The organism is Saccharopolyspora sp. NPDC049357, from assembly GCF_040677225.1.
Lineage (GTDB): Bacteria > Actinomycetota > Actinomycetes > Mycobacteriales > Pseudonocardiaceae > Saccharopolyspora.
Map to the genome: position 1 here is coordinate 1 of NZ_JBFAQJ010000012.1, position 55,981 is coordinate 55,981.

56 protein-coding genes (1 of these 56 cut by a window edge) are annotated in these 55,981 nt (G+C 70.8%); 29 read left to right on the top strand and 27 right to left on the bottom strand.

Annotation, left to right across the window (positions count from 1 at the left end):
• Positions 1-107 precede the first annotated feature (107 nt).
• Positions 108-1,586: an NAD-dependent succinate-semialdehyde dehydrogenase gene (locus AB0J91_RS12515; RefSeq protein ID WP_363867346.1), complete on the bottom strand. Its 1,479-nt coding sequence runs from the start codon at positions 1,584-1,586 to the stop codon at positions 108-110.
• Between the two features lie 144 nt (positions 1,587-1,730).
• On the opposite strand from AB0J91_RS12515, the gene AB0J91_RS12520 reads away from it, so the two are divergent.
• Positions 1,731-2,987 carry an aspartate aminotransferase family protein gene (locus tag AB0J91_RS12520; protein ID WP_363788505.1) on the top strand — a complete coding sequence of 419 codons (1,257 nt, stop codon included), beginning with the start codon at positions 1,731-1,733 and terminating at the stop codon, positions 2,985-2,987.
• A gap of 175 nt (positions 2,988-3,162) precedes the next feature.
• Positions 3,163-4,290 (top strand): LCP family protein, encoded by a 1,128-nt coding sequence (locus AB0J91_RS12525; RefSeq protein WP_363867349.1) that lies wholly within the window; start codon positions 3,163-3,165, stop codon positions 4,288-4,290.
• A gap of 86 nt (positions 4,291-4,376) precedes the next feature.
• Here the strand turns inward: AB0J91_RS12525 and AB0J91_RS12530 are convergent, their stop codons facing one another.
• Positions 4,377-5,156: a GH25 family lysozyme gene (locus AB0J91_RS12530; protein WP_363867352.1), complete on the bottom strand. Its 780-nt coding sequence runs from the start codon at positions 5,154-5,156 to the stop codon at positions 4,377-4,379.
• Between the two features lie 354 nt (positions 5,157-5,510).
• Between AB0J91_RS12530 and AB0J91_RS12535 the strand changes: the two genes are divergently transcribed.
• The 8 genes from AB0J91_RS12535 (at position 5,511) to AB0J91_RS12570 (ending at position 15,434) form a co-directional block, all read left to right on the top strand.
• Complete coding sequence (locus AB0J91_RS12535) at positions 5,511-7,271, top strand: ABC-ATPase domain-containing protein (RefSeq protein ID WP_363867355.1); 1,761 nt, start codon at positions 5,511-5,513, stop codon at positions 7,269-7,271.
• A 72-nt stretch (positions 7,272-7,343) separates the two neighbouring features.
• On the top strand, positions 7,344-8,012 hold the full coding sequence (locus tag AB0J91_RS12540; protein ID WP_363867358.1) for a phosphoribosyltransferase family protein: 669 nt from the start codon (positions 7,344-7,346) through the stop codon (positions 8,010-8,012).
• 269 nt (positions 8,013-8,281) lie between these two features.
• The gene (locus AB0J91_RS12545) at positions 8,282-8,689 is read left to right on the top strand and encodes a hypothetical protein (protein WP_132679497.1); all 408 of its coding nucleotides are present in this window, start codon (positions 8,282-8,284) and stop codon (positions 8,687-8,689) included.
• A gap of 260 nt (positions 8,690-8,949) precedes the next feature.
• Positions 8,950-11,331, top strand: coding sequence for an ATP-dependent Clp protease ATP-binding subunit (locus tag AB0J91_RS12550; RefSeq protein WP_363867361.1), 2,382 nt, complete (start codon positions 8,950-8,952; stop codon positions 11,329-11,331).
• A gap of 71 nt (positions 11,332-11,402) precedes the next feature.
• The gene (locus AB0J91_RS12555; protein WP_363867364.1) at positions 11,403-12,332 is read left to right on the top strand and encodes an alpha/beta hydrolase; all 930 of its coding nucleotides are present in this window, start codon (positions 11,403-11,405) and stop codon (positions 12,330-12,332) included.
• A gap of 188 nt (positions 12,333-12,520) precedes the next feature.
• Positions 12,521-12,982, top strand: a complete 462-nt coding sequence (locus AB0J91_RS12560; RefSeq protein ID WP_363867366.1) for an STAS domain-containing protein — start codon at positions 12,521-12,523, stop codon at positions 12,980-12,982.
• A gap of 33 nt (positions 12,983-13,015) precedes the next feature.
• On the top strand, positions 13,016-13,540 hold the full coding sequence (locus AB0J91_RS12565) for a DUF1697 domain-containing protein (RefSeq protein ID WP_363867369.1): 525 nt from the start codon (positions 13,016-13,018) through the stop codon (positions 13,538-13,540).
• A 268-nt stretch (positions 13,541-13,808) separates the two neighbouring features.
• Positions 13,809-15,434, top strand: coding sequence for an ATP-binding cassette domain-containing protein (locus tag AB0J91_RS12570; RefSeq protein WP_363867372.1), 1,626 nt, complete (start codon positions 13,809-13,811; stop codon positions 15,432-15,434).
• Here the strand turns inward: AB0J91_RS12570 and AB0J91_RS12575 are convergent.
• Genes AB0J91_RS12575 through AB0J91_RS12595 form a run of 5 tightly spaced genes read right to left on the bottom strand, consistent with a single transcriptional unit; the run spans position 15,431 to position 20,385 of the window.
• Positions 15,431-16,204, bottom strand: a complete 774-nt coding sequence (locus AB0J91_RS12575) for an enoyl-CoA hydratase/isomerase family protein (protein ID WP_363867375.1) — start codon at positions 16,202-16,204, stop codon at positions 15,431-15,433. The genes AB0J91_RS12570 and AB0J91_RS12575 overlap by 4 nt on opposite strands.
• Positions 16,194-17,687: a tripartite tricarboxylate transporter permease gene (locus AB0J91_RS12580; RefSeq protein ID WP_363867378.1), complete on the bottom strand. Its 1,494-nt coding sequence runs from the start codon at positions 17,685-17,687 to the stop codon at positions 16,194-16,196. Before AB0J91_RS12580 ends, AB0J91_RS12575 begins: the two co-directional genes overlap by 11 nt.
• Positions 17,688-17,708: 21 nt before the next feature.
• On the bottom strand, positions 17,709-18,212 hold the full coding sequence (locus tag AB0J91_RS12585) for a tripartite tricarboxylate transporter TctB family protein (RefSeq protein WP_363867380.1): 504 nt from the start codon (positions 18,210-18,212) through the stop codon (positions 17,709-17,711).
• Complete coding sequence (locus AB0J91_RS12590) at positions 18,209-19,177, bottom strand: tripartite tricarboxylate transporter substrate binding protein (RefSeq protein WP_363867383.1); 969 nt, start codon at positions 19,175-19,177, stop codon at positions 18,209-18,211. Before AB0J91_RS12590 ends, AB0J91_RS12585 begins: the two co-directional genes overlap by 4 nt.
• Before the next feature lie 35 nt (positions 19,178-19,212).
• Positions 19,213-20,385 carry a CoA transferase gene (locus AB0J91_RS12595; protein ID WP_363867386.1) on the bottom strand — a complete coding sequence of 391 codons (1,173 nt, stop codon included), beginning with the start codon at positions 20,383-20,385 and terminating at the stop codon, positions 19,213-19,215.
• Between the two features lie 190 nt (positions 20,386-20,575).
• Between AB0J91_RS12595 and AB0J91_RS12600 the strand changes: the two genes are divergently transcribed.
• Together AB0J91_RS12600 and AB0J91_RS12605 are read left to right on the top strand one after the other, a co-directional pair.
• Positions 20,576-21,316, top strand: coding sequence for a GntR family transcriptional regulator (locus tag AB0J91_RS12600; RefSeq protein WP_363867389.1), 741 nt, complete (start codon positions 20,576-20,578; stop codon positions 21,314-21,316).
• A gap of 8 nt (positions 21,317-21,324) precedes the next feature.
• Positions 21,325-21,852 (top strand): gamma carbonic anhydrase family protein, encoded by a 528-nt coding sequence (locus AB0J91_RS12605; protein ID WP_363788479.1) that lies wholly within the window; start codon positions 21,325-21,327, stop codon positions 21,850-21,852.
• 237 nt (positions 21,853-22,089) lie between these two features.
• Here the strand turns inward: AB0J91_RS12605 and AB0J91_RS12610 are convergent, their stop codons facing one another.
• On the bottom strand, positions 22,090-22,854 hold the full coding sequence (locus tag AB0J91_RS12610) for a putative protein N(5)-glutamine methyltransferase (RefSeq protein ID WP_363867391.1): 765 nt from the start codon (positions 22,852-22,854) through the stop codon (positions 22,090-22,092).
• Between the two features lie 471 nt (positions 22,855-23,325).
• A complete protein-coding gene (locus tag AB0J91_RS12615) occupies positions 23,326-23,586 on the bottom strand; it encodes a Prokaryotic metallothionein (protein ID WP_281454328.1) in 261 nt (86 codons plus the stop codon).
• Positions 23,587-23,754: 168 nt separating this feature from the next.
• Here AB0J91_RS12615 and AB0J91_RS12620 point away from each other — a divergent pair, with 168 nt between their 5' ends.
• Positions 23,755-26,730, top strand: a complete 2,976-nt coding sequence (locus tag AB0J91_RS12620) for a glycoside hydrolase family 38 C-terminal domain-containing protein (RefSeq protein ID WP_363867394.1) — start codon at positions 23,755-23,757, stop codon at positions 26,728-26,730.
• Between the two features lie 60 nt (positions 26,731-26,790).
• On the opposite strand, the gene AB0J91_RS12625 is transcribed toward AB0J91_RS12620, so the two are convergent.
• Positions 26,791-27,873: an N-acetylmuramoyl-L-alanine amidase gene (locus tag AB0J91_RS12625; RefSeq protein WP_363867397.1), complete on the bottom strand. Its 1,083-nt coding sequence runs from the start codon at positions 27,871-27,873 to the stop codon at positions 26,791-26,793.
• Between the two features lie 271 nt (positions 27,874-28,144).
• Here AB0J91_RS12625 and AB0J91_RS12630 point away from each other — a divergent pair, with 271 nt between their 5' ends.
• The gene (locus AB0J91_RS12630; RefSeq protein WP_363867400.1) at positions 28,145-28,456 is read left to right on the top strand and encodes a DUF6221 family protein; all 312 of its coding nucleotides are present in this window, start codon (positions 28,145-28,147) and stop codon (positions 28,454-28,456) included.
• 1,085 nt (positions 28,457-29,541) lie between these two features.
• Here AB0J91_RS12630 and AB0J91_RS12635 read toward each other — a convergent pair.
• On the bottom strand, positions 29,542-31,095 hold the full coding sequence (locus tag AB0J91_RS12635) for an FAD-binding protein (protein ID WP_363867403.1): 1,554 nt from the start codon (positions 31,093-31,095) through the stop codon (positions 29,542-29,544).
• Positions 31,096-31,251: 156 nt separating this feature from the next.
• On the opposite strand from AB0J91_RS12635, the gene AB0J91_RS12640 reads away from it, so the two are divergent.
• A complete protein-coding gene (locus tag AB0J91_RS12640) occupies positions 31,252-31,662 on the top strand; it encodes a hypothetical protein (RefSeq protein ID WP_363867406.1) in 411 nt (136 codons plus the stop codon).
• Between the two features lie 96 nt (positions 31,663-31,758).
• Complete coding sequence (locus AB0J91_RS12645; RefSeq protein WP_363867409.1) at positions 31,759-32,214, top strand: hypothetical protein; 456 nt, start codon at positions 31,759-31,761, stop codon at positions 32,212-32,214.
• An 18-nt stretch (positions 32,215-32,232) separates the two neighbouring features.
• Here AB0J91_RS12645 and AB0J91_RS12650 read toward each other — a convergent pair whose 3' ends face one another.
• Complete coding sequence (locus AB0J91_RS12650) at positions 32,233-33,225, bottom strand: DUF2278 family protein (protein WP_363867412.1); 993 nt, start codon at positions 33,223-33,225, stop codon at positions 32,233-32,235.
• A gap of 234 nt (positions 33,226-33,459) precedes the next feature.
• Here AB0J91_RS12650 and AB0J91_RS12655 point away from each other — a divergent pair, with 234 nt between their 5' ends.
• Together AB0J91_RS12655 and AB0J91_RS12660 are read left to right on the top strand one after the other, a co-directional pair.
• On the top strand, positions 33,460-34,284 hold the full coding sequence (locus tag AB0J91_RS12655; RefSeq protein ID WP_363867415.1) for a TIGR03620 family F420-dependent LLM class oxidoreductase: 825 nt from the start codon (positions 33,460-33,462) through the stop codon (positions 34,282-34,284).
• Positions 34,285-34,353: 69 nt separating this feature from the next.
• Complete coding sequence (locus tag AB0J91_RS12660; RefSeq protein ID WP_363867418.1) at positions 34,354-34,704, top strand: DoxX family protein; 351 nt, start codon at positions 34,354-34,356, stop codon at positions 34,702-34,704.
• 5 nt (positions 34,705-34,709) lie between these two features.
• Here the strand turns inward: AB0J91_RS12660 and AB0J91_RS12665 are convergent, their stop codons facing one another.
• From AB0J91_RS12665 to AB0J91_RS12685, 5 genes are all read right to left on the bottom strand, one after another.
• Positions 34,710-35,498, bottom strand: coding sequence for a metalloregulator ArsR/SmtB family transcription factor (locus AB0J91_RS12665; protein ID WP_363867421.1), 789 nt, complete (start codon positions 35,496-35,498; stop codon positions 34,710-34,712).
• A 120-nt stretch (positions 35,499-35,618) separates the two neighbouring features.
• On the bottom strand, positions 35,619-35,942 hold the full coding sequence (locus AB0J91_RS12670) for a putative quinol monooxygenase (RefSeq protein WP_363867425.1): 324 nt from the start codon (positions 35,940-35,942) through the stop codon (positions 35,619-35,621).
• Between the two features lie 89 nt (positions 35,943-36,031).
• Positions 36,032-36,952 carry an SRPBCC family protein gene (locus AB0J91_RS12675; RefSeq protein ID WP_363867427.1) on the bottom strand — a complete coding sequence of 307 codons (921 nt, stop codon included), beginning with the start codon at positions 36,950-36,952 and terminating at the stop codon, positions 36,032-36,034.
• Positions 36,949-37,266, bottom strand: coding sequence for a metalloregulator ArsR/SmtB family transcription factor (locus AB0J91_RS12680; protein ID WP_363867430.1), 318 nt, complete (start codon positions 37,264-37,266; stop codon positions 36,949-36,951). The genes AB0J91_RS12675 and AB0J91_RS12680 overlap by 4 nt, the downstream gene beginning before the upstream one ends.
• 37 nt (positions 37,267-37,303) lie before the next feature.
• The gene (locus tag AB0J91_RS12685) at positions 37,304-38,026 is read right to left on the bottom strand and encodes a 3-keto-5-aminohexanoate cleavage protein (protein WP_363867433.1); all 723 of its coding nucleotides are present in this window, start codon (positions 38,024-38,026) and stop codon (positions 37,304-37,306) included.
• 108 nt (positions 38,027-38,134) lie between these two features.
• Between AB0J91_RS12685 and AB0J91_RS12690 the strand changes: the two genes are divergently transcribed.
• Positions 38,135-38,701 carry a hypothetical protein gene (locus AB0J91_RS12690; RefSeq protein ID WP_363867436.1) on the top strand — a complete coding sequence of 189 codons (567 nt, stop codon included), beginning with the start codon at positions 38,135-38,137 and terminating at the stop codon, positions 38,699-38,701.
• Here the strand turns inward: AB0J91_RS12690 and trpS are convergent.
• Both trpS and AB0J91_RS12700 read right to left on the bottom strand, forming a co-directional pair.
• The gene (gene trpS, locus AB0J91_RS12695) at positions 38,683-39,747 is read right to left on the bottom strand and encodes a tryptophan--tRNA ligase (RefSeq protein ID WP_363867439.1); all 1,065 of its coding nucleotides are present in this window, start codon (positions 39,745-39,747) and stop codon (positions 38,683-38,685) included. The genes AB0J91_RS12690 and trpS overlap by 19 nt on opposite strands.
• Positions 39,748-39,946: 199 nt before the next feature.
• Positions 39,947-40,687, bottom strand: a complete 741-nt coding sequence (locus tag AB0J91_RS12700; RefSeq protein ID WP_363867442.1) for a GNAT family N-acetyltransferase — start codon at positions 40,685-40,687, stop codon at positions 39,947-39,949.
• A 129-nt stretch (positions 40,688-40,816) separates the two neighbouring features.
• On the opposite strand from AB0J91_RS12700, the gene AB0J91_RS12705 reads away from it, so the two are divergent.
• Positions 40,817-41,557, top strand: coding sequence for an SDR family oxidoreductase (locus tag AB0J91_RS12705; RefSeq protein ID WP_363867445.1), 741 nt, complete (start codon positions 40,817-40,819; stop codon positions 41,555-41,557).
• Here the strand turns inward: AB0J91_RS12705 and AB0J91_RS12710 are convergent.
• Complete coding sequence (locus AB0J91_RS12710; RefSeq protein ID WP_363788448.1) at positions 41,554-42,075, bottom strand: MarR family winged helix-turn-helix transcriptional regulator; 522 nt, start codon at positions 42,073-42,075, stop codon at positions 41,554-41,556. The two genes, AB0J91_RS12705 and AB0J91_RS12710, sit on opposite strands and share 4 nt — an antisense overlap.
• Before the next feature lie 63 nt (positions 42,076-42,138).
• On the opposite strand from AB0J91_RS12710, the gene AB0J91_RS12715 reads away from it, so the two are divergent.
• A complete protein-coding gene (locus AB0J91_RS12715; protein WP_363867447.1) occupies positions 42,139-42,906 on the top strand; it encodes an SDR family oxidoreductase in 768 nt (255 codons plus the stop codon).
• A gap of 9 nt (positions 42,907-42,915) precedes the next feature.
• Here AB0J91_RS12715 and AB0J91_RS12720 read toward each other — a convergent pair whose 3' ends face one another.
• Positions 42,916-43,539, bottom strand: coding sequence for a LysE family translocator (locus AB0J91_RS12720; protein WP_363867449.1), 624 nt, complete (start codon positions 43,537-43,539; stop codon positions 42,916-42,918).
• A gap of 252 nt (positions 43,540-43,791) precedes the next feature.
• On the opposite strand from AB0J91_RS12720, the gene AB0J91_RS12725 reads away from it, so the two are divergent.
• Positions 43,792-44,778: a malate dehydrogenase gene (locus tag AB0J91_RS12725; protein ID WP_363788442.1), complete on the top strand. Its 987-nt coding sequence runs from the start codon at positions 43,792-43,794 to the stop codon at positions 44,776-44,778.
• 124 nt (positions 44,779-44,902) lie between these two features.
• Positions 44,903-45,451, top strand: coding sequence for a GNAT family N-acetyltransferase (locus tag AB0J91_RS12730; protein ID WP_363867452.1), 549 nt, complete (start codon positions 44,903-44,905; stop codon positions 45,449-45,451).
• Positions 45,452-45,455: 4 nt separating this feature from the next.
• On the opposite strand, the gene AB0J91_RS12735 is transcribed toward AB0J91_RS12730, so the two are convergent.
• On the bottom strand, positions 45,456-46,601 hold the full coding sequence (locus tag AB0J91_RS12735; protein WP_363867455.1) for a hypothetical protein: 1,146 nt from the start codon (positions 46,599-46,601) through the stop codon (positions 45,456-45,458).
• A 66-nt stretch (positions 46,602-46,667) separates the two neighbouring features.
• Between AB0J91_RS12735 and AB0J91_RS12740 the strand changes: the two genes are divergently transcribed.
• A complete protein-coding gene (locus tag AB0J91_RS12740; RefSeq protein WP_363867458.1) occupies positions 46,668-47,468 on the top strand; it encodes a pentapeptide repeat-containing protein in 801 nt (266 codons plus the stop codon).
• A gap of 141 nt (positions 47,469-47,609) precedes the next feature.
• A complete protein-coding gene (locus AB0J91_RS12745; RefSeq protein ID WP_363867461.1) occupies positions 47,610-48,266 on the top strand; it encodes a DUF6518 family protein in 657 nt (218 codons plus the stop codon).
• A 174-nt stretch (positions 48,267-48,440) separates the two neighbouring features.
• On the opposite strand, the gene AB0J91_RS12750 is transcribed toward AB0J91_RS12745, so the two are convergent.
• Positions 48,441-49,292: a LysR family transcriptional regulator gene (locus AB0J91_RS12750; RefSeq protein ID WP_363867464.1), complete on the bottom strand. Its 852-nt coding sequence runs from the start codon at positions 49,290-49,292 to the stop codon at positions 48,441-48,443.
• 69 nt (positions 49,293-49,361) lie between these two features.
• On the opposite strand from AB0J91_RS12750, the gene AB0J91_RS12755 reads away from it, so the two are divergent.
• The gene (locus AB0J91_RS12755; RefSeq protein ID WP_363867466.1) at positions 49,362-50,231 is read left to right on the top strand and encodes an EamA family transporter; all 870 of its coding nucleotides are present in this window, start codon (positions 49,362-49,364) and stop codon (positions 50,229-50,231) included.
• Between the two features lie 168 nt (positions 50,232-50,399).
• On the opposite strand, the gene AB0J91_RS12760 is transcribed toward AB0J91_RS12755, so the two are convergent.
• Positions 50,400-50,798, bottom strand: a complete 399-nt coding sequence (locus AB0J91_RS12760) for a VOC family protein (protein WP_363867469.1) — start codon at positions 50,796-50,798, stop codon at positions 50,400-50,402.
• A gap of 67 nt (positions 50,799-50,865) precedes the next feature.
• Positions 50,866-51,909: a tyrosine-type recombinase/integrase gene (locus tag AB0J91_RS12765; protein WP_363867472.1), complete on the bottom strand. Its 1,044-nt coding sequence runs from the start codon at positions 51,907-51,909 to the stop codon at positions 50,866-50,868.
• A 183-nt stretch (positions 51,910-52,092) separates the two neighbouring features.
• On the opposite strand from AB0J91_RS12765, the gene AB0J91_RS12770 reads away from it, so the two are divergent.
• On the top strand, positions 52,093-52,869 hold the full coding sequence (locus AB0J91_RS12770) for an AAA family ATPase (protein WP_363867475.1): 777 nt from the start codon (positions 52,093-52,095) through the stop codon (positions 52,867-52,869).
• Positions 52,870-52,961: 92 nt separating this feature from the next.
• Here the strand turns inward: AB0J91_RS12770 and AB0J91_RS12775 are convergent, their stop codons facing one another.
• Positions 52,962-53,924 (bottom strand): helix-turn-helix domain-containing protein, encoded by a 963-nt coding sequence (locus tag AB0J91_RS12775; protein ID WP_363867478.1) that lies wholly within the window; start codon positions 53,922-53,924, stop codon positions 52,962-52,964.
• A gap of 70 nt (positions 53,925-53,994) precedes the next feature.
• On the opposite strand from AB0J91_RS12775, the gene AB0J91_RS12780 reads away from it, so the two are divergent.
• Together AB0J91_RS12780 and AB0J91_RS12785 are read left to right on the top strand one after the other, a co-directional pair.
• Positions 53,995-54,858: an alpha/beta hydrolase gene (locus AB0J91_RS12780; RefSeq protein WP_363867481.1), complete on the top strand. Its 864-nt coding sequence runs from the start codon at positions 53,995-53,997 to the stop codon at positions 54,856-54,858.
• A 206-nt stretch (positions 54,859-55,064) separates the two neighbouring features.
• On the top strand, positions 55,065-55,715 hold the full coding sequence (locus tag AB0J91_RS12785) for a maleylpyruvate isomerase N-terminal domain-containing protein (protein ID WP_363867484.1): 651 nt from the start codon (positions 55,065-55,067) through the stop codon (positions 55,713-55,715).
• On the opposite strand, the gene AB0J91_RS12790 is transcribed toward AB0J91_RS12785, so the two are convergent.
• Positions 55,699-55,981, bottom strand: the 3' portion of a protein-coding gene (locus tag AB0J91_RS12790) for a multidrug efflux SMR transporter (RefSeq protein WP_363788421.1). It continues 32 nt past the right edge of the window; 283 of the gene's 315 nt are visible here — the last part of the coding sequence; its start codon lies beyond the right edge, outside the window; it ends in the stop codon at positions 55,699-55,701. The genes AB0J91_RS12785 and AB0J91_RS12790 overlap by 17 nt on opposite strands.

The window sequence follows — 55,981 nt, forward strand, 5'->3', positions numbered from 1 at the left end:
CCCAGCACCGCGTCGCAGCGGTGTTCCCCTCGACCCGCGCCGTTGACGCAGGGAGGTCACGAGGATGGTTCGGGAAACCAGCCCCACACCCGTTTGTGCGCGGTGGGTCAGAGGCCGCCGATGGAGACGTACTTGGTCTCCAGGAACTCGTCGATGCCGACCTTGCCGCCTTCGCGGCCCAGCCCGGATGCCTTGACCCCGCCGAAGGGGGCGGCCGGGTTGGACACGATGCCCTGGTTGAGGCCCACCATGCCGGTGTCGAGCGCTTCGGTGACGCGCAGGCCGCGTTGCAGGTTCTGGGTGTAGAGGTAGCTGACGAGCCCGTACTCGGTGTTGTTGGCCTTGGCGATGGCGTCGCGCTCGTCGGTGAAGGTGGTGATCGGGGCGACCGGCCCGAAGATCTCCTCGCTGGCCATGCGCGCGCCTTCGGGCACGCCGGTGAGCACGGTGGGGGTGTAGAAGTAGCCGTCGCCGCCGTGCCGGTCGCCGCCGGTGACGACCTGGGCTCCTCGGGCCACGGCGTCGGAGACCAGGTCGGTGACCTTGCCCAGCTGCTTTTCGTCGATGAGCGGGCCGACCTGGATGTCGTCGGAGACGCCGCGGCCGATGGTCAGCGCGGACATGCGTTCGGCGAGCTTGTCGGAGAAGGCCTGGGCGATGTCGGCGTGGACGTAGAAGCGGTTGGCCGCGGTGCAGGCTTCGCCGATGTTGCGCATCTTGGCCTGCATGGCGCCTTCGACGGCGGCGTCGAGGTCGGCGTCGTCGAAGACCAGGAACGGTGCGTTGCCGCCGAGTTCGAGGGAGACCTTGAGGACCTGCTGGGCGGACTGCTCGATGAGCTTGCGGCCGATGGCGGTGGAGCCGGTGAACGACAGCTTGCGGGCGCGCGGGTCGCGGATCATCGGTTCCATGATCGCGCCGGCGTCGGTGGCGGTGACGACGTTGAGCACGCCGTCGGGCAGTCCGGCTTCGCGCAGGATCTCGGCGAGCGCGAGCATCGACAGGGGCGTCTGGTGGGCGGGTTTGATCACCGAGGTGCAGCCGGCGGCGATGGCGGGGCCGATCTTGCGGGTGCCCATGGCCATGGGGAAGTTCCACGGGGTGATCAGCAGTGCGGGCCCGACGGGCTGGCGGGTGACCAGGAAGCGGCCGGAGCCGTTGGGGGCCACGGCGTAGTCGCCGCCGATGCGCACGGCCTCTTCGGCGAACCAGCGGAAGAACTCGGCGGCGTAGGTGATCTCGCCGCGAGCCTCGGGCAGGGGTTTGCCCATTTCGAGGGTCATGAGCAGGGCGAGGTCCTCGCGGCGCTCGATGATGATCTCGTAGGCGCGGCGCAGGATCTCGCCGCGCTCGCGGGGCGGGTGGGTGGCCCAGTCGGCCTGGGCGTCGTGAGCGGCGCCGAGTGCGGCGAGCGCGTCGTCGGGGGAGGCGTCGGCGACGTGGCAGAGGGTGGCGCCGGTGGCGGGGTCTTCGACGGCGAAGGTGCGTTCACCGGTGGCGTCGCGCCACTTGCCGGCGATGAGCAGCTGCTTGGGGGCGGCCTCGACGACGGTCGCCTCGCGGGGATGCGTTGGGGTGGTGGTCATCGCTGCGCGAACCCTCCTGGGTGTCGACGGATGTGCTTGTTTGCCAACCTAGTGCGCTTCGGTGGTGGACACCGGGTGTTGCTGATGGTTGCATGACTGCCTAGATTGTCAACAATCCTACATTCTGCACGCTTGGAGTCGATCATGACGGAGCTCTCCCCGGCGCTCAAGCAGGCGACCCCGGTGCTGGCCGCACGCGGCGAAGGGGTCTACCTCTACGACGAGTCCGACCGCCGCTACCTGGACTTCACCGCCGGCATCGGCGTCACCAGCACCGGACACTGCCACCCGCGCGTGGTCGAGGCCGCCCAGCGCCAAGTGGGCACCCTCATCCACGGCCAGTACACGACGGTGATGCACAGGCCGCTGCTGGACCTCACCGAACGGCTCGGCCAGGTCCTGCCCGAGGGCCTGGACCGCCTGTTCTACGTCAACTCCGGAAGTGAAGCGGTTGAAGCGTCCGTCCGGTTGGCGCGACACGCCACCGGGAGGGCCAACATCATCGCCTTCCAGGGTGGTTTCCACGGCCGCACCATGGGCGCGGCCGCCCTGACCTCTTCCGGGGTGAAGGTGCGCGCCGGGATCGGGCCGATGATGCCGGGAGTGGTGTTCACCCCCTTCCCCGAGCCCTACCGCCAGCAGTGCGGCACCGAGGAGGCCGTGCGCCGCGCCCTGGCGGAGTTCGACCAGCTGCTGGTCACCCAGAGCTCCCCGCGCGACACCGCCGCGATCATCGTCGAGCCCGTGCTCGGCGAAGGCGGCTACATCCCCGCGCCCCCGGAGTTCCTGGCGGGGCTGCGCCAGCGCGCCGACGCCCACGGCATCCTGCTCATCGTCGACGAGGTGCAGACCGGTGTCGGGCGCACCGGCCGCTTCTGGGGTCACGACCACGCCGGCGTGCGCCCCGACATCCTCATCACCGCCAAGGGCCTGGCCAGCGGATTCCCGATCTCGGCGATCGCCGCGGGCGAGGAGCTGATGAGCAAGGCCTGGCCCGGATCGCAGGGCGGCACCTACGGCGGCAACGCCGTGGCCGCCGCCGCGGCACTGGCCACCCTGGACGTGGTGGAGCAGGAAGGGCTGGTGGCCAACGCCGCCGAGCAGGGCGCGCGGCTGGTCGAAGGCCTGCGCAAGGTCGCCGCCGACCACCCGGTCATCGGCGACGTGCGCGGGCTCGGGCTGATGCTGGGCAACGAGTTCACCACCCCGGAGGGCACCCCGGACACCGCCACCGCGTCGCGCGCTCACGCCGCCGCGGCCGAAGCCGGGCTGCTGCTGCTGACCTGCGGCCCGCACGGCAACGTGGTGCGCATGATCCCGCCGCTGATCGTCACCGCCGAGCAGGTCGACACCGCGATCGAACTGTGGGCCACCGCGGTGCGCTCGGCCGTGGCAGGCTAGAGGACGCGCTGGTGGTGGGTGTGAGATCTTCCTCGGGCCCACCACCAGCGCAAACTCCGATCCACGGGTCACTGTTCGATAGCGGCGGCCACCTGCGCGACGTGCTTCTGCAATGCTGCACGCCACACAGCGGCGCGTGCGGGACGCGTCGCCAACAACCGACGCAGGTGTGAGCATGAGCGACTGGTCGGCGGGCGGACCGCCGAGGCGAAGGCCGCAGGGCGGCGGCGACAGGTACGACTACTATCGCGGCGCGCAGGCCCCTCAGGGACGGCGCCCCGCGCCGCCACCCCCACCCGGGCGCCCGCGCGGCGACCGGCCACCACCCCCGCCGCCCCAGCGGCGCAGCAGGCCCCGCTGGGGCAAGCGCATCGGCATCGGGCTGCTGGTCGTCGCGGTGCTGCTGGGCGCGCTGGTGTTCTACTTCGACAGCATGCTGCAGCGCACCGCGGCCCTGGACTTCGAAGGCCAGGCGGGCAACTCGGCGGGCAGCAACTGGCTGCTGGTGGGCTCGGACTCCCGCGAAGGGCTCGACGACGCCCGGCGCGAGGAGCTCTCCGCCGGTGATGCCGGTGGGCGCCGCACCGACTCGATGATGCTGGTGCACATCCCCAGCGGCGGTGGGCAGCCGGCGCTGATCAGCCTCCCGCGCGACTCCTACGTGGCCATCCCCGGGCACGGCAAGACCAAGCTCAACTCGGCGTTCTCCTTCGGCGGGCCGCAGCTGCTGGCCCAGACCGTCGAGCAGAACACCGGCGTGCACATCGACCACTACGCGGAGATCGGATTCGGCGGGTTCGCCGACCTGGTCGACGCCGTCGGCGGGGTCGACATCTGCCTGGACAAGCCCATGGACGACCCCATGGCCAACGTCCACCTGCCCCAGGGCTGCCAGGAGCTCGACGGCGCCCAGGCCCTCGGGTTCGTCCGGGCCCGCTACTCGCTGGACGGTGGCGACCTCGAACGCGCCGAGAACCAGCGCAAGCTGCTGGGCGCCCTGGTCGACAAGGGCACCAGCCCCGCGACCCTGATCAACCCGTTCCGGTTGTTCCCGCTGGCCTCCGGGGCGAGCAAGACCTTCCTGGTCAACGACACCGACCACATCTGGCACCTGATGTCGCTGGCCTTGGCCATGGGCGACGTCAGCGGCGGCCAGGGGGTGACCACCCAGGTGCCCTTCGGGCGCTTCGGGGAGGACTCCGACGGCGGGTCGGTGATCGTCTGGGACAAGGAGAAGGCCGGCCAGATGTTCGAGGCCATCAACAACGACCAGCCCATCCCGCCGGAGCTGCTCGGGAAGTAGAACGCACCGCTGAACCGCACAAGAGGTGGGCCGCCCCCTGGGAAAGGGGACGGCCCACCTCTTGTGCGGTCTGTGCGCGCCGGTGGTCAGCCGGCGAAAGCGGCCAGCTGGCCGAAGTCACCGTTGAAGGCGTCCTGGCCGCCCGGCAGCGGCCCGGCGTCGGAGTGCTGCCAGAACGAGTGGAACTGCCAGCCCGCGGGCAGCGGTCCGATCTGCGGGGCGTACCGGGCGATCCACAGCGGGTTGTGCGCCGCGAAGTCAGGATTGGCGCCCGTGCACTGGTTCCACCACGACGTGGTCGTGTAGATGACCGGGGCCCGGCCCGTGCGCGCGTGGTAGGTGCCCGAGAACTCCGCGATCCAGCGCGACATGCTCACCGGGTCCATCCCGTAGCAGGTCTGGCCGTAGGGGTTGTGCTCGATGTCGAGGACCCCGGGAAGCGTGCCCGACCCCGGCCTCCACGCACCGCCGTTGTCGACGAAGAAGTTCGCCTGCACCGCGCCGGGGGCGCGGTCGGGCAGCGCGAAGTGGTAGGCGCCGCGCATCATTCCCGCCGCCGCCGCGCCGTGGAACTGCTGGGCGTAGGACGAGCTGCGGAACCCGCTGCCCTCGGTGGCCTTGACGTAGGCGAACCGCGCCCCGCCGGCGTAGGCCCGGTGCCAGTCGACCTGGCCCTGGTGGCCGCTGACGTCCATGCCCGCCAGCGCCCCGGCCGGAACCTTGCCGGTGCTGCGCTCACCGGAGGCCTCGCGGCCCGCGCTGTAGCCGATCCACGCGCCGTGGGTGTCATGGGGATCCAGCCGGGGTGCGGCGGCCTGCACCGGGGAGGCGACCCCGATCAGAGCCGCCAGGACGGCCAGTAACACCAGCGACCCCCTGCGGCGGGGCGATGCCGCGCGACACCGGTGACGACCGGACGGTGGGAACATCTCTGGCCTCCTCACGGGACACCGGCACACCCGCCAGGCGGAGTGCCGGTGTGAGAGCGGGCCGGTCGCGGCGAGAACCCACCGCGGCCTGCCCGGAAGGTCGTTGACAGCTGATCTTGCGGGCGCCCGCAGAGGATAACCCGGCGTCAACACCCGCGCCCGATTACGACGCGCGAATGTTTCGCATTTTTCGGGGAAAACCCGCAGACCACACCGGTCCACTGTGTGTCCACTGTGGCCTGGATCATGGCCGGTTGGAGATTCCGGCGCCGCTGCGGTAGCCCTGTGTGCATGGCACAGCGACACGGCGGCCGGGGCGGGCCCCGGCACAGCGGCCCCCGCACCTCCCCGGCCCAGCAGCAGCGCGACCCCACCGCCGCCCGCGGCGACGCGCAGCGACTCCGCCAGGAACTGGGCGGCATGCACGGCGCCAGCTACGGCCGCTACAAATCGCTGACCGGTTCCTGGCGCTTCGACGGCTTCACCCTGCAGGTCCAGCGCGTCCAACCCGACCCCTACGCCCCGGCCAGCCGCGTGCAGATCACCGTCGATGCCGACCACGCCGGCCTGCCTCCGGAACTCCACGACAACCCGGTGCGCGCCCGCGCCCTGGCCGGCCACCTGGTGCGGCGGCTGCACCGCGCGCTCGGCGACAGCCGACTGCGCGTCGACGCGGGCGGCCAGCAGGTCCTCGACCGCAGCTCGTGCCAGATCCACCAGGGCGCGGTGCGGGTGCGCATGGGCATCGACCTGCCCGGGAGGGGCCGCACCATCGACGGTCGCGCCGCCGAGGAAACCCTCTGCGACGAACTGCCCCGGGCGGTCGAGGCCGCGCTGCGCTGGTCCACCGCCGACGAGCAGCAGGCCCGCACCTTCGTCGACAGCGTCGAGGACACCCACGCCCTGCGCGAGGCGCTCACCGAACGCAGCTGGGTGGCCTTCGTGGCCGACGGAGCGATCCTGCCGCGCCGCAGCGGCATCGACGAACGTCCCTTGACCAGCGGGGTCGCGTTCTCCTCCCCGGAATCGATGCGGGCCACCGTGCGCCTGCCCCACCGCGGCGAGATCACCGGCATGGCCGTGCCCGAGGGCATCACGCTCATCGTCGGCGGCGGCTTCCACGGCAAGTCCACGCTGCTGCGCGCCCTCGAGCAGGGCGTCTACGACCACGTGCCCGGTGACGGCCGCGAGCTGGTGGTCGCGCGCGCCGACACCGCCAAGGTCCGCGCCGAGGACGGCAGGCGCGTGCACCGGGTCGACGTCAGCCCGTTCGTCTCGCACCTGCCCACCGGCGCCGACACCCGGGACTTCTCCACCGACAACGCCTCCGGATCGACCTCGCAGGCCGCCGCGATCACCGAGGCCGTCGAGGCCGGCGCCGGGGTGCTGCTGGTCGACGAGGACACCGCGGCGACCAACCTGATGATCCGCGACGCCCGCATGCAGGCCCTGGTGGCCAAGGACGCCGAGCCGCTGACGCCCTTCGTCGACCTCATCCGCCCGCTGCACGCCACCCACGGGGTCTCGACGGTGCTGGTCATGGGCGGCTCGGGTGACTACATGGACGTCGCCGACCGGGTGCTGATGATGGACGCCTACCGGGCGCGCGATGTCACCGACCGGGCCCGGGAGCTCTCGCAGGCCCGCCCCACCGGGCGGCACAGCGAAGCCGACGGCTACCCGCCGCTGGGCCACCGGGTGGTCGATCCGCGCTCGATCCCCACCGAACGCCCCAAGATCCGCGCCCGCGGCACCGACGCGCTGAGCATCGGCGAGTCCACGGTGGAGCTGCGCGGGGTGGAGCAGATCGTCGACGCCTCCCAGGTCACCGGAATCGGGCTGGCGCTGGTGAGCTGCGCGCGGCGAGGTGTGCTCGACGGGCGCGCCACCATCGCCGAGGTGCTGGAGGTGTTGGCCGCCGACATCGCCGAGCGCGGGGTGGCCGCCGTCGACGAGCGGTTCGTGGGTGATTTCGCGGTGCCCCGGCCGCTGGAGGTGGCCGCGGCGCTCAACCGGCTGCGGGTGTTGCGGGTGAGCGCGTTGCGGCGGTGACGGCGGTTTGCCCGCACCGCCGTGGTGGGCATCCCCAGGGTTGGCCCCGATGTGGTGGGAAAGGGGCGCACGATGCCTCGAACGCGATCCCGGCACTCCGGCGCGACCGGCTACGACGATCGCGCCCACGCAGGTCAGGTGCTGGCCGGGCACCTGCACGGCCTGGACCTGGTCGATCCGGTGGTGTTCGGTCTGGCGCGCGGGGGTGTTCCGGTGGCCGCCGAGGTGGCGCGGGCGCTGGGTGCCCCGCTGCGGGTGTGCGTGGCCCGCAAGATCGGCGCGCCCGGTCAGCCCGAGCTGGCGCTGGGCGCGGTCACCGCGCACGGCCCGCCCGGCTACGACCACCGGCTGGTGCGGTCGTTCGGGCTCGACCTCGACGATCTGGCGGTGGCCTGCGAGCGCGAGCGCGCGGAGGCCGCGCGGCGCGAGCACCTCTACCGCGGTGAGCCGGTGGAGCTGGCCGGTCGTGACGCGGTGCTGGTCGACGACGGGCTGGCCACCGGTGCCACCGCGCGGGCGGCGCTGCGGATGCTGGCCGAGGCCGGGCCCCGGCACCTGGTGCTGGCGGTGCCGGTGGGGTCGCCGGAGTCGGTGCGGGCGCTGCGGGGTGAAGCCGATGCGGTGGTGTGCGTGCTGCAACCGGTGGGCTTCGCCGCGGTCGGGCAGTTCTACCGGGATTTCGCCGCGACCACCGATGAGGAGATCAACGCGCTGCTGGGCGAGCTCGGCGAGCGGCGCTGAGGCCGATCACCGTGCGCGCCTCGGCGGGTCCGGTGGGTGATCTCGGCTGGTGGCGCCGCGGGCGGGTGGGGGTGATCTCGGTGGGTTCAGCGGGGTCTGAAGATAATGCTTGCGCATCGCCTTCACCACGCTCGGCCGCGACGCGCTAACCTCTCCGCACCTACTCCTGTGCTGCGACAAGCCCGGGATCCGGCCGACAGGTGCCGGAGGGCTCGGGCGCGTGGTGGTCGGGGTGGAGTTGGTACTGGATTCGGGTTGATTGGTTCGCTATGACTGCCGCTGGACATTCCGACCACTCGTCGTCACAGGCGGGTAAGCACGGCCCGCCGTCGCGTCGCTCGGGCAGACGCGGTGAGGAGGCGGGAGCCGAGTCGGGTTATTCCTCGGAGGTCGCTCGTCAGGTCGGCGAGGCGACCGTGGCGCTGGGCGAGCGGCTGCGCGATCCGGGTGTGGCGCACAGCGTCGAGGAGATCGAGAAGGTCATGCGGGGTTTCTCGCTGACCGTGGAGGGCATGTCCGGTGGCCTGTCGGGGGTCACCGAGTGGCTGCGCGCGGCCGGTCACGTGGGGCCGCTGTCGGGGCACGCCAGCGTGATGTCCGAGCGCCTGTCGCACATCGGCAAGGAGCTGTCGCGGTTGGCCGACGCCATAGAGCAGGCACAACAGCGCGCCAGCTGAGCCGCCGAGCACCCGGGCCCGGGTCGCCGGATTCCTCGTGCCACAATGATCATGCGCGGTGGCGCCGGGTTTCCAGGCGCGAGTGGGGGCCGTGCGCAGGGGTTTTGCGAGCGGCACCGAGGGTGGCGGCGGCATCCCGGTGAGGTGTTCACCGGTCGAGCCTCCGGTATCGCGGGGGTCGGTGCTCGTCCGCTGAGGTTCGACATCGCCTGCCGCATCCGGGTTTTCGGGTGGGCGGGCGATGCTCGTCGTGTGTGGAGGTGGCCCGGTTGGATCGCGGCAGTGCCGGAGACTCCTCTGCCGCCTTCGATTCGCTGTTTCGCGACGTGCTCGCCGGTTCGGGTGAGGCGGCCGCGCAGTCGGCGGCGCTGAGCGCGCTGCTCGACGAGCAGGCGCACGAGGTGGTGTCCAAGGCGGTGCGGGCCACCGTGGACTGGGGTTCTCCCGAGTTGGACAGCTCGCACCTGTTGTGGGCGGTCACCCAGGTTCCGGCGACCGCCGAGCTGCTGCGGTCCTCGGGCGTGCGGGTGGGTGAGCTCGCCGAGGCGGTGCGCTCGGCGGTGATCGCCGTGCAGGAACCGCTGTTGCAGGGCTCGCCGGTGCTGTCCTCGACGGCGCGTCGCGCGCTGCTGGGTGCCTACCGGCAGGCGTTGGCCGAAGGCGCGGACGTGGTCGGGGCGCGGCACGTGGTGCTGGGGTTGGCCGCCGACGCCGATTCGGTGGCCGGGCGTGCGCTGGCGCGGGCCATCGAGCTCGGTGAGGGCGGTGGCGGTCGCAGCGTGCTGAGCTTGACGCCGCGGCTGGACGAGTTCGGGATGGACCTCACCGAGCTGGCGCGGGCGGGCAATCTGGATCCGGTGGTGGGCCGGGACGCGGTGATCGAGCAGGCCATCGAGGTGCTGGGCAGGCGTTCGAAGAACAACCCGGTGTTCGTGGGTGATCCGGGCGTGGGCAAGACCGCGATCGTGGAGGGTTTGGCGCGGCGCATCGTGGCCGGTGAGGTGCCGTGGTCGTTGGCGGATCTGCGGGTGGTGTCGCTGGATCTGGCGGGCATGGTGGCCGGGGCGAAATACCGGGGGGAGTTCGAGTCGCGGTTTCGCGACGTGCTCACCGAGATCCGCGCCAACCGCGACTCGGTGCTGGTGTTCATCGACGAGCTGCACAGCATCGTCGGTGCCGGCGCCGGTGAGGGGTCGATGGACGCGGGCACGATGCTCAAGCCCGCGCTGGCGCGCGGCGAGGTGCGGCTGCTGGGTGCCACCACGGTCGAGGAGTACCGCAAGCACATCGAGAAGGATCCGGCGCTGGAGCGGCGTTTCGCGCCGATCATGGTCGACGAGCCCAGCGTGGCCGAGACCGTGGTGGTGCTGCGGGGTTTGCGGGAGCGGTATCAGCGCCATCACCGGGTGCGCATCGACGAGGCCGCGCTCACCGCCGCCGCGGAGCTGTCCCAGCGCTACATCGCCGACCGGTTCCTGCCGGACAAGGCGGTGGACCTGCTGGATCAGGCGTGCAGCCGGGTGCGGTTGCGCCGCGGCGGGCAGGTGCGCTCGGCGGCGGTGTTCGAGCCGACGGTGGTCGCCGACGACGTCGCCGATGTGGTGGCCACGCGCACCGGGATCCAGGTGGCCGATGTCAGCGCCGAGGACGTCGCGCGGCTGCTGGGGCTGGAGGAGCAGCTGCAGGCCAAGGTCGTCGGTCAGGACGCGGCGGTGGCGGCGGTGGCCGAGGCGGTGCGGCGGGCCCGGGTGGGTTTGGCCGACCCGGAGCGGCCGATCGGCAACTTCTTGTTCCTGGGTCCCACGGGGGTGGGCAAGACCGAGCTGGCTCGCGCGCTGGCGCAGGCGCTGTTCGGGGATGCGGGCCGGTTGTTGCGGCTGGACATGGGGGAGTTCCAGGAGAAGCACTCGGTGTCGCGGCTGATCGGTGCCCCGCCCGGTTATGTGGGCTACGGGGAGTCGGGGCAGTTGACCGACCGGGTGCGGCGCCAGCCGTACTCGGTGGTGCTGCTCGACGAGGTCGAGAAGGCGCATCCGGATGTGTTCAACACGTTGCTGCAGGTGCTGGATGCGGGGCGGTTGACCGATTCGCAGGGCCGGTTGGTGGATTTCCGCAACGTGGTGGTGATCATGACCTCCAACCTGGGGGCCGATCGGATCCTGGATTCGGGTGGTGACGCGGCGGCCTCGGCGGTGGTGGTGCTGGAGGAGCTGCGGGGTTTCTTCCGCCCGGAGTTCATCAACCGCATCGACGATGTCGTGGTGTTCCGGCCGCTGGGCATCGAGCAGCTGCGCCGCATCGGTGGTCTGCTGCTGGAGCGCACCCGGGCGCAGCTGGCCGACAAGGGGATGCGGTTGTCGGTCACGGATGCGGGTGTGGACTGGCTGGTCGAGCGCGGTCACCAGCCGGAGTTCGGTGCCCGCCCGTTGCGGCGGGTGATCTCCCGGGAGCTGGACAACCGGCTGGCGCGGATGGTGCTGGGCGGTGAGGCCGTGGCCGGCGATGAGATCACCGTGGACGCCGTCGACGGGGAGTTGCGGTTGTCGGTGGGCCAGGTGTGGCGGCCGGTGGCCGGGGGCAGGCATGCCGCGCCCGGCGAGAACTCGCCACTTCCCGCCCAAAGGTCGGGTGCGTTCGGGTGATCGTCTTCCCAGACGGGTTCGATCTTGACATGGTGGGTTCTTGATCGTTTCCGGCGTGGAGGTGGTGGCGGGTGCGGGGCAGCGGGCAGCCGTACGTGGTGATGCGGGATCTCAGCTACGCGCCCCGGGTCGGCAACGCCCACCGCATGGACCTGTACCTGCCGCCGGAGAGCACCGGCCCGTGCCCGGTGGTGGTGTGGTCGGCCGGTTCGGCGTGGCTGGCCGACAACGGCAACACCGGCGGTGAGCGGGTCGCGCGGGCGTTGTGCGGGCGCGGCTACGCGGTGGCGGCGGTGGCGGTGCGTTCCAGCGGGCAGGCCCGCTTCCCGGCGCAGGTGCACGACGGCAAGGCGGCGGTGCGCTGGGTGCGCGCCCATGCCGCCCGCTACGGCCTGGATGCTGATCGCATCGCGGTGATGGGCAATTCCTCGGGCGGGTGGCTGGCCAGCATGCTGGGTGCCACCGCGGGTGTGGTGGCGCTGGAGGGTGATCTCGGGCCGGCGTCGGTCTCCAGCGAGGTGCAGGCGGTGGTGGATCTGTACGGGCCGACGGATTTCCTGCTGATGGACGGGCACATGCCCGAGGGGGCGCTGGAGCGGTTCAACCAGATCACCGGTGGCAGTCGCGGTCATGACGATGCCGTCTCGCCGGAGTCGCGGTTGATCGGCGCGGAGATCCAGACGGTGCCCGGCCGGGTCGCCGAGGCCGATCCGTCGCGGTGGGTGCGCCGGGGTGGCCCGCCGTGGCTGATCCTGCACGGCGCGGCCGATCCGCTGGTGCCCTTCCACCAGAGCGAGCTGCTGTTGGCGGCGTTGGAGCGCGCTGGGGTGCCGGCGACGCTCTACGAGATGAGCGGGCGGGTGCACGAGCACGACTACCTCGACGAGGCGCGTGATTTCACGCCGCGGCGGGTGCGGCACGCCGCCGGGGGTTCGGTGGCGGGTCAGGCTCCGGCGACGTGGGCGCTCATCGCCGGTTTCCTCGACGCCGCCTTGCGCTGACACACCCCGAATTTCACACGAAAGTGGCAGTGCTTGTTGCGGGGTGCTGGCGGCTCCTACGGTGGGTGGAGCGGTTTCGCCCGGTCGTCGCCGCTTCAGCTGGCCGATGATCGTCCCAGCGCACAGGCGGTTTTGACGCGGCGCGCGCGAGTGGGCAGCACCGGCCCGTCCAGCACGAAGGGGGTAGCGTGATCGTCTCCAGATCTTTGCCCGCACAGGCATCCCACGGCTCGGGCGGCATCATCGCGCCCCGCACCGCCGGCGACGCCGAACCCGGCCGAGGCCGAGGTACGTCGCGGTCGGCGTTACGCGTGCGCGTGCAGTGGCCCGAACGGGGCGTGGTGGTGGTCAGCGTCAGCGGCGAGATCGACATGGCCAGCCTGCCGCGCGTCACCGAGATCGTGCGCCAGCGCCTGACCGCCGCCCGCCTGCACACCGCGATCGTGGACCTCGAACAGGTCGGGTTCGCCTCCAGCGCGGTGCTGGAGCTGCTGATGCTGGCCTACAACGCCGCGGGCCGCCGCGAAGCGCGGCTGCTGGTGGTGCCCGGGAGTGGGCGGGTGAGCAGGTTGCTGGAGCTGACCGGCCTGTCGGCGCTGTTCGAACAGGCTCCGACCGTCGACGACGCGCTGGCGCGGGCGCGCCAGTAGGCGGTGTCGGGGCGCGGTGGCAGGATTTCCCGGGTGAGCACCTTCGTGGCGTTGCTGCGCGCGGTCAACCTCGGTTCGCACGCGCGGCTGCCGATGGCCCGGTTGCGGGAGATGATCGGCGAGCTGGGCTGGCAGCAGCCCCGCACCTACCTGCAGAGCGGCAACGCGGTGTTCACCGCACCCGCCGACGCCATGGAGGTGGCTGCGGCGTTGCGGGAGAGGCTGGCCGCCGAGGGCCTGGTCACCGAGGTGATGGTCCGCACCGGCGAGCACCTGCAATCCCTGGCCGCGGCAGGTCATCCTTTCGCCGCGCCGGGAGTGGAGCACACGAAGCTGCAGGTCGCCTTCCCGCTGCACCCGGTCGAAGCCCACCACGTGGCGGCCATGCCGCTGCCCGGTGGTGAAACCGCGCGGGCCGCCGACGGGGAGGTGTTCCTGCACTATCCCGACGGCGTGGGCCGCTCGAAGCTGACCACCGCGCACCTGCAACGCCACCTGGGCACCCCGGTGACGTGCCGGAACTGGAAGACGGTGTGCGCCCTGGCGCAGATGTGCTGAGAAATTCGCGCGCGCCACGCCCCGGGGTGCGGGTAGCATCGCTGTCGTCCTGCCCCCGGCGAGAGAGGTGCCCGTTGCGCATCTGAGGTCCGCGATCACCACGCGAGAACACCCGCACCAACCCCCACGTGGGGTTGTCGTTGCCGGTGGGCGTGGAAGCGACCTCGATGACCGGGACACCCGCTGGTGGCTGCCCTGATGGATCATCGCCGCGTGGTGCTCGCCGCACATGCATCCCACCCGTTGCCCGGCGAAGGCGAGATCCTCCATGTCCACACCCACCCCCGCTTCGGTGACCTGCACCGAGATGTCGTTCACCTGGCCCGATGGGACGCCGGTGTTCTCCGGTGTCACCGCCGGTTTCCCCACCGGCGTCACCGGGCTCATCGGCGGCAACGGCAGCGGCAAGTCCACGCTGCTGCGCCTGCTGACCGGCCGACTGACCCCCACCTCCGGGGTCCTCAGCGTGCCGGGCACGCCCGCCTACCTGCCGCAGACCATCACCAGCCATCTCGACGTGCGCGTCGACGAAGCCCTCGGCATCGACGGCACGCTGCGGGCGCTGGCCGCGGTCGAATCCGGTGAGGTCACCCAGCAGCACCTGGACACCATCGGGCAGGACTGGGACGTCGAACAACGCGCCCACGCCCTGCTGGCCACGCTCGGACTCGGCGGGCTCACCCTGGATCGGCGCGTCGCCGAGCTCTCCGGAGGCCAGACCGTGCTGCTGCACCTGGCCGCGCTGCTGCTGGCCCGCCCCGAGGTGCTGCTGCTGGACGAACCCACCAACAACCTCGACCGGGCCGCCCGCCACCGGCTGCGGGAGGCGGTGCGCGGCTGGCGCCACGGCGTGCTGATCGTGGTCTCCCACGACCGCGAACTGCTCGACGACGTCGACCGCATCGCCGAACTGCGCGCGGGCGAGATCACATTCCACGGCGGCGGGTACTCGGCCTACGAGCAGGCCGTGGCCACCGCGCAGGCCGCCGCCGAACGCGACCTGCGCGCCGCCGAGGCCGACGAACGCCGCCAGCAGCGGGAACTGGCCGAAACCCAGACCAAGCTGGCCCGCCGCAAACGCAACGGCGCCAAATCCGCCGAGAACATGCCCAAGATCCTCGCCGGTGCCCGGCAACGCGCCGCGCAGGAATCCGCGGGCAAGCTCACCGGGATCCAGCAGGAACGCCTGCAGGCCGCCCGCGAGAAACGCCGCCACGCCGAACAGGCGCTGCGCAGCGATGATCAGATCCGCCTGGAACTGCCCGCCACCCGCGTGCCCGCCGGCCGGGACGTGGCGCGGCTGCGGGAGGTGGTGCTGCCGCACACCGGGGCACTGCTGGATCTGGACGTGCACGGGCCGCAGCGCATCGCGCTGCTGGGCGGCAACGGCACCGGCAAGACCACCCTGCTGCGGCTGCTGGCCGGAACCACCGAGCCGCGGTCGGGCCAGGTGCGGGTTCCGGTGACCACTCGGCTCGTGCCGCAGCGACTCGACGTCCTCGACCCGGACCTGAGCGTGGCCGCCAACCTCGCCCAGGCCGCCCCGGCGCTGACCGACAACCAGGTGCGCGCGCAGCTGGCGCGACTGCTGTTCACCGGTGCCCGCGCCGACCAGCCCGCAGGCACCCTCTCCGGTGGGGAAGCGCTGCGGGCCAGCCTGGCGGCGGTGCTGCTGGCCGAACCGGCGCCGCAGCTGCTCATGCTCGACGAACCCACCAACAACCTCGACCTCGACAGCAGCGCGCACCTGGCCGCCGCGCTGCGCGCCTTCCAGGGTGCGCTGATCGTGGCCGGTCACGACATGGCGTTCCTGCGCGAGATCAACCCGACCCGCTGGTTGCAGCTGGGCGACACCCTCACCGAGATCACCGCGCAGGAGGCCGCCGAGCTCTAGTGGCCGCTCCAGGTGTGCGGGGTCTTGTCCAGGAACGCCCGCACACCGCTGCGGAAGTCCTCGCTGCCGAACACGGTGCGCACCAGGTCGTCCCCGTCGGGCATGGTCGCCAGCCGCAACCGGCGCACCGCCTCCTTGCTGGCCCACATGGTCAGCGGCGCGTGCTGCACCAGCCGGGAGGTCATGGTCTCCACGACCGCGTCGAGCTCACCGATGTCGCACAGCTCGGTGACGAACCCGGCCTCGTGAGCTTCCTGGGCGGTGAACATGCGGGCGCGCAGCAGCATGTCCTTGGCGCGGGAGGGGCCGAGGTGGAACACGAGCATGGAGTAGGTGTTCATGGCCAGGCAGTTGCCCAGGGTGCGCGCCACCGGCACCCCGAAGCGGCCGGTGGTGGTCGAGATCCGCAGGTCGCAGGCGGCGGCCAGGGCGATGCCCGCGCCGACGCAGTAGCCGGAGATCGCCGCCACCGTGGGCACGCTGGCGGCCTCCAGGCGTCCGAAGACCTCCTCCATGCGCTGCTCGTAGGCCACGCCGTCCTCGCCGCTGGTGAACTCGGCGAACTGGGCGATGTCGGTGCCGGCCACGAACGCCTCCTGGCCGGCGCCGCGCAGCACCATCACCCGGATGTCGGGGTCGGTTTCGGCGCGTTCGATGGCGGCCACCAGCCCGTCGTACATGCTCCAGCTCATGGCGTTGCGCTGGGCGGGGCGGTTGAAGGTCACCCGCAGCACGGGTCCGTCGGCGGCCACCAGCAGTTCATCGGACATCGGCGTGTTCCTTCCTTCCCGCGCGGTGGCGGGCCAGCAGTGGTGCGGTGAGCATGGCGGCGGCGATCAGCAGGATCACCACGCAGATGGGCTGGGTGGCCAGCAACCACATGTTGCCGTCGAAGATCGCCGAGGACTGCACGAGCGCCTTCTCCAGCAGAGCGCCGATGACCACGCCCACCACCAGCGGCGCCATCGGCAGGTCGAGGCGTTTCATGCCGTAGCCGACGAACCCGAAGATCAGCACGAGCACGACGGAGAAGAAGTTGTTGTCGATGGCGAACGCGCCGACGAAGCTGGTCACCAGGATCAGCGGGTAGAGGAACCCGTAGGGCACCCGCAGCAGCTGGGCGAACACCGGCGCCAGGGGCAGGTTGAGCACCAGCAGGATGACGTTGCCGATGAAGAACGACACCAGCAGGCCCCACACGAGTTCGGGCTGCTCGGTGAACAGCAGCGGCCCGGGCTGGATGCCGTAGACGGTCAGCGCACCCAGCAGCACCGCGGTGGTGGCACCGCCGGGGATGCCCAGGGTCAGGGTGGGGATGAAGTTGGCGTTGGCGGCGGCGTTGTTGGCGCTCTCCGGCGCGGCCACGCCCTGGATGGCGCCGTGGCCGAAGTTCGCCCGGTTGCGCGAGACCCGCTTCTCCAGCCCGTAGGCCAGGAACGACGCCAGGGTCGATCCGGCGCCGGGCAGGGTGCCCAGGGCGAAACCGATGAGGCTGCCGCGCCCGATCGCCCCGGCCGAATCGCGGATGTCGGACCGGCGGATCACCAGATCCCGGAAACCCGCCCTGATCGGCCGCGCCCCACCGGCCCGGATCTGGTGCAGCACCTCACCGACGGCGAACAACCCGATGACGACCTCCACGTAGGGGATGCCCGACAGGAGGTTGACGCTGCCGAAGGTGTAGCGAGCCTGACCGGTGCCGGCATCGATGCCCACGCACGCGATGAGCACCCCCACGCAGGCCATGGCCGCCGCGCGCAGCGTCGACCCGGTGGACAGCACCACCATGGTCACCAGCGCCAGCACCATCACCGCGAGGTTCTCCGGCGGCCCGAACCGCAGCGCGACCTGCGCGATCGGCGGCGCCAGCGCGGCCAGCAGGATCAGCGAGAGGATCGCCGCGGCGAACGAGCCGATCGCCGCGATCGCCAACGCCGCACCGGCCCGGCCCTGCCGCGCCATCTGATAACCGTCCAAAGTGGTCACCACGCTGGCGGCCTCGCCCGGCGTCGACAGCAGCACCGAGGTGATCGTCCCGCCGTACTGGGCGCCGTAGTAGATCCCGGCCAGCAGGATCAGCGCGGTGACCGGCTCCACGGTCAGCGTCAGCGGAATCAGGATCGCCACCCCGGTCGCCGACCCCATCCCGGGCAGCAACCCGATCACGGTGCCCAGAACGACCCCGGCGAAGCACCACAGCAGGTTCGTCGGCGTCAACGCCGTCGACACACCCAGCAGCAGGTTCTCCCACACCCCGGCCCACCCCCTCCCTTTCTAGAACCCGAAGATCCCGGTCGGCAGCGGCACCGCCAGCAGCACCGCGAAGATCACCCACACCCCACCCGCGGCGGCCACCGAGAACGCCACCGCCGGAAGCAGACGCCGGCCTTCCAACCAGGTGGAGATCACCAGCACCAGCCCGCCGAACGCGCACACCATGCCCACCACCGGCACCGCCAGCACGGTCACCGGCAGCAGCACGAACACCCGCCGCAGGATCCACGCCCGCTGCCCGGCCGTGCGCCCGAAATCATCGGTGCCCGACCCGGACTCACCGGACTCACAGGCCTCGTCGGCCGCGACCGGCTGGGACAACTGGCGGCGCAGCAACACCGCGGCCAGCACCGCCAGCAGCCCACCGGCGACCATCGGCACGAAACCCGGGCCGATCCGGCCCTCGTCGCCGAACACCCCGTAGACCGGGGCGGACAACGCGAAACCCGCGCCCAGCACCACCAGCCCGGCCGCCCACCACACCTGCCCACCCACGGTGCTCATCGGCTCACCACCTGCTCCAACTCGCCCTGCGCCCCGGCCAGATACGCCCCGAACTCGGCCCCGAAGGCAGGCCGCGCCTGCAGGAACTCCGAGGCCACGTACTCGCGGTAGGCGAGGGACTCGGCGAAGCGCCGCGCCGCCCCCACCCAGAACTCCCGCGCCTGCGGGTGGAGCTCACCCGGGGCGATCACCCCGCGAAACTGCGCGAAGACCACCCCCACCCCCTGCTCCACCGAAGTGGGGATGCCGGCGAGCTCGGGATAGGTGTAGCGCTGGTCGGCGAACACGCACAGCGCCTTGAGCTCCCCGGCGCGCAGCTGACCGATCACCTCGCTGGGGTTCAGCGACGCCAACTCCACCTGACCGCCCAGCACCGCCGCCATCGACTCCCCACCACCTTCATAGGGCACGGTGTCGAGATCGGCGCCGGTCTTCTCGCGGATCTGGGAGAACACCACCGCGTCCGGCCCCATCGCGCCGGAGATCGCCGCCAGGACCCGGCGGTGCCGGGCCTGCTCGACAGCATCGGCGCAACTGGTGATGGGGGAGTCGGGGCGGGCCACCAGCAGCGTGAAGTCCTCACCGACCTTCATGATCGGGGTGAACGAGCGGTGAGAGAACGCCACCTCCACCGACGCCGGCAGCGACAGCAGCGAGGTCTCGGTGGCCAGCAGGTACTGCGGAGAACCCGTCTTGCCCAGCAGGTAGGAGTAGCCGACCGCACCCTGCCCGCCCTCGCGGTTGTCCACGCTGATGTTCAAGCCCGGGGTGACCGACACCAGCCCGTCGGCCACCGCACGCCCGGCGATGTCGCTGCCACCCCCGGCGGCGAAGGGCACCACCATCGTCACCGGACCCACCGGCCGATCCGCGCCCGCCGCGTCCTCCGAGCCGGACCCGCCACCGCACCCGGCGCAGACACCCGCCACCGCGGCCACCGCCATGATCAGGGATAACGCACGCATCGCTCCTCCTTGAGCTCGCGCCGCGACAACAATCCTCAGGGCTCGGCGATGACTCCCGCCCGCGCCAAGCCGGCGATCTCGTCCTCGCCCACGCCCAGCTCGGCGAGGACCTCACCGGTGTGCTCACCCAGCACCGGGCCCGCCGAGCGCCGCAGCGTCGGCGTCTCGGACAGCCGCATGGGCGAGCCGATCTGGCGCACCGCACCCAGCTGCGGATGCGGCGCGTCCCAGAAGAACCCCCGCCCGGTGAGGTGCTCATCGGTGAACACCTGCGCGGTCTCGGCGATCGGGGCGCACGGAACCCCGGCGCCCACCAGCGCCTCCACGATCCCGGCGGTGGTCCACCGCGTCGTCTCCCGCTCGATCGCGGCGATCAGCTCGTCGCGGTGGTGGTAGCGGTCGTAGGAGGAGCCGTAGCGCTCATCGTCGAGCAGCTCGGCCAGCCCCAGCGCACGGCAGAACGCAGGCCAGGTCTTCGGGGTCGTGGCCCCGACCGTCACCCACCCGTCCTTGCTGCGCACCGCCTGGTACGGGGCGCTGTTCTGATGCGCCGAACCGTGCTTGCGGCCGCTGTCGCCGGTGGCGAAGAACGTCCCGGCCTCCCACACCGCCAGCGACGCACCGGCTTCGAACAACGACACGTCGGCGACCTGACCGCGCCCGGTGTGCTCGCGGGCGCGCAAACCCGCCATCGCGCTCATCGCCGCGTACAGCCCGCACACCAGGTCGCACACCGGCACCCCGACCTTGACGGGGGCACCGCCTTCCTCGCCGGTGATGCTCATCAGCCCGGCGCGGGCCTGGGCCATGATGTCCAGGCCCGGCTGGGACGCCAACGGCCCGTCCTGGCCCCACCCGGACACCGCGACGTAGACCAGCCGCGGGAAGCGCTCCCGCACCACCTCGGGCCCGAACCCCAGCGCCTCCAGCGCGCCGGGACGCAGGTTCTCGATGAGCACATCAGCGTCGGTCAGGAGCCTGTCGAGCACGTTCTTGCCGGCGTCGGTCTTCAAATCCACCGCCAGCGAACGCTTGTTGCGGTTGAGCCGGACGAAGGGGGAGGAGTGCTCCTGCAGGAACGGCCCGGTCTGACGCACCGGATCACCGCCCGCCGGGTTCTCCACCTTCACCACGTCGGCACCGAGATCGGCCAGCTGCATCGCCGCGTAGGGCGCTGCCATGAACGCACCGATCTCCACAACGCGCACACCAGCCAGCGGAGCTGACTCTGATCGGGTACTCAATCCACGCCTCCCACCACGCCGGGCGACACGGCGACTACCGTGATCGGCATCACCTGACTTTTGTCTACAGCAGGCAGATCGTGGCTGACAAGCTCGGCGGACCAGGTTGCTCCACCCGAGGCAATAGGATCACGCCGAGCACCGAAGGAGACTCGTGACCGGATCCGCGGACAACACCACCAGCGCCCCGCACATCGTCGGGCCACCCAGCCTCGTCGAACTCGCCGCAGCCACCCTGCGCCGCATGATCGTCGGCGGCGACCTGCTGTGCGGGCAGCGCATCGTGGAGAACCGGCTCACCGGTCAGCTCGGCATCTCCCGGCCGCCCCTGCGCGAAGCCCTGCGCGTCCTGGAACGCGAAGGCCTCGTCCGCCAAGTGCCCCGCAAGGGCGTGATCGTCACCCCGCTGACGCTGCACGACATCTACGAGATCTGCACCCTGCGCGCCGAATTCGAACGCCTGGCCATCCGCCTGGGCGTGCCGGTCACCGACCCCGCCCGCCGCGCCCGCTGCCAGCAGGCCCTGCAGGCCATGACCGACGCCGCACACGCCGGCGACCGGCCCGCCTACCTGGAGCGCTCCTTCGAGTTCCACGTCTCCGTGGTCGGCCTGTCCGGACACGCCCGCCTCGAAGAGGCCTACCGCTCCCTGCAACTCCAGCTGATGCTGTCCATGGCGCTCAACCGCCGCGCCCGCGAGGAGCACGAAACCCTCGACGGCGACGTCGCCCGCCACACCCACCTGCTGGAGATCATCGACGCCGGCGACCCCCAGGCCGTCCTCGACGAACTGGCCACCCACGGCGACCGCAGCTTCCTCGACGGCATCGAGGACACAGTGGACGGACACACCGACGTCGCGCTGGCCTGGCTGGCCCAGCAGCGCACCAGCTGAAAGGAATCATGTTGAACGACCCGCTGACCGTGACCGTCGACGACATCACCCCCGAGATCGACCCCGGCGCCTTCATCGCCCCCGGCACCAGCCTCATCGGCCGCGTCACCATCGGCCCCCGCGCCAGCATCTGGTACGGCTCGGTGCTGCGCGGCGACCAGGAGACCATCACCATCGGCGAGGCCACCAACATCCAGGACGGCAGCGTCATCCACGCCGACCCGGGATTCCCCGCCGACATCCACCCCGAGGTCACCGTCGGCCACCGCGCCGTCCTGCACGGCTGCACCGTGGAAACCGGCAGCCTCATCGGCATGGGCTCGGTCGTGCTCAACGGCGCCCGCATCGGCGCCGGCTCCCTGGTCGCCGCCGGAGCCGTCGTGCTCGAAGGCACCGACATCCCGCCCGGCTCCCTGGTCGCAGGAACCCCCGGCAAGGTCCGCCGCGAGCTCACCGACGACGAACAAGCCGCCCTGAAGCTCTCCGTCGAGCAGTACCTCAACCTCGCGGCCAAGCACCGCAAAGCCCTGAGCTGAACGACGAGAACCCCCAGCTCGCGATCACCCCGCGGCCGCTGCTCTGGAACCCGGGGCAGCGGCCGCGGTGCTCCCCGGAACCATCACGCCCCACGCCGCAGGTAGTCGGCCAGAACCGGGTGCTCGTCTCCGGGTGCGCACACCGCGCACCCGCCGCGCGCATCGGCCCGCGTGAGCCCTCGTCCCCCGGCAACCGAGGCCCCGACACGAACCGGGGACCTGGCAGACCACATACCGCTAACCCCAGCGGCCGGACACGACCGTGGCGTCGAGCTCGTCGCAGCGCGACACCCGCGCCGCCAAGCCGGCCGCGCCCATGAGACCCGCCGTGCGCTCGGCCTGCTCCCGGGAGGTCTCCACCAGCAGCACACCGCCGGGCGCCAGCCAATCCGGTGCCTGGGCGATCACCCGCGCCTGCACCGACAGGCCGTCGGCCCCACCATCCAGCGCGGTGCGGGGTTCGTGGTCACGAGCCTCCGGAGGCATCAACGCCACCGCATCGCTGGGGACGTAGGGCGCGTTGGCCGTGATCACCCGCACCCGCCCCGCCAACTCGCGGGGGAGAGGGGCGAACAGATCGCCCGTCACCACGCGCCCGCCAGGCAGGTTCAGCTCCGCGCAGACCGTCGCCCGCTCGTCGACATCGCACGCCCACACCACCGCGTCCGGGCGCTCGGCGCGCACCGCCGCGGCCACCGCACCCGAACCGCAGCACACGTCCACCACCACAGCCCCCGCGCCGAGACCCTCCACGGCGAGCTCGACGAGGTGCTCGGTGCGACGCCGGGGCACGAACACCCCTGGCGCCACCGCGATCCGCACACCGCGGAACCACGCCCACCCCAGCACCTGCTCCAACGGGAACCCCGACACCCGAGCGGCGAGCATCCGCTCCAACCGCACCGGATCCTCGCCGGCCTCGCCCAGCAGCAGCGCCGCCTCGTCCTCGGCGAACACGCACCCCGCCGCCCGCAGACGACCGGTCACCTCATCCCGCGACACACCACGCCCCCTGACCACTCCCGCCCATCCTCGCACCGCCCCGGCGAAACGACGTCTGCCGTGCCCCCGGGGAAACGGGAACACGGCAGACGTGAAGTCATTTTCGGTTGTGCGCTACCAGGTCCTCATCCGCGCGGAAACCGCACGTAGGCCTGCGAGCGGGGGTTGCGCATCGTCGCGCGGGCGCGTTCGAGCTCCCGCGAAAACCCGCCCAGCCAGCGAACCATATTTGCCATAGGGCGTCCTCCATGTTCAGAGAAGGGATTTGTGTGTGGAGTTGACGGTGTTCCCGCTCGTTGTCAACACCCGGATGCGCGGGCACCCACTGATCCGGCCGAGTTCGTCCCCCGTCACCCGGAATGTCGTCGCAGGTCGTCCGCGTGTTTCCACCGTGACATAACAGAATGGTCACAACAATGAGCGGGCAGTCACACCCGAACAGGCGACCCCGCACAACACACCCCGTAGCGATCAGCCCGGATGCGCACCCACCGCATCCCGCAACTCACCGGCCACCGCCACGTCCGACTGCCGCGCACAATGCGCACAGCAGAAGAACCGCCCACTGGCCTCCACACCATGACCCAAGATCCGGCACCCGCAGTGCTCGCACTGCGGCGCCAAACGCTGCGCCGCGCACTCGAAAGAATCGAACGTGTGCACCCCACCGCCCACGGTGCGCACCTCAAAACTCATCCAGTACTCGTTCCCGCACACCTCGCAGGTCCCCATGAGACCGCCCTCCACAACACGATGACAAGCCAACATCGCGAGCATGCGGCCTCCCCCCAACACCGGCAACCGCACCCAACACCGAAGAAAGTTTCACCTCTGACCCCACGCCACCCTGTGCCAGCATGATCACCACCACACCCACGCGCCCAGCCAGGGAGCCGCCCCATGCACGACGACCGCCACATCGTCGAACAACGCCTCGACCGCGTCCTGCACCAACGCATCAAACCCGCCCAACACACCCACACCCAGCCCATGGACATCGCCGTCTGGCACACCCCAGGCGAACCCGTCGACGTCACCCAAGCCCTCAACGCCACCTACCAACCCACCCACATCGGCCAACCCTGGGGACCCGCCTGGGGCACCGCCTGGTTCCGCCTCACCGCCACCATCCCCGAAACCTGGGCCGGCCACACCGTCGAAGCACTCATCAACCTCGGCTCCACCGACGAACGCCCCGGCTTCCAATGCGAAGGCCTCTGCTACACCCCCGACGGCACACCCCTCAAAGCCATCAACCCCCTCAACACCCACCTCCCACTCCCATCCACCCCCGGCACCCACACCATCTACGTCGAAGCCGCCGCCAACCCCGACATCCTCGGACCCCGCGGCTTCCAACCCACCCACCTCGGCGACAAACCCACCCCCGACAGCCCACCCCTCTACCAACTCCACCAAGCAGACATCGCCATCCGCCACACCGAAACCGCCGCCCTCTACCACGACGCCGAAGTACTCGACCAGCTCATGCGCCAGCTACCCGAGAACTCACCCCGCCGCCACCACATCCTCCGCGCCCTCGAACGCATGCTCGACACCCTCGACCTCCACGACATCCCCACCACAGCCACCGCCGCCCGCCACCAACTCACCGACGCCCTCACCGCACCCGCACACCCCAGCGCCCACCAGATCTCCGCCATCGGCCACGCCCACATCGACTCCGCCTGGCTGTGGCCCATCCGCGAAACCATCCGCAAAGTCGCCCGCACCATCGCCAACGTCACCACACTGCTCGACCACCACGACTTCCACTTCGCCATGTCCCAGGCCCAACAACTCGCCTGGATCAAAACCCACCACCCCAAGCTCTACGACCGCGTCCGCCACCACATCGACCAAGGCGGATTCGTCCCCGTCGGCGGCATGTGGGTCGAATCCGACACCAACATGCCCGGCGGCGAAGCCCTCGCACGCCAACTCATCCACGGCAAACGCTTCTTCCTCGACGAATTCGGCATCGAAACCCGCGAAGTCTGGCTACCCGACTCCTTCGGCTACAGCGCCGCACTCCCACAACTCATCCACCAAGCAGGCAACACCTGGTTCCTCACCCAAAAACTCTCCTGGAACCAAACCAACCGCTTCCCCCACCACACCTTCCACTGGGAAGGCATCGACGGAACCCGCATCTTCACCCACTTCCCACCCGCCGACACCTACAACGCCGAAATCACCGGCGCCGAACTCGCCCGCGCCCAGAACAACTTCTCCGAACACGGCTACGCCAACCATTCACTCCTGCCCTTCGGCCACGGCGACGGCGGGGGAGGACCCACCCGCGACATGCTCGAACGCGCCCACCGCACCCACAACCTCGAAGGCTCACCCCAAGTCCACCTCCACACCCCAACCGAGTTCTTCACCGCCGCCCAGAACGACCACACCCAACCCGCCGTCTACACCGGAGAGCTCTACCTCGAACTCCACCGCGGCACCTACACCTCCCAAGCCCGCACCAAACAAGGCAACCGACGCAGCGAACACCTCCTGCGCGAAGCCGAACTCTGGTGCACCACAGCCACCCTCAACACCGGCGCCGACTACCCCTACGACCAACTGGACACCCTCTGGAAACAAGTCCTCCTCCACCAATTCCACGACATCCTCCCCGGATCCTCCATCGCCTGGGTCCACCGCGAAGCCGAGAACACCTACACCGACATCGCCGACCAGCTCAACACCCTCATCAACCAAGCCCAACAAACCCTCACCGGCCCCGGCGACACCCCCATCACCTTCAACGCCGCACCCCACACCCACGACGACATCCCCGCCCTCGGCGCCACCACCGCACCCACCCCCACACCCACCACCCCACAACGCCAACCCGACGGCACCATCACCCTCGACAACGGCCTCATCCGCGCCACCATCGACCACCACGGCCTCATCACCACCGTCCACGACCACACCGCCGACCGCGAAGCACTCGCCGCCCCCGCCAACCTCCTGCAAATCCACCCCGACCACCCCAACCACTGGGACGCCTGGGACATCGACGGCTTCTACCGCCACAACACCCACGACCTCACCGCACTCGACTCCCTCGACATCGACGGCCACACCGTCGTCCTCCACCGCAGCCACGGAAACTCCACCATCACCCAAACCCTCACCATCCCGGCAGGGGAGAAGCGCATCGACATCACCACCGACGTCGACTGGCACGAATCCGAAAAACTCCTCAAAGCCACCTTCCCCCTCGACGTCCACGCCGACCGCTCAGCATCCGAAACCCAATTCGGCCACGTCATGCGCCCCACCCACACCAACACCTCCTGGGACGCCGCCCGCTTCGAAATCTGCGCCCACCGCTACATCCACGTCGCCGAACCCGGCTACGGACACACCCTCGTCAACGACTCCACCTACGGACACGACGTCACCCGACACACCCGAGACGACGGCGCCACCACCACAACCGTCCGCCTCTCCCTGCTGCGCGCACCCCGATTCCCCGACCCCGACACCGACCACGGCCACCACACCCTCCGATACGCCCTGTGCATCGGCACCGACATCACCGAATCCGCCCGCCAGGGCTACCGCATCAACCTCCCCACCCGAACCCACCTCGGCACCCACCCCGTCACACCCCTGATCACCCTCGACAACGCAGGCGTCATCGTCGAAGCCATCAAACTCGCCGACGACCGCAGCGGCGACGTCATCGTCCGCCTCTACGAAGCCCGCGGCGCCCAAGCCCGCACCCACCTGACCACCAGCTTCCCCGCAACCACCATCACCCGAACCGACCTGCTCGAACGACCCACCCACGCACCCCAACCACCCGACACACCCCTCAAACTCCGCCCCTTCGAAATCCGCACCCTCCGCATCACCCCAGAATGAAAGAACCCGGGGTGGACCACGCACGTGATCCACCCCGGGCCACCAGGGGACAACAAGACCTCACGCCACCAGCCGCTGCCAGCTCACCCGATCCACCACACCCGAAGCCGCCAGACCACTGGCCACCTGGAAATCACGCACCACCGACACCATCCGATCCCCGAAAGCACCATCAGCAGGCACGTAATGCCCACGCGAGGTCAACAACACCTGCGCCGCGCGCACCGCCTCACCACCAGCACCCGCACCCAGCACCGGCGTCACGCCCTCCCACGCCAGACCACCGAACAACCCCGGCTCGGCCACCCGCGAAGCGAAGCACGACGGACCGCTCGCACCACGCTCCACCGCCACCCGCGACGCCGCCTGCTGCGTGGCCTCACCGAACACACCGTCCACCGGCACCGACATGCCCCGCGCACCCAGCAACATCTGCAACGCGGTGACGTTCGGACCCTGCGCACCCGCACGCAGCAACGGCCAGCTCACCGGCTGCACCACCGCCAAGCCCAGCGCCGCACCCACCGACTTCCGCAACTCCGGCAACCGCGCGTAGAGCTCATCACCCGGGCACGCCGTGGACATGTAGTCCCGATGCCCGTAGATCGCGCCGGCCTCGATCCCGTACTGCGACACCATGTACGAGCACAACGACACCAGCGAGTCCCACAACGACCCCGGAACCGACGCCTCGGTGTAGGTGCCCTCGTTCTCGATGCCCAGCGCCACCGAGTTCTGCTCACCGGCGTGGGCACCCTTGACGTGCTGCGTACCGCCCTCCAGCGCGGCGAGGCTCTTGTGCCGGCCCTCCATCAGGTGCCCGCCGCGCGAGTTGGTGAAGTTCTGGCCGGTGTCCGACCAGCCGTTGCTGTCCATGTGGAAGTCCTGGATTTGCCTCGATAACTCGAAGGCGTGCGACTGCGAGGTGTCGTCGCTGTTGGGCGTCGCCGTGTGGTGCACGATGATCTTGTTCGGCTTGGAGTCCAGCACCTCGATCGAGCCGGAGGCGTCCCGCGCGTTCCAGTCCGACGTCGAGGAGATCGACGGAGCCGCCGAGCTCCGCACCGCCGCGCCGGCGGGCAACCCGGCGAAACCCACCGCGGACACCGCGAGCCCGCCGGCCAGCACCGCACGTCGAGCCACTCGTACCTGTCGTAGTGCCATCTCTCTTCACTCCCGCAATCCGGTCAGCGATCACGAAACAGGGCGCGTGCCCTAGGGGTGGGCCACGCTACGCAGCCGATCACACTCACGGGAATTCCTGGCGACAAGCCGCCACGAGTTCGCAAAGAAGTAACCGATCAACAATCGCGCCGCAACAACGTCATCACTCGGTTCCCCGCACGTCCCCGCTATGGACCGAGATCACCACCAGGCCCGACCCGGCCCGGGGCACCAGGGGAGAGCTCACACGATGGACCGCTTCGTCCGATTCCTGCGCCGCCAGATCGACATCGACCTCGAACTGCACAGCCAGGCCAGAAGCGATGAAGAGGCCGGCAACGCCACCCACCGCTGCCTCATCGGCCCGCTGCGCGGCTTCCGCGAATGCGAGCTCAAATCCCGCCTGCTCGCGCAGCACGACCGCTGCGGCACCGGAGGAGGCCCCTGCGACACCCTCGGCACCAGCTACCCGCCGGAGGACGAACGCGGATGCCTCACCCTGGCCCTGCTGGGACTGCCCTACGCGGACCGGCCGGGGTACGCGGCACGATGGCGCCCCTGAGTCATCTTCCGACGAACGAATCGCTCACGCGTTCGACTCGGCCGTTCGACGCCGGGGCAGGGGATGGAAGGGTGGTGGGCGAGGGGAGCGCCACGGCGGGGCGCCTGGGAGAGCGGGTTCGCAGCGCTGGGCAAGGCTAGGGGACGCTGCGGACCAGGCTGGTTCGCCGTAGGTCGAGTGGAAGCCATTCGACTGCAACGACATTCATAAGTTGATCACGATAATTCGTGGATAATCTACGTTATCCATCAATCGGAGTGATGGCCACGGGAAGACGGCGAGGCCTTCCTCGGGGGATCGAAGCCCGATGGGCACCACCGGCCGACCGTCAATGTCGCACATCGCCGGACTTCGAGGCCGCACGTGCCCTGTGCGGATCGAGTCGAACCAGCTCGAAGCCTCGCCGAGGAGGCTCTGACTTGCCGGCTCGTCCCTGCTGATCGACAACGAGCAAATGCACTGCACGGCCCACTGTCTCAGGGTCCAGCCAGACCAACCCCATTGCGTCACAGTGACGTAAATAGTGGTCGATAAGGGGTCCAGCCCGGGCGAACAAGGGGGACTTGCCATTGACCCTCGTCAGGTCACCGAGCGGCACCGCCAGGCGCTGCCGGCCCGCCGGGCAATCTGCGCCCACAGAGTCCGCACGCCAAGCCTCGGAGCTCTGCGCGCAACACCCACCGAACCTCCCAAAGCGCTCGCACCGACCGCCCGCTGGGCCGCCACGCCGCCTCGGGCGTCAGGCTCGTCGCCATGCGCCTATGCACCGGGCCTGACGCAGCCTGAAAAGCACCGTCCAGCAGCCCCTCTCGGCTTCATCTCGCACCATGCGGTAAAGCCGATAATGCACATTATGTTAAGTGAAGTGTTTCGGGCCCCTCTTCACCGGGCAAGCGGCCCCGTCCCAGTGCTGCTTCGACTCCAACTCGCCCAGGCTTCAGCGCTTGCTGAGGCAGTCCGTGCAATCGGCGCCGCTGCGGATGATGCAGTTGGTCTCGCTGCAAGTTCCTTCCTTGAGCGTCTTGCCGCACGCGGTCTTGATCTGGCTGTCCCACTCAAGGTGATCAATGTTGTCGCCGAAGTGGTCATTCCTCTCCCCTGCGCTCGGCCATGTCGAGGGCGGCGAGGTGGCTGAAGACCATGCAGGCTCCGATGGGGTTTCCGCCGCCTGGGTACGTGGTTCCGGACACCGCGGCCATTGAGTTCCCCGCTGCGTACAGCCCCGGGATGATCCGGCCTTCGGTGTCGAGGACGCGGGCTCGTGCGTCGGTGCGCAGGCCGCCCTTGGTGCCGAGGTCGGAGACTCCGAAGGCGGCGGCGTGGAAGGGGCCTTTGTTGATGGGGACCAGGGGTGATGCTCCGTCGGTGAAGGCGCGGTCGAAGGGTTCGTCGCCGCGTGCGAAGTCCTCGTCGGTTCCGGTTTCGGCGAAGGTGTTGAACCGGGCGACGGTGCGGTGCAGGTTGTCGGCGGGGTCGCCGATCTTGGTGGCGAGTTCGTCGAGGGTGTTGGCGGTGTGCCACAGGCCGGCGTCGACGTAGTCCTGGGTGTTGCCCACGGGCACGCTGGTGGACTGGACTGGTGGCCTCTCCCCTGCCCTGTCGTCGTAGATCAGCCAGTACGGCAGGCTCATGCTGCCGTCGGCGAGGCGGGCGAGGATGCGTCGGCCGATGCGGTCGTAGGCGGCGGATTCGTTGACGAAGCGTTCGCCGTGGTCGTCGACGAAGATGCCCGCGGTGAACCAGAGGGAGAACGTCGAGGAGCCGTCGGGGTGGGTGATGCCGGGTGACCACCAGGCTTCGGACATGAGGTCGGTGTCGGCTCCGGCGGCGATGCCGGCGAGCGTGGCCAGGCCTTGGTTGCTCGGTGGGCCCATGGCGTCGCGTGCGTTTCCGGGGACGGCGTGGTCGGCGCGCATCTGCTCGTTGTGCTCGAATCCGCCTGCGGCGATGAGGACGCCTCGGCGGGCGTGGATGTGGCGGCGTTGGCCGTCTTGGGTGACCACTGCCCCGGTGATGGTGCCGTCGGTGCGGACGAGTTCGTCGCAGACGGCGTTGCGGCGCAGGTCGGCGTGGGGCTGTTTGGACAGGGCGATGAGCAGGCGTGCGAGCAGGGCTTGGCCGCCGAAGAGTCCGTCCGGGAGGGGTTCATCGGCGCGTTCGGTGCCCAGTGGTGGGCGGAGGGTGTCGCGGAGGGCTCCGAGTTTTTCGGCTTTGACGGGTTTGGCCATGATGTGGCGGCCGGTGGCGCTGGCTCGGGGTGCGGAGCCGAAGTAGTCGGGCCATGGGAAGGGCATGAACTTGAAGTCGGTGTCGGCTTCGAGGTAGTCGATGAGTGGGGCGCCGGTGTTGATGAAGGCGTCTTGGAGTTCGGTGGGTGTGCGGTCGCCGACGACGGCGTGGAAGTAGGTGCGGGCGTCGTCGGGGGTGTCGTGGTGGCCTGCGCGTTGAAGTGCGGCGTTGCAGGGGAACCACATGCCTCCGCCGGAGTAGGCGGTGGTGCCTCCGAAGTGGGTGGATGCTTCGGTCACGATGACCGAGAGTCCTTCTCGGGCGGCGGTGTAGGCGCCGGTGAGGGCGCCGCCGCCGGATCCGATGACGAGCACGTCGCATTCGTCGTTCGGGTCATGCTTGATCGCCATGCGATCCAGTAGAACATGTTTCAGTTTCTGTGGCGAGGGTTCGAGCGGTGGGTGGCAGCGCGGCCGCCCGGCTGGTCAGGGGCTGTCGTGGTTTGTCAGGGGTGGGTCCGGTGTTTCCCGGAGTCGCGCTGGTCGTGGGGTTTCTAGCGTGGCGGTATGAGGACTCGGATCGCTCGTGTGTCGTGGCCGTTGATCGTGCTGCTCGGGGCTTTCGCCCTGGTGCGGCCGGTCTTGAACGTCACGGGTGGCATGGATGCGCTCGGCAGGCCGGTGGGCCCGGTGCTGGTGACGGTGGTGATCTCGGCGGTGTGGCTCGGGGTGGTGGTGTGGCGGCGCAGCGAGCGGCCGGTGTTGACGTTGACCTGCGCGGGACTGGTGTACGGGGTGCTGGCGGTGGTGCTCAGCGCGGTGCTCTCGCCGATTGTGGACGGCGAGCTCGCGGGCCCGTTGGCCACTCCCGGTGGGATCGGGGTGGTGATGGTGCTGCTGGTCAACGCGGTGTGGGGCGCGACCGTCGGTCTGGTGGCCTTGGTGGCGCAGTCCCGGCGGCAGGCGGTGGACCGGTAGTTGGGGCGGTTCGGGTCGTGGGTTGAGGTGAGTGGAACGGGGTTGGGGTGTGGTGCGTCGGATCGGTGAGTGCACCGGTTCGTAGGAGGAGTGGGCGTGGTGGACGACGCGTGGCCCGAGATGGTGGATGGTTGGGAGTTGGCCCGTTCGCAGGGGCGGGAGACCTATCGCAAGCGGTTGGCCAACAACGTGACGGTGTTGGTGATCTGGGAGACCGTTGCGGGTGTGGGTCGGGTGAAGGCGCGGGTGGGTTCGGCCGGGTTGGGTCGGGAGTTGACCTGCAGCCGGGCGGATTTCCGGGATCGCGAGGCGTTGTGGTCGGCGGCGTGGTGCGTGGTGGAGATGGCCGCGAACCTGCCGTTGTTCGAGGGTGCCGTGGAGAGTTCGGCGGATTCGTTGGTGCGGGAGCGGGTCGCCGGGTGCGTGGAGGTCGATGCGGGTGCGTTGACGTTCACGCTGGTCAGTGGTCAGAAGGTGACGGTGCTGCTCGCGGATGAGCAGGTGGCGGATTTGTCGCGGGCGTTGCAGGTGGCCGGTCGGGTGGGTGCTTGACCGGCCACCTGCTGGTGCTCAGAACTGGACTGTGCGGCCTTCGGTGGAGGCGTGTTCGGCGGTGTAGGTGACGCCGTGGACCTTGAGGCCGTGGGGGTTCAGGACGGTGATCTGGCCGCCGTCGTTGCCGAGTTGGAAGTCGTCGGTGGCCGGGATCTGCAGGGTTTGTCCGGCGGCGATGTCGGACACCGGCAGGGGCATGGTGTTCTTCTGGGCGTCGGTGAGCGTCCAGCCGACCAGGGAGATGGTGTGGTCGGAGGTGTTGAGCAGGGTGATGGTTTCGTTCTCCCTGCCGCCTCCGACGGGGTTGACCATGGCGGCCACGACGCGGATCGGGGCGGTTTCGATGTCTTCGGGGGCGGGCAGGGCGTGGCCGGTTTCGTCGTCGGTGTGCCAGGACTGGGTCTGGAAGGCGAGGAAGACCGCGGCCCAGCGGTTTTCGCCTGCGAAGTGCAGGAGGATTCCGCCGTCCTGCCAGACGCCGTCGTCTTCTCGGTACTGCTGGCTGTTGCCCTGGTTCATGTGGATGTTGTGGACGCCGTTGCCGGGTTGGAAGCCGAAGACCTTGTCGGGGGTGTCTTCGGGTCCCCAGGGTTCGCCGTGGAGGTAGGCGGTGGCGGTGGGGTCTTGCTGGGCGCGGCGGACGTAGTGGTCGAGGAAGTCGGCGAGGTCGTTGTTGGGGCCTTCGGCGTCGGGTGGGACGGGCCGCATCTGCTCGCGGGTGACGACGTTGGCGCGCAGGTAGTCCAGTGCGGCGCCGCCGGGTTGGGAGGCGAGCTTGTTCCAGCCTGAGCCTGCGGGTGGGAGTGCGGCGGTCAGCGGGTGCTGGAAGTTGTCGGCGGCGAAGTAGAGCAGGTCTGAGGGCTGTTGGCTGGATTCGACGTTGACCGCGGCGCGGTAGTGGCGGTCGTCGTTGTCGACGAGGTGGATTTGGTAGTGCGGGGTGTCGCCGGTTTCGCGGCGGATGTCGATGACGCGTGCGCTGAGCACGCCGTAGGAGTTCAACGGCATGGTGGTTCTCCCCCATCGTGCTGGTCGGCGAGGTGCGGTGATCACCTTGGTCGTGCCGTTGGAAGCAGGGCAATAGTCCTTCCGGCTGATTGACGGTGGTTCGCGTGGGGTTCACCGGTCGTTCAGGGGGTTGAGGCCGGCTGGTGGGTTTCGCCGTGGTGTCGGCCGCGGGCGTTGACTTCGAGTTTTGTCGAGGTTTTAGCGTGGCTTCGATGACGGCGGAGGGAGTTTCAGGTGCGTGGTGAGCGGGGTTTGGGCCGGTTCGGTTTGGCGTTGGACGTCGATGGGGGTGGTGATTACCTGCGGCAGGCGGTGGAAGCCGAGGAGCTGGGCTACAGCGCTGTGTGGGTGCTGGGTGGGCAGTTGGACACCCTCGATCCGCTCGCGGGGTTGGTGCGCGCGACGCGGGAGGTCGCGGTGGCGCCGGGGATCATCCCTCTGGACCGGTTCGGCGCCGAGGAGGTGGCCGAGTTGTTCGGGCGGGTGGAGGCTGAGGCGCCGGGGAGGCTCTTCGCCGGATTCGGCGGGTTGCAGGCTCGTCCGGTGTCGGCGACTCGTGAGGTCCTGGAGGGGCTGGACGGTCGGATTCCCGTGTCGCGGCGGCTGCTGGCGGCGTTGGGTCCGCGCAAGCTGGATCTGGCCCGTGACGGTGCGGCGGGTGCGATCACGATGTTGGTCACGCCGGAGTACACCGCTCGGGCGCGTGCGCGCTTGGGGCCGGAGGCTGTGCTGGTGGTCTGCCAGTTGGTGGCACTGGATGAGGACCGGTCCCGAGCGCGGGAGGCGTTGCGGGGGCCGCTGGGTTTCCTGGTCGGTTCGGAGGTGACCGGTTATGCGGCGAACATGCGCCGCATGGGATTCGGTGAGGATGACCTCGATGGGTTCAGCGATCGTCTTGTCGATGCCGTGTCCAGCGGCGGTGACGCCGAGGTCGTTCTCGCTGGTGTGCGGGCCCATCTTGAGGCGGGGGCTGATCACGTGGTGCTGTGCGCGCAGTCCGGTGGGGGCCGGCCGGGGCCGATCGAGCTCGGGCGTGCGCTGGCCGGTGACCTGACCTAGCCGGGCCGGTCACGTTCGTCTCGCCTCGCGCGTCATGGGGGCAGGACGGACGTGGAAGGGAGCGGGCTGATGGGTGTGGCGTACGTGGTCGTGGTGGTGGTGACCGCTGTGGCCAGCGCGTTGAGCGCGGCGGTGGATTTTTCCGGGCATCGGTACGTGGTGGGCAATGCCGAGGCCAACGGGGTTCCGGTGGGGTGGTTGCCGGTGCTCGGGGTGGTGAAGGCGGCGGGTGCGGTGGGGCTGGTCGCGGGGTTGCTGGGTGTTGCGGTCGTCGGTGTGCTGGCTGCGGGTGGGTTGGTGTTGTTCTTCGTGGGTGCGGTGGTGGTGCACGTGCGGGCCGGGACGGTGCGCACGGTCGGTCCTGCTGTGGTCTTCCTCGGGTTGGCCGCCGGGTCGTTGTGGTTGAGCGCGGTGGGGTGAGCGGTTCAGCTCTGCGGGAGGGGTTGGCCGGTTTCCAGGAGGGTTTTGAGGCTGGAGAGCAGGGAGGGCCAGCCTTGGCTGATCATCGAGCGCAGGGTGGAGTCGGTGGTGAAGCCGGTGTGGGTGACGGTGAGCTGGACCGTGCCGGGGGTGGCGGGTTCGATGTCGAAGATGACGGTGCTGCGGGGTTCGGCGGCCAGGCGGGCGCGCAGGTCTTCGTCGATGCCGGCGCCGGTGGCCCAGTCTGGGGTGAAGGTGTGCCAGGTGTAGGCCAGGCGTCGGGGTGGGTCGGCTTCCAGGACGATCTGGTCGGGGTCGCTGATGGTGGCGGTGTTCTCCTCCCAGGTGATCTGGGATCCGGGCTGCCAGTCGCTGCGCAGGCTCACTCCCCAGTACTGGCGGGTGAATTCGGGGCTGGTGAGTGCCTGCCACAGTTTCTCGGGGGTGGTGGCGATGTGGGTTTGGTAGACGAAGTCGGTGTCGGGCACGGGGTTCTCCAGGGTGCGTTTGAGCGCGTGCAGGGTGTGGGCGTGGTGTTGGTGGTAGCGGCTGATCCAGCGGTCGGTGATCGCGGCGATGGGTGCGGTGTTGAGGTGGTGGAGTTTTTCGCGGCCGCGGCGGGTGGTGGTGATCAGTGCGGCGTCTTCGAGGATCGTGAGGTGTTTGCTCACCGATTGGCGGGTCATGTCGAGTTCGCCGCAGAGTTCGCGCAGGGTTTGGCCGTTGGTGCGTTGGAGGCTGTCGAGCAGTCGTCGTCGGCTCGGGTCGGCCAGGGCGCGGAAGATCTCGTCCATTCCTCTCCCCTTGCGGTTCGTGCGGCACCACCCAATATAGGCAGCCGTTTGGTTGCATTTCAAGTCGAAGAGCAGGCCCCAGGGGTTCCCGGGGCCTGGTTCGAGGGAGCCGGTGGCCGGTCAGTCCACGGCCATCTCCCCCAGCAGGGACCAGTCGTCCTGGTCCAGGGAGGCGTTGATGACGCGCGGGGTTTCGGCCAGGTGCTGCGGCAGCGTCTGCTGGGCGTGCTTGAAGTGCTCGCTCTGCACGTGCGCGGCACCGGCCTCGGCGTCGCGGAAGGCCTCCACGAGCACGTACTCGTGGGGGTCCTCGAGGCTGCGCGACCAGTCGAACCACAGGCAGCCCGGCTCGTTGCGGGTGGCGTTGGTGAACCCCGCGGAGATCTGCGGCCACTGGTCGGCGTGCTCCGGCTTGACCTGGAACTTGGCGGTAATGAAGATCATGCTTCGCTCCCCTGATGGCGCTGCGGCGCGGTGTCGGACGATGACCATCCTATGTGGCCGGTCACCAGGGCTCGGACGGGCCGACCGCTTCAGGCGAGGGTGGCGGCGTAGTGGGCGCGCAGCGCCTCGGTGCGCTCGGCGGGCCACGGGCAGCGGATGTCGCCGTGCAGGGCGGCGAAGAGCAGTTCCAGGTGGGTCTGCCACGCGGCCAGCAGGATCGCGCGGTCCTCGGGGGTGGTGAGGGTGTGGGTGAGCACCAGGCGGGTGCCGATCGGGTACTGCTCGCGCAGGTCGAAGCGCACCTGGCCGCCGGTGGCCCACCCGTAGGTCAGCGTGCTCGGCGCCTGGGCTTCGGTGACGGTGGTGGCCTGTCCGTAGCCGTGGGTGGCCGGCAGCGGTGGTTCACCGCCGGGTTCGGGGGTCTCGCCGCCGGTGAGCAGGTCCCACACCTGCTGCGGGGGCTGCACCAGGTCGCGTTCGAAGCGGATCGTCCAGCCCGCCTCGGTGGTCAGGGCCTGCCCTTGCGCGAGTCCGAACAGGTCGATGAGCTCCTCGGCGCGGGTGAACCAGACCTGCATGTCGAAGTCGCTGGTGGTGCCGTCGAGTCCGGCTTGCAGGGCGTCCAGGCAGATCAGCCAGCCGGCGCCGTGGCGGGCGGCCGAGGGGTGGTCGCTGTCGGGCCCGGCCAGGGTGTGGGTGAACACCAGCAGGCAGCCGTGCTCGTGCGGCAGCAGTTCGCAGCGGATGACGTCGTTGTTCCAGCGGAAGGCGAACACCTTCGGTTCGTCGGCCTCCAGGACCTCGCCGGTCTCGGGTGCTTCGGCGCCGTCGAAGTCGAAGCGCATCGGCGTGCCCGGGGTGGTGGCGGTGAACTCCACGCGCGCGGGGAACCACGCCGAGAGCTCGGCCGGGTCGGTCACCGCCTTCCACACCGCGCGCGGCGGGTGGTTCAGCACGCGCTGCAGCCGCAGCACCGGGTGGCCGTTGATCGTCGTCAGCTCGGGTTTCATGCCGGGTCCTCATCCATGGTGTCGAGGTGGCGTTGCAGGGCGTCGAGGCGCTGCTCCCACATCCGCCGGTAGGGCCGCAGCCAGGAGTCGATCTCGGCCAGCGGTTCCGGGCGCAGCCGGTAGCAGCGGCGCTGGGCGTCCTGGCGGACCTCCACCAGCCCGGCCTCGCGCAGCACCTTGAGGTGCTTGGAGACGGTGGGCTGGCTCAGCGGCAGCTGCTCGACCAGTTCGCCGACCGCACGCTCGCCGTCGCGCAGCAGGTCGAGGATGTCGCGGCGGCGCGGCTCGGCCAGCACCTCGAACGTAGTTACCACACCTTGAATATAGCCCGACTGGAATATGCTGTCGAGTTCAGCGCGACTCGGCCTCGACGACCGCCCGCGCGGCGGCCACCAGCTCGGCGTTGTCGGTGGCGATCTGCCCATCGGGCAGCACCAGCGTGTCCTCCAGGCCGATGCGCGCGGCGAAACCCCGGCGCGCCGCCAGCCGCAGCACCGGCCACGCCCCGGCGGACTCGCCGTGCAGCAGGATCGGCGCCGAGGCCGGGTGCAGCCGCGCCAGCAGCGCCTCCGCGGTGGCCGCCGCACCCCCGGCACTGCGGTCGGTGACCTCGGCCAGCACCCGCAGCACCCGGCCCCGGTGCGGCGAGAGGCGGAAGTGGTGATCGGCATCGGTGCCCGAGAAGATCCCGGCCTCCACCCCCACTCCGCGTTCCAGCAGCGCACCGGCCACCTCGTCGGCGCCCGGCTCGTGCCAGTTGACCGACGCGTGATCGGGCAGCAACGTCCACGCCTTGATCGCCCGCACCCGCGAGGCGGTGTCCGGCGCCGTCCACGCCCCCGTGGTCACGCCCACCGTCACCCCCGGCGCCGCGGCCCGCACCGCGCGCAACGCCGCGGCCACCGCGTGCGGATCGAGGCTGTCGGTGCCATCGGCGGACTTGGGGTGCAGGTGCACGTCGGTGGCCCCGGCGGCCACCGCGTCGGCGGCTGCCTTGGCCAGCTCCTCCGGCCGCACCGGCAGGTGGAAGTGCTCACGCGGAGACCGGGCGCCGTTCAGGCAAACCTGCAGCATGCACCGATTGTCCCCCCACCCGGCGCACCTGCGGAAGTTGATGAACTCGTTTCGTGATCAACACGCGTCCCCGCCGGGGCCGGCCGGGCGGGTATTAGCGTGGGAAGGGTGTTGAGCGACCGGATCGCACGCGGCGTGGCCGCCGGCCAGATCACCGAGACCTACTTCCGCTGGACCAGCCCGCAGGCCCGCCCCGGCGCCCGCGTGCCCACCCGCAGCGGGCTCATCGAGATCACCGGCCTCACCCAGGTCGACCCCGACGCGCTCACCGACGCCGACGCCGCCCGCGCCGGCTTCACCACCGCCGCGGGCCTGCGCGCCTCCCTGTCCCGGCACCGGGGCAGCACCTACCGGCTGCACCTGACCCACCTCGGCCCCACCACCCCGTCGAGCCCGAAGCCCGGCGGGCTCGACGAACACCGCCGACGCGACCTGCAAGCCCGGCTCGCCCGCCTGGACCTGGCCACACCCCGCGGCCCCTGGACCCGCCAGGTCCTCGACATCCTGCGCCGACGCCCCGGACTGGCACCCGCCGACCTCGCCGCCGAACAGCAACGCCCCGTCTCGCGCACCAAGACCGACATCTGGCGGCTGCGCGAACTCGGCCTCATCGACACCACCGGCCGGGGACTGCACCTGTCCGAGCTCGCACTGTCCTACCTGGACACCCCGTAGACGGTGCCCATCGCCTCCCGCACCTCGGCCAGCGTCGCCTCCGCGCGCTCGTGGGCACGGGCGTTGCCCCGCGCCAGCACCCCGCGCAGATACCCGGGATCGGCGGCCAGCTCGGCGCGGCGGGCCCGCAGCGGCGCGAAGTGGGAGTTCACCGCCTCGGTCACCAGCGACTTCAACGCCGCCGCACCACCCGAACCCACGCCCTCGGCCAGCTCGGCGGGCTCCTGCCCGCTGCACAACGCCCCCAGCAGCACCAGGCTCGCCACCTCCGGCCGCGCCTGCGGCTCGTAGGTGATGTGGCGCTGCGCGTCGGTCTTGGCGCCCCGGATCGCCCGCGCGGTCTCCGAGGCCGTGGCCCCCAGCGTGATCGCGTTGCCGCGGCTCTTGCTCATCTTCACCCCGTCGGTGCCCAGCAGCAGCGGCGCCGAGCTCAGCAACGCCTCCGGCTCCGGGAACACCCGCCCGTAGCGGTCGTTGAACCGGCGGGCGATGGTGCGCGTGAGCTCCAGGTGCGGCAGCTGATCGGAGCCGACCGGAACGAGGTTGGCCTTGCAGAACAGGATGTCGGCCGCCTGGTGCGCCGGGTAGGTGAACATCAGCCCCGACACTCCCGACTGCCGCGAGTGGGCGATCTCGTCCTTGACCGTCGGATTGCGCTGCAGCTCGGGCACCGTCACCAGGCTCAGGAACGGCAGCAGCAACTGGTTGAGCGCGGCCACCGAGCTGTGGGTGAAGATCATCGCCTCGTCCGGGTCGATGCCGGCCGCGAGGTAGTCGGCGATCAGGCCCAGCACGTGGGAATCGAGATCGTCGGTGACGTCGCGATCGGTGAGCACCTGGTAGTCGGCGATGACCAGGCCCAGCCGCACACCCCGCCGCTGCAACCGCACCCGGTTGTGCAGGGTGCCGAAGTAGTGGCCCAGGTGCAGCGGACCGGTCGGCCGGTCACCGGTGAGGATCCGGAACCGGGAGGCATCGGCGGTGGTCTCGGCGTCCAGCTCGGCGCTGCGCCGCGCCGCGGGGGAGATCTCGGCGGTCGTGGTCATCGGGGTGGTCCTCTCGTGTCGGCCCGGCGCCGTCGTCCGCCGAAACCCGCACGAGCGCCGCACGCGCACGAAAAGAGGGCCGTCGGTCGAACGGCCCTCGGGTGATCTGGGTGTACCGCAGTGGGTGGCCGCTCCTAGCTGGAGCGCCACCAGGTGAGATGAGAACTGCCGGTCACACCGCCACTGTAGCCGGTGGCTCTCACGGCACGGCGAAGGTCATGGTGGTTTCGGTGATCTCGAAGCCCAGCTTCCGGTAGAGCCGCTGGGCCGGGTTGCCCACCGTCACCGCCAGTCCCACCCGCGCGAAATCGCCGGCCACACCCGACAGCGCGCGGCGCAGCAGCAGCCCGCCCAGGCCGGTGTAGGCCGGTGCGCGGCGGCGGAAGACGTCGCTGATCCACGCGGTTCCGGCGCGGTCGTTGGCGATCAGCCCGGCCACCACGGTGCCCGCGCCGTCGGCGACCAGGGCGCTGGCCTCCAGCAGCGGGCCCAGCACTCTGCCCGACAGCAGCGGCTGGAGCAGTTCGGTGCGCAGCGTGCGGTCATCGGCGGTGACGTGATCGGGGTGGCCTGGCGGGTAGGCCTCCCGCCAGGCCTGCAGCAGCGCCTCGGCGGGGCGTTCGCAGGTGGTGACCCGCAGCGGAGGTGGGGGCCGCAGCGCGGCCCAGTCCTGCGGGGGCGGGTCGCAGCGCAGGTCGCGGTGCATGGTGTGGGCGTGGCGGCGCAGCCTGGCTCCCGCGCGCAGCAGCTGCTGCCCGTGGGTGAGGTCGGTGACCACGTTCCAGCCGGGCAGTCGCTGGTGCAGCAGTTCCAGCACGTCCGGGCCTTCGGCGGCGATCAGCCGGGCCATGCGCGGGGCCCCGGCCAGCGGTGCGTAGCGCAACGTCGTGGTCCGGCCGGTCAGCGCCACCACCTCTCCGGTACCGCTCTCGTGCAGCATTCACTGACCTCTACACGCCGCATTCGCCCACGGCAAGCGGTTTTTCGGCGGCATGCGGGTGAAAAACCCGTTGCCGGTGGCCGCGGGGTGGCGCTACCGTGAACCAACTACTTTAGACCTTAAGGAGTTGTGGTGCGCAACATCGTCATCACCGGTGGCGCCACCGGAATCGGCTACGCCATCGCCGAAAGCTTCACCCGCGCCGGAGACTCGGTGACCATCACCGGCCGCCGCCCCGGCCCCCTGACCCAGGCCGCCGACCGCCTCGGCGCCACCGCACTGCCCTTCGACGCCGCCGACCCCGACCAGGTCACCGCCGACCCCGACCAGGTCACCGCCGCCACCGCCCGGCTGCCCGAGGCGATCGACGTGCTGGTCAACAACGCCGGCGGCAACACCGACTTCGACCGGCCCCGCGCCGACGGGCTCGCCGCGGTCGCCGAGTCCTGGCAGGCCAACCTGCGCTCCAACGTGCTCACCGCCGTGCTGGTCACCACCGCCCTGGCACCCCGTCTGGCCGACGGCGCACGCGTGATCACCCTCGGCTCGATCGCCGCCGCCCAGGGATCGGGCTCCTACGGCGCCGCCAAAGCCGCCCTCGAGGCCTACACCCGCACGCTGGCCGCCGAACTCGGCCCGCGCGGCATCACCGCCAACATCATCGCCCCCGGCCTCATCGACGACACCGAGTTCTTCCGAGGACACCTCACCGACACCCGCCGCCGCACCCTCATCGACCACACCGACACCGGCCGCTCCGGCCGCCCCGGCGACATCGCCGCCCTGACCGCATTCCTCGCCTCACCCGGCGCCGGGCACCTCACCGGCCAAACCCTGCACGTCAACGGAGGCGCCCACAAAGGCCACTAAGGACGGTCCTCGGCCCCGAAGCGCTCGGTGAGATCGCCCAGCAACACCCGCAACAGCTCGGTCAGCTGCTCGCGCTGACCGGCATCCAGCGATTCCAGCAACGTCTCCTCGTGGTGCAGCAGATCGTCGACGTGGTCCTCGATGAGCCGGTGGCCGGTCTCGGTCAGCTCCACCAGCACGCTGCGCCCGTCGTCACCACCCCGTCCGCGGCGCACCAGACCGCGCTGCTCGGCCCGCGCCACCCGCTGCGAGATCGCCCCGGCGCTGACCAGGGACTGGCGGGCGATCTCACCGGCCGCGAGCCGATAGGGCGGGCCCGCGCGGCGCAACGTCGACAGCAGATCGCGGGTGGCCGCGTCCATCCCGGCGCGCGCGTCGGTGCGGCGGCGTTCGTCGTCCAGCAGCTTCGCGATGCGCCAGATCCGCGTGATCACCCCGATCGAGGCCACCGGCATGCCGGGCCGTTCTCGCTGCCAGGCCGCCTGGATCCGATCGACCCCGTCCTCACCGTCCGCCATGCCGCCACAGCCTAGAACCACCCCGAGGCACGCGCGGCCGGCGGGGCAGGCCATGATCAGCTCATGATCGACCCGCGACTGCGCGACCGCGTCGCCGTCATCACCGGCACCGACAACGCCCTGGGCATCGGTGCGGCCATCGCCCGCGCGCTGGCCCGCCAGCAGGTCCGGCTGCTGCTGGTCAACCCGCCCGGCAGCAGCGACCACCTCACCCCCGCGCTGCGCGCCGACGGCCACACCGCCCACGCCATCACCGCCGACCTGGCCGACCCCGCCGCACCGGCCCTCATCTACGACCAGGCCGAGGCACAGCTGGGCCCGGTGGAGATCCTGGTCAACAACGCCGCCCACAACGACCCCGACACCTTCACCCGCGCGCGCGGCGCCCGCACCCTCACCGCCGCGAGCCTCGACGCCCACCACGCCGTCAACACCCGCGCACCCGCCTTGCTCATGGCCGAACACCACCGCCGCCACCGGCAACGACGCGCCGACTGGGGTCGCATCATCGCCGTGTCCACCGACGCCGCCGACGGCGCACCCGGCGAAATCTCCTACTGGGCCACCAAGAACGCCCTCGAATCGCTGTCGCGCTCGGCCGCCGCGGAGTTCGGGCCCGCCGGCATCACCGTCAACATCATCGCCCCCGGCCCGGTGCAGACCGGCTGGATCAGCCGTGACATGAACACCCGCTTCGCCGAGCACAGCCCGCTGGGCAGGGTCGGGCACCCCGACGACATCGCCGACATCGCGGTGTTCCTGGCCTCCCACCAAGCCCGCTGGCTGACCGGGCAAACCCTCTACGCCGGCGGCGGCAAACGCATGACCTGACCCACCGGTCTAGAGGGGTGCGCGGGAGCGCTCACCCAGCAGCCGCACCGCCAACGCCGCCAGCACCGCACCCATCACCCACCGCTGCACCCGCGCCCACACCGGACGACCCGCCAGCACCCGCGCCACCCCACCCGCGCCCAGCACGATCACCGCGTTGACCGACACCGCCACCGCGATCTGCACCCCCGCCAGCACCAGCGACTGCGCGGCCACCGAACCACGCGCCGGATCCACGAACTGCGGCAGCAACGACACGTACAGCACGGCGATCTTCGGGTTGAGCAGATTCGTCAGCAACCCCATCGCGAACAACCTGCCCGCCGACACCGGCGGCACCGGCGCGGGCTCGAACACCGAGGCCCCACCCGGCCGCAGCGACCGCCACGCCAACCACAGCAGATACCCCGCCCCCGCCACCTGCACCAGCGCGTACAGCGCGGGCACCAGCACGAACACCGTGGACAGACCAGCAGCCGCCGCCGCGGCGTAGACCGCGAAACCCGCCGCCACACCGCACAACGACACCGCACCCGCGCGCCGACCCTGCGTCAACGTCCGCGACACCAGGTAAGCCATGTTCGGCCCCGGCGTGAGCACCAAGCCCAGCGCCACCACCACGATCCCGGCCACCGCCGCACCACCGACCACACCGCACCCCCGTCGCCACCCGACTTTCCGACGACGCTAGGCACCACGCCACGGGTGGAAAACGGCCAATCCCACACCCCTGGCCACCCCACGTGTGGTGCCGATCTCGCGGGCTGAATCGGTCCCGCAACGCCCGCGCTGTGATCCCTGACCGGACTCCCACAGCCCCGCGGCGCTGGGGATAGCATCCCCAGCAGAGCAAACACCACCCGTCGAGCAGGAGAACGAGACCTCATGACCAAAGCTCCCGTCACCGTGACCGTCACCGGTGCGGCCGGTCAGATCGGCTACGCGTTGCTGTTCCGGATCGCCTCCGGCCAGCTCATCGACGCCGAGACCCCGATCAAGCTTCGGCTGCTGGAGATCCCGCAGGCGGTCAAGGCTGCCGAGGGCACCGCGATGGAGCTCGACGACTGCGCCTTCCCGCTGCTGGAGAGCATCGACATCACCGACGACGCGCGCACCGCCTTCGACGGCACCAACGTCGCGCTGCTGGTCGGTGCCCGCCCCCGCGCCAAGGGCATGGAGCGCGGTGACCTGCTCGAGGCCAACGGCGGCATCTTCAAGCCCCAGGGCGAGGCCATCAACGCCGGCGCCGCCGACGACGTGCGCGTGCTGGTGGTCGGCAACCCGGCCAACACCAACGCGCTGATCGCCCAGGCCCACGCCCCGGACGTGCCCGCCGAGCGCTTCACCGCCATGACCCGCCTGGACCACAACCGGGCCCAGACCCAGCTCGCGCAGAAGCTGGGCGTGTCGGTCACCGACATCCGCAAGCTGACGATCTGGGGCAACCACTCCGCCACCCAGTACCCCGACCTCTTCCACGCCGAGGTCGGCGGCAAGATCGCCGCCGAGCAGGTCGAGCAGTCCTGGCTGGCCGACGAGTTCATCCCGACCGTGGCCAAGCGCGGCGCGGCCATCATCGAGGCCCGCGGCGCCTCCTCGGCCGCCTCCGCGGCCAACGCCGCCATCGACCACGTCCACACCTGGGTCAACGGCACCCCCGAGGGTGACTGGACCTCCGCCGGTGTCGTCTCCGACGGCTCCTACGGCGTGCCCGAGGGCCTGATCTCGTCGTTCCCGGTCACCGCCCGCGACGGCAAGTTCGAGATCGTCCAGGGCCTGGAGATCGACGAGTTCTCCCGCGAGCGCATCGACGCCTCGGTCGCCGAGCTCACCGAGGAGCGCGACACCGTGAGCAAGCTCGGCCTCATCTGAGCCCGAACCGCACAGCGCTCACCGCTGGGGGCGTGAACCCGACGAGCGGGTTCACGCCCCCAGCGTCGTTTCCGCGCGGAAACAGGTTGCCAACCGCGGTGCCCGGCCAGCAGCATCAGCGGGCATGACCCGCCCCGCCGAAGTCCTCGACCTGCCCGGTGCCCGGCTGCGCCGACCGACCGCGGCCGATGCCGGCGCCCTGCACCGAGCGGTCACCGAATCCCAGCACCACCTGCGCCCCTGGATGCCCTGGGCCGCCGGCGACTACTCCGCCGCCGCGGCCGCGGCGTTCATCGACGAGGCCACCGCCCGCTGGCACACCGGGCGCAGCTACACCTACCTGATCACCACCGGCGAGACCATCACCGGCACGATCTCCCTGGAACGCCGCATCGGTGACGGCGGCCTGGAGATCGGCTACTGGCTGCACCCCGAGCACACCGGCCGCGGACTGGTCACCACCGCCGCCCGCGCGTTGACCGAGCAGGCCTTCGCGCTCCCGGGAATCGACCGCGTGGAGATCTGGCACGACGCGGCCAACACCGCCAGCCGCGGCGTGCCCGAACGTCTCGGCTTCACCTGCGTCGACTCCCACCACCCGGGCCGCTTCGCCCACGCACCCGCCAAAACCGGCACCGAGGTCGTCTGGCGGCTCACCCGCCCCCACCCATAACGCCTCAGCCGCGACCGCTCTGCGGGGGCTCGGTGCGCAACGCGCGGAGCTCGTCGGTGGTGGCATCGAGCTGGGTCTCGGCCCGTTCGGCGCGCGCCAGCGCCTGATCCCGGGCGTCCTGCAACGCCTCCAGGCGCTGAGCGTGCGCCTCGCGCTCGGTGCTGAGGCGTTCGGCGGCCTCGTCGCGAGAGCGCTGAAGCTCCGCGGCCTGCTGCTCGCGCACCGCGGCCAGCTCGGTGCGCTGACGCTCGATCTCCGCGCGCGAGGCGTCGGCGGCCTGGCGCAGCTCGGCCACCTGATCCCGGGCCGTCTCGGCGGCCGACTCCGCGCGGGCGGCCCGCTCGGCGGCCTCGGACCGCCGGGAATCGGCCTCGGCGACCTCCCGGCGCGCCTGCTGCTGGGCGGCCTGCACCTGCGCGGCGGCATCGGCCCGCGCGGTCTCCACATCGGTGTGCGCGGCGGCGATCCGGTCCTCGGCGTCCTTGCGAGCCCGGGCGACGAGCTCATCGGCCTCGCGGCGGGCCGCGGCGGTGGCGACCTCGGCCTCGTTGCGCGCCGCCTCGGCATCCGCGGCCGCCTGCTCCCGCGCGCGTTCGGCCTCGGCATCGGCCCGGTCGCGTTCGGCACGGGCCTGCTCGGCCTCAGCAGCCGCGGTCTCAGCGGCACTGATGGCGTCCTCAGCCGCCTCCTCGGCGGCCTGGCGGGCCTGCTCGGCGTCGCGGCGCTGCTGCGCAGCGGTGGCCAGCGCCTGCTCGGCCTGGGCGATGCGGTGCGCGGCCTCGGCCTGGGCGGCCTGGATCTGGGCCTCCGCGGCCGACGGGTCGGTCAGCGTCGCCAGCTCGTCCAGACCGGCCCGCAGGTTGCGCCCGAGCTGCTCGGACAGCAACCGGTACTGGCGCACCAGCTCCTCGGCCCGCAACCGCGCCCCGTCGAACTCGCTGGAACCCTCCGGTGCCGCGGCCGGGGTCTGCTCGGCCACGGCCTGCAGGCGCTGACGTTGTTTCCACGCCCGCCACCGGGTGTGTTCGGGCAGGTCGCAGTACTCCGGTGGACGTCCTGGGCCGCTGGGCCGCTCCACCGTCCGCTCACACCCCGGGAAACGGCAGATGCCCTCAGCGGTCTCGCTTGCCTGCTCCGGCTGCTCGCTCACGATCAGTGACGGTACCAACGCCCCCGCCGCCGGCGATCACCGCTGGTGAGAGGACAATCCCAATCCATGGTGGAACAGCGGGAACTGCGGGGCGACTGCGCCCGATGCGTCGGGTTGTGCTGCGTGGCACTGCCCTTCACGGCCTCGGCGGAATTCGCGGTGGACAAGCCCGCCGGAACACCGTGCCGCAACCTGCTGGCCGACTTCTCCTGCGGGATCCACACCCACCTGCGCGAGCGGGGTTTCTCCGGCTGCACGGTCTTCGACTGCTTCGGCGCCGGCCAGCACCTGACCCAGCACACCTTCGGCGGCGCGTCGTGGCGGCAGGAACCCGGCATCGCCGGGTCGATGTTCGCCGCGTTCGCGGTCATGCGCGGACTGCACGAACTGCTGTGGTATCTCACCGACGCGCTCGACCGGACCGAAACCGCGCCCCTGCACCAGAACTTGCGGGACCGGCTCGACGAGGTCACCGCCCTGACCGATCTCGGCGCCGAGGAGCTCACCGCCCTCGATCTCCACGCCCAGCGCGCCCAGACCGGTGATCTGCTCGGGCAGGCCAGCCGCTTGGCGCGCGGTGAACGCCCCGGGCCGGAACACCGCGGCGCGGACCTGATGGGCCGCTCGCTGCGCGGAGCGGACCTGCGGGCGGCCAACCTGCGGGGCGCGTTGCTCATCGCCGCCGACGCTCGTGGCGCCGACCTGCGCCAGGCCGACGTGCTGGGCGCGGACCTGCGCGACACCGACCTGCGCGGCGCGAACCTCACCGGCGCCCTGTTCCTCACCTCACCGCAGGTCTCGGCCGCGCGCGGCGACGACACCACCCGCCTGCCCGCCGGGCTGCAACGCCCGGCCCACTGGGACTGATCCGCCGGGCCCTGCGCTCATCGGGACACAACCCTCCGGCCTCCTCGCCGGTGACGGGGCGGACACTCCGCCATCCTGCGCTCCCGGGATTGGTCCGAACCGGTCCTTCCACCGCCGATCTCGGCTGGGAAACTGCTGGGCATGGACCACACCGCAGCACCGCGCGGCGGCAGGCACCGCCGTCGCGGCACCGTCCGCGCCGTCGTGGTGGCGGTGGTGTGCGGGCTGATCGCGGGAGCGGCCACGGCCATCGCGCAGGGGATGCTGCCGGCATGGCTGTCGTCGCTGGCCAACTCCAGCGGATCGTGGACACTGCTCGCCTTCCTGCTGGCCCTGCCCGCCCCGACCGCGGCATCCGGAGCGGTCTGCGGATTCGGGTCCCTGCTGTCGATGCTGGCCGGCTACGTGCTCACCGACCTGCTGCGCGGCTACCCCGCCTCCACCGGGCTGATGGTGTTCTGGTCGGCCGCAGCGCTGATCGCCGGCCCGCTGCTGGGCGTGGGAGCGCAGTGGCTGCGGCGGCGGCCGGGAACCCGCGCGGCGCTGGGACTTTCGTCGCTGTGCGGGGTGCTGCTGGGCGAGGCCGGGTACGGGCTGCTGGTCATCGCGCAGAGCACCTCACCGGTGTACTGGTGGGGTCAGGGGCTCGTCGGGGTGCTGCTGCTGGCCGCCGGTGCCGGGTGGAAGCTGCGCGGGCCGGGTCTGGTCGTGCAGGCGGTGCTGTTCACCGCGGCGGTGGCGATGGCGTTCGTGGTGCTCTGCACGCACGGCCCCGCGCTGATGGTGCTCGTGCCATGATCACGATCGTCACCGGTGGTTCGCGCGGTACCGGCGCGGCCACCGCGCTGGTACCGCGCCGATGTCACCAGAGAGTCCGATGTGGACGGGGTTGTTCGCCGCCGTGGCCGAGCTGGGTCAGGTGGCGGGGCTGGCCAACAACGCCGGGCTCCGGCCCCACCTGCCGGGTTCTGATCATCGCCGGTAGAGCTCGGTGAGCAGGTCGACGACCTTGCCCGCGTGGGTGTGCCGCTCGTCGCGCCACCAGATGACCCGCACCGGGATCGGTGGGGCGTCGCGCACCGGCCGGAACACCACACCGCTGCGCCGGTACTGGGTGAGGGTGGCCTCGGAGGTGATGCCCACGACGCGTCCGCTGGAGACCGCGGTGAGCCAGTCGTCGACGTCGGTGGTGTCTTCGAACGCGGGCCGCTGATCTTCCGGCCACAGCTGCGGGGTGGTGGATCCGGCTCGGCGGTCGAGGAGCACGGTGCGCTCGGCGATGTCGGCCAGCCGCACGAACCGGCGCCGCGCCCACCTGTCATCGGTGGCCATCGCGCAGTAGCGGCGTTCCAGACCCACCACCACTCCGGAGAACCGCCGCCGATCGGGTTCCGAGCGCACCACGGCCACGTCGCACGCGCCTTCCCCGAGGCCCGCGGTGGCCGAGTTGGTACGCACCAACTGCAACCGCACCTCCGGCCACGACGCCGCCCAGCGCCGCTGGAAGGCCACCGTGTGCCTGCCCATCGCCGACCAGGCATGACCCACGCGCAGGCTCGCGTCCCCGGTGGTGGCCTCGCGCACCAGCTCCTCGGTCTCGGCCAGCACCCGCCGCGCGCGGGCCAGGATCCGGGTGCCCGCGGCGGTGGGGGTGACCTGGCGGCTGGTGCGCCGCAACAACCGCACGCCCAGGGCGTTCTCCAGCCCGGCCAGGGTGCGCGAGACCTGCGCCTGCGACAAGCCGAGTTCGCCTGCGGCGTCGGTGAAGGTACCGGTCTCCACGATGGCGACCAGGCATCGCAGCTGCCGCAACTCCACATCCATACCTCCAGCGTATCGGTGGCGTGGCGGATGCATTTGGTGCAACGATGCCCGCCCGGGAAGGTGAGCGGCATGGCCACCACCCACACCCCAGCACCCACCGCCCCAGCCACTTCGTCGCGCGGAGCGGGGGTGGCGTTGATGTCGGGCAGCGCGGTGTCCAACCAGACCGGTGCTGCGATCGGATCGCTGGCCTTCGACACCATCACCCCCGCCGGGGTCGTCGCGGTGCGCCAGTGGATCGCCGCCGTGGCACTGCTGGCCACCACCCGGCCCCGCCTGCGGGAGTTCACCACCGCGCAGTGGCGGCTGGTGATCGCCCTGGCCGGGGTGTTCGCGGTCATCAACCTCGCCCTCTACAGCGCGGTCGATCGCATCGGGCTCGGCCTGGCCGTCACCCTGGAATTCCTCGGCCCCCTGGCGGTGGCCCTGGCCGGATCGCGCCGCCGCGTCGACCTGGCCTGCGCTTTGCTGGCCGCCGCCGGTGTGGCGGTGCTGATGCGCCCGCAACCCAGCGCCGACTACCTCGGCATGGGGCTGGCGCTGCTGGCCGCGGTCTGCTGGGCCTGCTACATCCTGCTCAACCACGCCCTGAGCCGAACCCTGCCCGGCGCGCAGGGCACCGCCACCGCCTGCGGTCTCTCCGGCCTGCTGTTCCTGCCGATCGGCATCGGCGTGCTGCTCGCGCACCCGCCGACCTGGAGCGCTCTGGGCTTCGCCGTCACCGCGGGCGTGCTGTCCTCGGCGGTGCCGTTCCTGTGCGACGCGCTGGCGCTGCGCCGCGTGCCCGCACCGCTGTTCGCGATCTTCATGAGCCTCAACCCGGTGCTGGCCGCCACCGCCGGTCTGCTCATCCTCGGCCAGCACCTCGACCTCTGGCAGTGGGCGTCGGTGGCCGCCATCGTCACCGCCAACACCACCACCGTCCTGACCCGCCGGTGAGCTGGGTGGCCTCGAGGCCCGCAGCACCACGCTGGCGGCGACCTGCTCGAACTCCCGGTAGCGCTCCCGCCATCGCGGATCGAGGAATCGCGCGGGTGGGGTGATCGGGTGATCACCCCACCCGCCGCGCGGCCCGGCTCCGCACCGGGGCCGATCCCGCGTGTGGTCTCAGACTTCGACGATGGCGATGTGGTTGCCGTCGGGGTCGCTGACCATGAACAGCAGCGGTGCCCCCGGGCTGGACTCGGGTTCGGAGTCGATCTGGACACCTCCGATGGCCCGCAGCCGCTCGTACTCGGCGTGCACGTCAGGTGTTTCGACCCCGATGGCACTGCCGCCGGGTTCCCCGCCGCCCATCGGGGGATTGAGGGCCAGGCGCGCGGTGGATCCCGGCGGAGCGACCTCCAGCCAGCGGTATTCGCCGTCGGGGCCGAATCGGGTGTCACCGCGCAACTCGAAACCCAGCTTGCCGATGTAGAACTCCAGAGCTGCGTCCTGGTCGGCGACGGTGAACATGGTGACGCCGATGCTGTTCACGGTCGTGGATGCTTGCGTGTTGGTAGCCATGCACTATGGACTACCCGGGTGGCCGGAAGTCACCGCCGCCCACCAAGATTCTTTTCGTCACCGTGACTCATTCGAGTGGTGCCTCAGGATCCCTGTTTTCGGGGCCTTCACGGCTTGCCGTGGCGCGAGAGACCAGGTGTGCCGGGTCCCGGCTCAGCGACAGCGCCACGTGGTCGTAGAGCTGGGTGACCGCTGCGGAGGAATGTCCGAGGGCGTCGCGCCGGTCTTCCAGTGCGGCCCCGTGCTGGCGGGCGATGGTGTTGAAGGTGTGGCGCATCGAGTGCGGGGTGATGCGCTGCGGCATCGCGACACCGGCCTGCGCGGCCATGGCCTGCACGAGGCGGTAGATCTGGTGGCGGTTGACCCGGCGCCCGTCGCGGGTGATCACCAGCGCGTCGGTGTCGGCATCGGGACGCTGCTGCAGGTAGGCCTCCAGCACCCCGTGCAGGGCGTGCGGGATCGGGCGGGTGCGCACCTTGCCGCCTTTCATCCGCACCGTGAGCACCCGCATCCCCTCGCGCTGGCCAAGATCCGACAGGTCGGCGTTGCACAGCTCCGACACGCGCACGCCCAGATCGATCAGCAGCGCCATCACCAGCGCGGATGCCTGTGGCCCGAGGGTGCGGTGGCGGTAGTCGCGGCTGCCGGCCAGCATCGCGCTCGCCTGCTCCGCCGAGACGCTGGCGGTCGGCGAGTGCCTGCGGTCGTAGCGCGGCCGGGCGGCGTCGCGGGCCGGGTTGGCATCGATCACTCCGGCGCGCACGAGGTAGGTGTAGAAGCTGGAGACCGCGGCGAGCTTGCGGGCGCGCGTGGAGGCCGCCGGTGGGCGCCCGGTGCGCGGGTTGGTGGCGCCGGCCAGTTCCGCGCCGTACATCTGCACCTCGGGCAACCGCAGCGCCAGCGGGTCCAGTTCTCGCCGGGTGCACCAGTCGAGGTACTCGCGCAGGTCCCGCGAGTAGGCATTCCGGGTGTCGGCGGACTCGGCGAAGGACCCCAGCCAGGAGGCGATCAGCGCGGCCAGGGTGTGTCCCGTGCGCGTGGCCGAAGCGAGGAGTTCCGTTTGCGCCCGCGTCCCCACCGCATCCGGCCCGCGCCCCATCTCGATCTCCATCACCCGACCCTACCGCACATAAGCGCGATTATGCGCGCCGACCCGCTGTCCGTTTTCGCTGGATCGGGTTCCGTTTCGTTTGGTTAAAAACGTTAGTAACGTAATTGGTTTGAGGGTGGACGAAACCTGGCGAGAACTGCCGGGGCGACTTCCCGGAGGGTGCGGGCGCGCTAGCGTCGGGCGATGCGTCGGAGCTGGGAATCGCGTCGGGTCACCGGCGCCTTCATCCGCCACGCCCGCCTGGACACCGGCGCGGACACCGGCCGCTACCCCTTCACGCTGCCGGTGGTCTCCCACCTGGCCGCGGGCGGCGGAGTGGACCTGGATTCATCAGTGACGTTTCTGGTCGGGGAGAACGGGAGCGGCAAGTCCACGCTCGTCGAAGCGATCGCGACCGCGGCGGGTTTCAACCCCGAAGGCGGCTCCCAGTCATTCCGCTTCGCCACCCGCGCCACCGAGTCCAGCCTCGCCGATCACCTGATCCTGCGCTGGAACCGCAAACCGCGCACCGGGTTCTTCCTGCGCGCCGAGTCCTACTACAACGTCGCCAGCGAGATCGAACGCCTCGACGAGGACCCGTACTCGCCGTCCTTGCTGCCGGCCTACGGCGGCGTGTCGCCGCACGAGCGCTCGCACGGCGAGTCGTTCCTGGACCTGGTCGCCCACCGCTTCGGCCCCGGCGGCCTCTACGTCCTCGACGAACCCGAGGCGGCGCTGTCGGTGCGCGGCTGCATGGCACTGCTGGCACGGTTGGCCGAGTTGGCGGGGCAGGGAAGCCAGATCATCATCGCCACGCACTCCCCCGTCCTGCTGGCTCTGCCGGGCGCGCGCATCATCGAGATCGACGACGACGGCACCACGGCCACCACCGATTTCGACCACGCGCTACCGGTCCGCCTCACCCGGGATTTCCTGGCCGGCCCGGACAAGTACCTCCGCCACCTGCTCGACGAGGATTGACGTCGCACCACCGCAAAGCCCGGCACTGCGGTGCGGTCCCAGAGCGAGCGGCATCTCGTCGCCTGGGCGTGGCCGGAGGCACTTCCCGCAGTTCACCGGCGTTGCGGCCGGGTTTCGCCGAAGGTCCGCCGGTAGGCGCCGGGTGTGGTGCCGAAGTGCGCCCGGAAGCGGCGGCGCAGGTTGACCGCCGAGGCGAGTCCGACCCGGGAGGCGATGGCCTCCACCGGAAGGGCGGTCTGTTCCAGCAGCACTCGTGTCGCGTCGAGGCGCTGGCCGAGCAGCCACCGCCCGGGACTGGTACCGAGCTGTTCGGTGAACCGCCGGGCGAGGGTTCGGGACGACAGCCCGGCGTGTTCGGCGAGTTGGCAGACGGTCAGGGTGTGGAGTTGGGAGGTGGCCCACTCCAGCAGTGGCGCCAAGGACTCGTCCGCTCGGGCCGGTGCGGGTGGTGCGGCGTACTGGAGTTGGCTGCCTTCCCGGTGCGGTGGCAGCACCATGTTCCGGGCGATCTGGGAGGCGTATGCCGCGCCGTGGTCGGACCGGACCAGGTGCAGGCACAGGTCGATGCCCGCACCGGTTCCGGCGCTGGTCGCCACGTCGCCGTGGTCGACGTAGAGCACGTCGGGATCCACCTGCACCTCGGGGAAGGTGGCGGCGAGTTGGTCGCTCTGGCGCCAGTGGGTGGTGGCGCGGCGGCCGTCGAGCAGACCGGTCTGGGCGAGGACGAACGCCCCCGTGCAGATGGCGACGATCCTCGCCCCGCGCTGGTGAGCCGTCCTCAGCGCCTCGGTGATGGCCGGTGGCGCGGGTGTGCCGGGTGGCTGCCAGCCGGGGATGACCACGGTGTCCGCCTCCTGCAGGGCCTCCAGGCCGGCCTCGACGAGCATCGTGTAGCCGATGGTGGTCCGGAGGGGGCCGGGGCGCTCGGCGCAGATCGAGAAGTCGTAGTGGGCGGTCACGTCCTGCCGGACGGTGCCGAAGACCTCCGCGGCACAGCCGAGTTCGAAGGGTGACTGGGGCGGGTGGAGCAGGGCCACCACCCGATGACGGTCCATGGCAGAAATATACCCATGAATGTCTTTCTTGCCTCTCGGCCGGAAGGCAGGTTCCGGTCACAGTGGTCGCATGAGTGACACCACGGAAACGGGCGTGTTGAGGAACGCGGTCCAGGTCGACGGCGAAACGGTCAGCTACCTGACCGCAGAGCAGGACGGCCCGGCCGTGTTGCTGCTGCACGGGACGTATTGGAGCCGGGTGTGGCTTCCGGTGCTGGGGCGCCTCGCGCAGGCGGGGCTGCGGCCCTTCGCGGTCGATTTCCCCGGGCTGGGGCGCTCGGGAGGCGAGCTCACCCTGGAAACCGCCACGGTTCCGGCCCTCGCGGAGTGGGTGGTGCGATTGGTCTCCGCCCTGAAGATCTCCGGGCCGGTCGCCGTGGCAGGTCATGACATCGGTGGCGCCGTCGCCCAGCACCTGCTGGTCCACGATCAGCTGGAGGTGAGCCGACTGGCCTTGGTCAACTCGGTGGTCTACGACTCCTGGCCCGCGCCCCACGTGGGCCGGTACCGGGACCCGGTGGTCACCGCGGCGACCACCGTCGATGAACTCCTCGCCGCACGCCGACAGGCCGTGACGGGGGCGCTGGCGGGTGCCGCCACCGAGCAGCGGATCGCTGAGTACCTGCAGCCGTGGACCGATCCGCGGGTCGGACGCTCCTGGCTCGCCATGGCGGGCGCGGCCGACAGCCGCTACACCCTTGATCTCGTTCCCGCGCTGCGGCGTTCCACGGTGCCCAAGTTGCTGATCTGGGGCGAGCACGACGTCGACGAGAAGGTGGAGTACGCCGAGAAGTTCGCCCGGGAGGTCCCGCGGACCACGCTGGTCCGCATCCCGGAGGCCGACCACATCCCCACCGAGAACGCCCCCGGCCAGATCGCCCGCGCCCTCATCGACTTCTGTCATCAACCCACCCCGCATCGGCAGCGATGCTGACCGTCTGGCTCCTGCTCGCCCTCACAGCGCTGATCGCACTGTCGGTCGCGATCGATCTGGTCCTGTGGGCGCGTCACCTCCCCGAAGCACGAGGCCGCCCACGCAGCGCACCGCACAGCCATGACCCTGGTTGACGTGTCGGGAAGTCCGAGGCGGTGTCGCAAAACCCGGGGCGACCGCGGGTGTGGTGGCGGTACGGTCCGGGGATGTCTCGATCAGCGGTGACCGCCGATGACCTCGCTCGTTGCGTGCGACTGGCCGTGGCGGTCTTGCGGGAGGTGCCGAAAGACTCGTGGCGGTCGAAGGCCGGTTCGCTGGAGTGGGATCGCTGGGAAACGGTCGAGCACCTCGGCGATGACCTGTTCGCCTACGCCGTCCAGCTCAGCCCCGCCGCACCGGCGTTGAACGGTCTCGTGCCGTTCGTGTGGCAACCGCGCCGGGAGGGCGGGCCGTGCAACGCCGTGCACGCCGACCCCGAGGCCGGGCCGGAGGGACTGCTGCAGACGCTCGAGGCCACCGCAGCGCTGCTGGTGGCGATGGTGCGCACGGCATCACCGCAGCTGCGCTCGCACCACACGTTCGGCCGCTCCGATCCCGAAGGCTTCGCGGCGATGGGCATCGTGGAGACCCTCGTGCACACCCACGACGTCACCGACGGTCTCGGCCTGGACTGGACCCCACCGGCCGAGCTGTGCTCCCGCGTGCTCGACCGGCTCTTCCCCGAAGCCCCCGCCGCGACCGATCCGTGGCCGGTGCTGCTGTGGTCGACCGGCCGCGCGGACCTGCCCGGCCGCCCCAGGCCGGTGACGTGGCGCTGGGACGGCACACCCCGGGATGAGGTCAGTGGGCGAGCTTGAGGCCGACCACGCAGCTGATCAGGCCCAGCAGCAGCGCGATCTTCAGCGGTGAGATCGATTCGTCGCCGGTGGCCATCGAGTAGCCGACGGTGAGCACCGCGCCGATGGCCACCCACACCGCGTAGGAGGTGCCCACGGGCAGCGTCCGCATCGCGATCGCCAGCCCGCCCATGCTGATCGCGAGCGCGCCGGCGAACACCAGCGACGGCGCGAGCCGGCTGAACCCTTCGGATTTGCCGAGCGCGAGCGCCCAGACGGCTTCGAAC

Coding starts and splice junctions, on each gene's coding strand:
- AB0J91_RS12675 (WP_363867427.1), bottom strand. CDS start 36,952: ATGAAACCCGAGCTGACGACGATCAACGGCCACCCGGTGCTGCGGCTG.
- AB0J91_RS12540 (WP_363867358.1), top strand. CDS start 7,344: ATGCCTCGAACGCGATCCCGGCACTCCGGCGCGACCGGCTACGACGAT.
- AB0J91_RS12755 (WP_363867466.1), top strand. CDS start 49,362: ATGGCCACCACCCACACCCCAGCACCCACCGCCCCAGCCACTTCGTCG.
- AB0J91_RS12780 (WP_363867481.1), top strand. CDS start 53,995: ATGAGTGACACCACGGAAACGGGCGTGTTGAGGAACGCGGTCCAGGTC.
- AB0J91_RS12620 (WP_363867394.1), top strand. CDS start 23,755: ATGCACGACGACCGCCACATCGTCGAACAACGCCTCGACCGCGTCCTG.
- AB0J91_RS12740 (WP_363867458.1), top strand. CDS start 46,668: ATGGTGGAACAGCGGGAACTGCGGGGCGACTGCGCCCGATGCGTCGGG.
- AB0J91_RS12660 (WP_363867418.1), top strand. CDS start 34,354: ATGGGTGTGGCGTACGTGGTCGTGGTGGTGGTGACCGCTGTGGCCAGC.
- AB0J91_RS12575 (WP_363867375.1), bottom strand. CDS start 16,204: ATGTCCGATGAACTGCTGGTGGCCGCCGACGGACCCGTGCTGCGGGTG.
- AB0J91_RS12670 (WP_363867425.1), bottom strand. CDS start 35,942: ATGATCTTCATTACCGCCAAGTTCCAGGTCAAGCCGGAGCACGCCGAC.
- AB0J91_RS12685 (WP_363867433.1), bottom strand. CDS start 38,026: ATGCTGCAGGTTTGCCTGAACGGCGCCCGGTCTCCGCGTGAGCACTTC.
- AB0J91_RS12765 (WP_363867472.1), bottom strand. CDS start 51,909: ATGGAGATCGAGATGGGGCGCGGGCCGGATGCGGTGGGGACGCGGGCG.
- AB0J91_RS12535 (WP_363867355.1), top strand. CDS start 5,511: ATGGCACAGCGACACGGCGGCCGGGGCGGGCCCCGGCACAGCGGCCCC.
- AB0J91_RS12785 (WP_363867484.1), top strand. CDS start 55,065: ATGTCTCGATCAGCGGTGACCGCCGATGACCTCGCTCGTTGCGTGCGA.
- AB0J91_RS12730 (WP_363867452.1), top strand. CDS start 44,903: ATGACCCGCCCCGCCGAAGTCCTCGACCTGCCCGGTGCCCGGCTGCGC.
- AB0J91_RS12750 (WP_363867464.1), bottom strand. CDS start 49,292: ATGGATGTGGAGTTGCGGCAGCTGCGATGCCTGGTCGCCATCGTGGAG.
- AB0J91_RS12775 (WP_363867478.1), bottom strand. CDS start 53,924: ATGGACCGTCATCGGGTGGTGGCCCTGCTCCACCCGCCCCAGTCACCC.
- AB0J91_RS12715 (WP_363867447.1), top strand. CDS start 42,139: ATGATCGACCCGCGACTGCGCGACCGCGTCGCCGTCATCACCGGCACC.
- AB0J91_RS12635 (WP_363867403.1), bottom strand. CDS start 31,095: ATGGCGATCAAGCATGACCCGAACGACGAATGCGACGTGCTCGTCATC.
- AB0J91_RS12545 (WP_132679497.1), top strand. CDS start 8,282: ATGACTGCCGCTGGACATTCCGACCACTCGTCGTCACAGGCGGGTAAG.
- AB0J91_RS12665 (WP_363867421.1), bottom strand. CDS start 35,498: ATGGACGAGATCTTCCGCGCCCTGGCCGACCCGAGCCGACGACGACTG.
- AB0J91_RS12515 (WP_363867346.1), bottom strand. CDS start 1,586: ATGACCACCACCCCAACGCATCCCCGCGAGGCGACCGTCGTCGAGGCC.
- AB0J91_RS12525 (WP_363867349.1), top strand. CDS start 3,163: ATGAGCGACTGGTCGGCGGGCGGACCGCCGAGGCGAAGGCCGCAGGGC.
- AB0J91_RS12710 (WP_363788448.1), bottom strand. CDS start 42,075: ATGGCGGACGGTGAGGACGGGGTCGATCGGATCCAGGCGGCCTGGCAG.
- trpS (WP_363867439.1), bottom strand. CDS start 39,747: ATGACCACGACCGCCGAGATCTCCCCCGCGGCGCGGCGCAGCGCCGAG.
- AB0J91_RS12520 (WP_363788505.1), top strand. CDS start 1,731: ATGACGGAGCTCTCCCCGGCGCTCAAGCAGGCGACCCCGGTGCTGGCC.
- AB0J91_RS12615 (WP_281454328.1), bottom strand. CDS start 23,586: ATGGGGACCTGCGAGGTGTGCGGGAACGAGTACTGGATGAGTTTTGAG.
- AB0J91_RS12590 (WP_363867383.1), bottom strand. CDS start 19,177: ATGCGTGCGTTATCCCTGATCATGGCGGTGGCCGCGGTGGCGGGTGTC.
- AB0J91_RS12725 (WP_363788442.1), top strand. CDS start 43,792: ATGACCAAAGCTCCCGTCACCGTGACCGTCACCGGTGCGGCCGGTCAG.
- AB0J91_RS12650 (WP_363867412.1), bottom strand. CDS start 33,225: ATGCCGTTGAACTCCTACGGCGTGCTCAGCGCACGCGTCATCGACATC.
- AB0J91_RS12640 (WP_363867406.1), top strand. CDS start 31,252: ATGAGGACTCGGATCGCTCGTGTGTCGTGGCCGTTGATCGTGCTGCTC.
- AB0J91_RS12630 (WP_363867400.1), top strand. CDS start 28,145: ATGGACCGCTTCGTCCGATTCCTGCGCCGCCAGATCGACATCGACCTC.
- AB0J91_RS12605 (WP_363788479.1), top strand. CDS start 21,325: ATGTTGAACGACCCGCTGACCGTGACCGTCGACGACATCACCCCCGAG.
- AB0J91_RS12585 (WP_363867380.1), bottom strand. CDS start 18,212: ATGAGCACCGTGGGTGGGCAGGTGTGGTGGGCGGCCGGGCTGGTGGTG.
- AB0J91_RS12570 (WP_363867372.1), top strand. CDS start 13,809: ATGTCCACACCCACCCCCGCTTCGGTGACCTGCACCGAGATGTCGTTC.
- AB0J91_RS12770 (WP_363867475.1), top strand. CDS start 52,093: ATGCGTCGGAGCTGGGAATCGCGTCGGGTCACCGGCGCCTTCATCCGC.
- AB0J91_RS12745 (WP_363867461.1), top strand. CDS start 47,610: ATGGACCACACCGCAGCACCGCGCGGCGGCAGGCACCGCCGTCGCGGC.
- AB0J91_RS12760 (WP_363867469.1), bottom strand. CDS start 50,798: ATGGCTACCAACACGCAAGCATCCACGACCGTGAACAGCATCGGCGTC.
- AB0J91_RS12700 (WP_363867442.1), bottom strand. CDS start 40,687: ATGCTGCACGAGAGCGGTACCGGAGAGGTGGTGGCGCTGACCGGCCGG.